This window comes from Planococcus sp. APC 3906 (assembly GCF_030407685.1).
Taxonomy (GTDB): domain Bacteria; phylum Bacillota; class Bacilli; order Bacillales_A; family Planococcaceae; genus Planococcus; species Planococcus koreensis.
Genome location: NZ_JASDCW010000016.1, coordinates 1 through 57,671, shown reverse-complemented (window position 1 = coordinate 57,671; position 57,671 = coordinate 1). Strand labels below are relative to the sequence as shown.

Below are 57,671 nucleotides of genomic sequence, written 5' to 3'. Positions count from 1 at the left end.
ATGTGCTGTACCGGCCATATCATTTAACCAGCCTTGAGACGCCGATTTCCATTGCCAGAGCGTTTATCTATAATGAGGCGACAATCGCTCCCTGGAAAGGGCTTCAGGCCGAAACAGTGGCTGTGGCCAAGACTGATCTTGAGGAAGGGCAGTTCCTAGACAGCATCGGCGGATTCACCGTTTATGGCAGCATACTCTCTGCAACTGAAGCGAAGGAAAAAAACGCTCTGCCAATGGGCTTAGTCGACCGCAACGTCCAGCTGAAACGGTCCATTAAAAAAGGTCAGATTATTTCATATGACGATGTTGTCCAAACGAAAGAGTCGACAATCTGGCGTCTGCGCCGAATGCAGGATGATACCTTTGCAGTAAAAGAAGAAAAAGCAATTCCGGTTAAAGTTTAGCTTCCAGCAAATAAGCCGCAAATACCGGGAAAGAACATTCTGATCACAAATTCCAACTGTTAAATAACTAAGCGAGAAGGTGTTCTGTGATGAAAGTAAAAAAAATGGAAGCAGGACTGTACTGCCTCGGCTGCAAAGAAGAAGTCAATCACGAAGTAACGTATATCAATGATGACATAAAAAGCATCAGTTGTTTGCAATGCGGCCGGACGAAGGAGTTGAAATTGGATCTCAAAAAAGAATTCTATAAAGAAATATATGAACGCATATCAACAAAGCCGACACGGATAACAAAAGAATACAAAGAAGACCTGAGCCATTTGCTGCTATCGCTGCCGGTTCGGGCAATCAGGAAACCGTACGAGCTTTTAAAAGATGTCAATTCTTCCCGGAAAGTGATGCAAACTTATAAATCGAAGAAAAAAATAAAATAATCTCTCCTGCTAAAGGGTCTGGCTTCTCAACAAAGGAGAGGAGCCAGACCCTTTTTATTCTTGACGAATTAACTGAAAAGTCTTATGATATTTACATATGTTACGCATATGAACAAATGTAAACATGGAGGAGGATTTTCGATGACTCAATTAGTGAATTTGCCGCCACGCGTCAAAGAGACAGACCTAACAGGGCTGCTGAAGCAAATGTGGTTGATCCGGTACTTTGAAGAAAAAGTTGACGAGTTTTTTGCCAAAGGCATGATTCATGGAACGACGCATTTAGCGGTAGGCCAAGAAGCATCAGCAGTGGGCTCGATCGCTGTACTGGAAGACCGGGACAAAATTACAAGTACGCACCGGGGGCATGGCCATTGCATCGCTAAAGGCGCGGAAGTGAATCGGATGATGGCTGAATTGTTTGGGCGTACAACCGGTTACTGCAAAGGAAAAGGCGGTTCGATGCACATTGCGGATGTCGAAAAAGGAAACCTGGGAGCGAATGGAATCGTCGGCGGTGGTTTTTCAATTGCCACCGGAGCAGCCTTGACTTCCCAAATGAAAAAGCAAGGCTACGTTGTTCTTTGCTTTTTCGGGGATGGCGCATCAAATGAAGGGAGTTTTCATGAAGCAGTGAACTTGGCGTCTATATGGAAGCTTCCTGTCGTCTTTATTTGTGAAAACAACCAATACGGCATGTCTGGCCCAGCAAAAGAGATGATGAATGTCGAAGATGTCGCACAGCGTGCAGAAGCGTACGGCATCTCTGGAAAAGTAGTGGACGGCAATGATGTTTTTGACGTCATGAATGGCGTTGGTGAAGCGGTGGACCGGGCACGAAACGGAGAAGGTCCTTCGATTGTGGAAGCGAAAACGTACCGGTGGAAAGGCCACTCGAAGAGTGATGCCAAAAAGTACAGAACCCGCGAAGAAGAACAGGAATGGCGAGCGAAAGACCCGATTGCACGTCTGCGCGATGTATTGATTGAAAAAGGATTATTGACAGAAGAAGCAGCTGATGAGATCAAAGCCGAAGCGAAAAAGGAAATTGAGGATTCCGTTGAATTTGCAAAAGATAGTCCGATGCCGACCATCGATGACTTAATGGAAGATATTTATGCTTAAAGCAGAGCAAAGGAGAGTATGGCCATGAGGGAGCTGACCTATTTAGAAGCAGTTAAAGAAGCAATGAGCCAGGAAATGCGCCAGAACGAAGATGTATTCATATTGGGCGAAGACATCGGCGTCTATGGTGGGGCTTTTGGTGTAACAAGAGGCATGATCGAAGAGTTCGGGCCAGAACGGATTCGCAATACACCCATTTCAGAAGCTGCGATTTCCGGAACAGCAGTCGGTGCAGCATTGACCGGCATGCGTCCGATATTGGAACTTCAGTTTTCGGACTTCATCACGATTGCAATGGACAATATGGTAAACCAAGCTGCAAAAATCCGCTATATGTATGGCGGTAAAGGGAAAGTGCCAATGGTGCTGCGAACGCCATCGGGATCCGGCACAGGTGCAGCGGCACAGCATTCCCAAAGCTTGGAGGCCTGGATGGCCCACGTACCAGGATTGAAAGTCGTTCAACCTTCGACAGCTTACGACGCCAAAGGGCTGCTGAAAGCAGCGATTGACGACGACAACCCGGTCATTTTTTATGAACATAAGCTATGCTACAAGACGAAGTCGGACGTGCCGGAAGAGCTGTATTCCATTCCGCTGGGAAAAGCGGACGTTAAGCGGCAAGGAACCGATGTAACGATTGTTGCGACAGCAATTATGGTCCATAAATCACTTGAAGCGGCGGCGGAACTCGAAAAAGAGGGCATCCATGTAGAAGTAATTGACCCGCGTACACTGGTTCCTCTGGATACAGAAACGATTATCCAATCTGTGAAGAAAACGAGCCGGCTAATAGTTGTCCATGAAGCGGTCAAGCGTGGAGGGTTTGGCGGGGAAATCGCCAGCACGATTGCTGAAAGCGAAGCCTTCGATTACCTGGATGCGCCAATCAAGCGCTTAGGAGGAAAAGCGGTACCGATACCGTATAACCCTGAACTGGAAAAAGCGGCGATTCCAACTGTCGATGATATTGTTGCAGCAGTAAAAGAAACGTTAAACCGCCTGTAGGGAGGAGGAATGAATCGATGGCCAAAGAAATATTCATGCCGAAACTAAGCAGCACGATGGAAGTGGGAACTTTGCTGCAATGGTTCAAGAATGAAGGCGATGCGGTTGCAGTAGGCGAGCCATTGTTTGAAATTATGACGGACAAAATCAATATTGAAGTGGAATCCTACGAAGAAGGCATTTTGCTGAAAAAGTATTTCGAGGAAGATGATGAAGTGCCAATCAACCACGTCGTTGGATATATCGGCGAAGCCGGCGAGCAAGTGCCTGACTCGCCGCCTGGTGAATCAGGGTCTGCAAAAGAAGATGAAGATGTAAGCGACTCAAGGCAGCCGCAACTAGAAGATTTGGTGCAGCAGGGCATTACCGATACCACTTCTGAAAGAACCGCAAACGAACCGGCTGAGACCGAAGCAACTGCTGAAAAACTTCGGGCGACTCCTGCTGCTAGAAGAACAGCGAGAGAAGAAAATGTGAGGCTTGCTGAAGTGCCGGGATCTGGACCGAACGGGCGTATTCATCAAGGCGATGTCATGGCTTTTACGTCTTCACATACTGCACTTAAAGCGACGCCATTAGCGAAAAAGGTTGCCGAAGCAGAAGGCGTTGATTTAAAAGAAGTTAGTGGAACAGGATCTCAAGGGAAAATTTACCGTGCCGATGTCGAAGGCGTGAAACAGATTGCATCATCTCCTGTTGCAGCCGGCGGCAAGCGCGTTAAACTGGAAGGCATTCGTAAAGTAGTGGCCCAGCGCACGCTTCAAAGCAAAACGACTGCTCCACATGTGACATTGACGACCGAAGTGGACATGACTGAAGCGATCAATTTGCGTAAGCAATTGCTCGGACCGATTGAACAGCAAACCGGATTCCGGGTTTCTTACACGGAAATCATTTTAAAAGCTGCAGCTTATTCGTTGAAGATGCATCCACATATCAATGTTGCATTGGAAGGCAATCACATCATCTACCATGAAGAAATCAACCTTGGATTGGCCGTTGCCGCAGATAACGGCCTGCTGGTCCCCGTGGTTAAAAATGCGGATCAAAAAGGCCTTGCGGCGTTGACTGCAGAATGTAAACGCCTCGGTAAAGCGGCGCGCGAGAACAAAGTGAAACCGGAAGAAATGTCAGGCGGCACTTTCACCGTCAGCAATCTGGGAATGTATGCCATCGATGCCTTTACACCCGTCATCAACCAGCCCGAATCAGCTATTCTTGGCGTGGGGCGCATCAATGAAAAGCCGGTTGGCGTTAATGGGGCTATCGAGCTTCGGCCGATGATGGTTTTGAGTTTGTCGTTTGATCACCGGGTAATTGATGGTGCTCCGGCTGCAGCCTTTTTGACGGAGTTGAAAGAAGCGCTTGAACAGCCATTCAAATTATTGGCCTAAGGAGTAGATGTCAGTGAATAATTATGAAGTAGTGGTGCTTGGAGGAGGTCCTGGCGGGTATGTAGCTGCGATTCGTGCAGCGAAGCTCGGAAAAAAGGTGGCTCTGATTGAAGCCCGGGACCTCGGCGGTACTTGTCTAAACCGCGGCTGCATTCCATCCAAGACTTTGCTGAGACATGCGGAAGTGATTGAAAGCATCGAAAAGGCCAAAAGTTGGGGCATCGAAACAGGTGCGATGACTTTTTCCCTTCCGAAAATGCTGGCTCGGAAAGATGCAGTGATCCAGCAACTGAGAAACGGTATTTCTTATTTATTAAAAAAAGGCAAGATCGATGTCTACAATGGCTTGGGTGAAGTGCTGGCCGATCAGTCCATTTCTATTCAGCTTAAGGAGAAAACAGAAGTCATTCGTGGTGAAAACATTATTATTGCGACAGGCTCCCGGCCGGTTGTTCCGCCGATTCCCGGCGTTGAAGAAGCAGTATGCTTCACAAGTGATACGATTTTCGACATCGGGAAGATTCCGGAGTCGATGGTCATTGTAGGCGGTGGCATCATTGGTTCAGAGCTTGCCTGTATTTTCGCGAGCCTCAATGTGCCTGTCAGCATCGTTGAAATGGGCGGCAGAATTGTGCCGAGTGAAGAACCAGAGGCATCTAAAGCTCTTGCTAAGGCCTTGAAAAAGAAAGGAATTTCAATTCTGACAAGTACGAAAGTGATGGGAATCGAACAGCAAAATGGTAGCCAGCTTGTGCATGTCGAATCCGAAAATGGCGAAAAAGAAGCGCTGGAAACAGATGTGATTTTGATGGCTGTCGGCAGGGCGCCGAACACTTCCGCTTTTGCCGAATTGAAATTGGAAATGAACGGGCCATTTGTCAAAGTGGATGAACGGATGGCCACCAGCATTCCTTCTATTTATGCAGTGGGCGATGTGATTGGCGGTTGGCAGCTGGCCCATGCAGCCAGTGCGGAAGGGTTGGTTGCTGCTGCAAATGCAGCAGGCGGAAAAGAGGCGATCGACTATAATATTGTACCGCGTTGTGTGTACACGAGCCCTGAAATTGCCAGTGTCGGCATGACAGAAGAAGAAGCGAGACAGCGGGGAATCGATTTTAAAGTGGTGAAAGTGGATCATGCAGGAAACGGCAGGGCGCTGGCGCAAGATGAAAAAGAAGGCTTCACTAAATTAATTGCCGGCACCAAATATGGAGAGATTCTCGGTGTCCTGATGGTCGGCCCCCATGTGACGGAAATGATTGCCGAGCCATCTGCTTTTATTCACCTGGAAGGAACAGTGGATGAACTTGCTTCCATGATCCATGCCCATCCGACCATAACAGAAAGTTTGTATGAAGCAGCAGCTTCCTGGATTGGAAAAGGCGTTCACCATTAATTGCCAGATGCAGTCTTTCTACCTTAAGATAGAAGAAGAGAAACTTGTGGTTAGTAAAGGCAGCGATTGGATTGGAATTATGATTGGAACGTTGTTCATAAATGAAAGCGTTTCATTCGGTGCATCCATTCGCTTTTCAAGTTTGAATAAAATGAGAAGGTGCATTCATGATGAATTGGGAAGAGCGCAGGCAAATCGTAAAAGTATCAAGGCTTTATTATTTTGAAGGATTGACTCAGGCAGAAATCGCGAAGAAAATCGGCGTATCCCGCCCGGTCATCTCCAAATTATTGAACAAAGCCCGGGAAAGCGGCATTGTTGAGATTTACATTAAAGATGAAAATGCGCATACAGTGGAACTGGAACACCAACTAGAGAAAAAGTACGGGCTGAAAGAAGTAATAGTGGTTCCGGCAGCTGGCAGAAATCCGGAGATGGTCAAGCAATCTTTGGGAAAAGCCGCGTCTTTCTACATCTCCAAAAATATCAACGGAAAAAAATCACTCGGAATTTCCTGGGGCAGCACATTGGCTAAATTTGTGCAGGAATATCCGTTTGAACAACATCAGCAGCTGAAAATTATTCCTTTGGTCGGCGGAATGGGAAGTAAACTGGTGGAAATCCACTCCAATCTGCTCGCTTATCAGCTGGCACAGAAGATGAACACAACTTGTTCGTATCTGTATGCACCGGCTATGGTCGAGAACGCCGAGTTGAAAAATCGTCTGGTTCAATCAGCTGATATTGCCATGGTGCTGGAAGAGGGGCGTAATGTCGATATGGCGGTCGTCGGTATCGGTAATCCTTATGAAGATTCGACTATGACGACCATGGAATATCTGAAAAAGGAAGATTTGCAGTCCTTGAAGCAAGCTGGGGCTGTAGGCGACATCGGTTCGCGTTTTTACGATCAATCCGGGAAACAGATCAAGCATCCGTTGAATGATCTGGTCATCGGCTTGGATATCAACGAGTATAAACAGATTCCGGAAGTGGTGGGCATCGTGGAAGGCACCCATAAAGTCCAAAGCTTGAAAGCGGCGTTGAGAGGCGGCTTTTTGGATGTTTTGGTAATTGACGACAGCACTGCGAACTTAATCATTTAATTTAAAACCGCTTGGACAGAAGGAGAATTCCTCTGCCCAGGCGGTTTTTCTTTGCGTGAACGAATGCGGAATTTAGCTTTGAAAGCCGCTGTCTCGCGATCCACCTATGTTTTTTGAAGTGGTAATTTCTTTTGTTTTCAATTATAAATTGTTTGTCATTTTGCATGATTCACCCTGCCTTTGTAAGGAAATCCAGTAATAATTTACAGAAACACTTGCAGTTTTTTATTAAATCTTATATGCTTTAAAACGTAATCATTACTATTTAAGAATTTATTATTTACTTGGAAGGAGCGAAATGGATGGATCAACGAATTCCAGTAACGGTTTTGAGCGGCTATTTAGGTGCTGGCAAGACGACGCTGCTGAACAATATTTTACATAATCGCGACGGGCTGAAAGTGGCGGTCATCGTCAATGACATGAGCGAAGTGAACATAGATGCATCTTTAGTGGAACAAGGCGGATTTTCACGGACTGAAGAAAAGTTGGTGGAGATGCAAAACGGCTGCATTTGCTGCACGCTGCGGGAAGATCTGATTGTTGAAGCGGAAAAGCTCGTGAAACTGGGCTCGATCGATTATATTGTCATCGAATCGTCCGGCATCAGTGAGCCGGTTCCGGTGGCGCAGACGTTTTCGTATTTGGATGAAAACCTGGCAATCGATTTGTCGCAGCTTTGCCGACTGGATACGATGGTAACTGTGGTCGATGCTGCGAGATTCTGGGCGGATTTTGCTTCCGGCGATACGCTGCTTGAGCGAAAAGAAGCGGTGGCGGAAGATGATGTAAGGGAAATCGCGGATTTATTGATTGACCAGATTGAGTTTGCGAATGTCCTGGTCATCAATAAACTGGATTTGATCTCTAAAGAAAAAGCCGAGGAATTAAAGGGCGTGTTGAAGCGCCTGAACCCGGATGCCAAAATCATCGGCACGCAGTATTCGGAAATCGCATTAGAGGAAGTACTGAATACAGAACGCTTTGACTATGAACAATCCAGCCAAAGCGCAGGGTGGATCAAAGAATTGAACGAGGAACATGTGCCCGAAACGGAAGAATACGGTATCAGCTCATTTGTCTTCCGCAGCAGCAAGCCATTCCATCCCGAGCGGCTGATGGACTGGATTATGGAATGGCCGGTAGAAGTGGTCCGCGCAAAAGGCTTTTTATGGATCGCCACACGGGACGATGTTGCGGTGCTGCTTTCCCAGGCAGGTCCGTCGTTGAGCATTGAGCGGGCAGGGGCATGGGATCTGGATTACGGAGTGAAGATGACGGAACTCGTGTTGATTGGCATCGGCATGGACCAGCAAGCCATAACGGAAGATTTAACAAACTGCCTGCTGACCGAAGAAGAAATGGCGATGGACTGGCAGGAGTTTCACGATCCTTTGCCAGCGTTTTACGAAGAACTTGAAACGGAAGGAGGAGACTTGGAACATGCGCGTTAACATTACATTGGCTTGTACAGAAACAGGCGACCGCAATTACAGTACGACGAAAAACAAACGCAATAACCCGGAACGCATCGAATTGAAAAAATACTGCCCGCGTCTCAAAAAGGTTACTTTGCACCGAGAAACGAAATAAAAATTTTTTACGAATTTTTAAAGCGTAATGATTACTTTTAAAGGAGAGATAATATGGCGAAAAAATCAAAAGTGGTAAAAGACCAAAAGCAGCGGGAAATGGTGGCACATTATGCGGATCTCCGCAAAGAACTGAAAGACAAAGGCGATTACGAAGCATTGAACAAACTGCCGCGGAATTCCTCCCCGACGCGCTTGAAAAACCGCTGCGAAGTGACCGGCCGCCCTCGGGGCTTCATGCGCAAATTCAAAATGTCGCGGATTGCATTCCGGGAACTAGCCCACAAAGGCCAATTGCCTGGCATTAAAAAAGCAAGCTGGTAAAATGATAGAATAAGAACAAACGTGCAAGGGTGGGGTAGAAATGAATGAACGGTTGCTGGACTTTTTACGGAGAAGTGAAGTGAGCAGACTTCCAGAAGAAAAAAGAAAACTATATGAATTCATCACAGAGGCTGAAGATGCCCTGGCTGAAAAGGCTACAACAGCAGATGAGTTCTTTAGCCTGGTGCTGACGGAATCTCCCATCAACTTGGCCATGAATCATTTTAAATTACCTTACGATCAAGTTGTCTCACTGCTCACGGACATTGAAGACGAACTTCATGTGAAAATCAAACAGCGCTCCGAAAAAGTGAAGTGGATTGATTTTAGTGATAAGTCCAATCAGAATATGGATGGTGAGAGAAAGAATCATTTGTTTTTGTTTATTAATGAATAACGAAATTAATAGCTCGTACACCGCCGCTCCCGACGTATTCACGTCGAAGGGAGCGGCGGTTTTTTAATCCGCTTTAAAATTGCTTGATGTTGTCCATAGCAGTTTGAATAAATTAATAAAATATGGGTTTCAATTAACAATTTTATATGATAAAGTATTTTGAATATTTAAATAACTAATTCATCTTTTATTATTTTCGATTGAAAACTATCCCATAAAGGAGAAGATGAAAATGAAAAAGTATTTGGCAGAGTTTATCGGCACTTTTATTTTAGTATTTTTGGGAACGGGTACAGCTGTAGTTTTGGGTGGATATACAGGAGGAACGGACATAGGATTCCTGGGGGTTCTGGCCATTGCATTGGCTTTCGGGCTTTCAATTGTGGCAGGCGCTTATGCCATTGGCCATGTTTCGGGATGCCATGTGAATCCTGCAGTTTCGCTGGCGGTTTGGATGTCAGGGAACCTCAGCGCTAAAGAGTTTGGGGGCTACGTCATTGCCCAAATAATAGGGGCATTTGCCGGCAGCTCTTTCCTTGGCTTTCTTGTCGCCAGTTCTACAAGCCTGGAGGGGTATGGTGCCAACGGCTACGGGGATTTGAGTGCGGTCGGCCTGAATCTGGCTGGTGCACTTGCCGTCGAAGTGGTTCTTACTTTCATCTTTGTATTGGCCATTCTCGGTGTGACATCAAGTAAGGCAACTTCTCATATGGGCGGGCTCGTGATCGGATTCACGCTGACGCTTGTCCATCTTATCGGAATTCCGTTGACTGGCACGTCTGTCAATCCCGCGCGAAGCTTGGCTCCTGCCTTTTTTGCCGGCAGCGATGCATTGGCACAAGTATGGGTATTCCTTGCTGCTCCTCTTATCGGAGCAGCACTTGCCGCCGTTGTATTTAAATCATTCTTCATTATAAAAGAAGAGACTGGGATTGAGATAGCTGGTGAGCCGAATATTGAGGAGAGCGGCGCAAATGAAGATGCCCGTCCTGTTTCTAGAAACAAATGATTCTTGCTAGTGACGATAATTTATACCGCAGAAACCGCCGCTCCCGACATATTAATGTCTAGGGAGTGGCGGTTTCTTATTGTTTAAGGAAGGAATTTTTTTGTGAAAAGTGCGGTATAAAGAAGAAGTTGGGAGCTGAAGGGGACCTATTTAACTAGAAATGGTTTATAGACTATAAGATTTAATTATTGTAATATAAAGGAAAAGTAATAAATAGTAATGATTACTCTGAGGCGAATAATCTATTTACTTCCAAATCCAGATACCAGAAAGAGGAATGAACGTGAAAATCCCATTCAACGCAATGACGAAAAAAGTGGTCTTAATCACTATGATGACAAGCGTAGCTTTGACGGGAGGAGCCGGAAATGCATTTGCAGCAGATGCATCGGCCTATTCTAACCCGCAGGCTTATGAGGCTCAACAGGAAGCCAAGTATTCGAAGAAAGTAATGGCAGCGCTGGAAGAAAGCATGACCATCAAGCCGTCGGATTTCTCCATCGAGCAAATGCCTAAAACGGAGGCAATGGACCGTTACTTGATTTCGTTTGGCAAAAAAGTAAAAGGCAATGAAGTCCGCTTAGCGGTGAAAGAAATCTTTGGTATTGATCTCGATATCGTGTCGAAAAATGATTACGGTTCGAAGCTGGCTATTTATCCGGAGCCTGTTATGGAAAGCTTGCGTGCTTCATTTAATGCAGATCCGTCTTCTACTGAGCAGGATGCACGCATCATGGGGCTGACGAAAAACGCAGTGATGGACCGATATATCAAGGAATATGATTACACGTTGAGCGGAGCGGAGAACCGCAATTTGATCAATCAGATTTTCGGCGTTAACTTGAACGGCATTTCCGGTTTGGAACGTGCGCAATTGGCGATCAGTTCAAAAGGCCAATGGATTGTGAAAAGTGATACGGATTTGTTCATTCTGGAATCGAGCTTGGACGATGTGGACGTTTCGGTTTATGTAACTCCGTATTTTGAACAACTGACAGGCAGCAGCGAATTGCCAAAATCGCTTGTGGAAAAGTTGACGGGGATGGGCTTTACGTATATTGAAGAGTCACAGGTTCTGTATTACAAGGACCCGAATGGCCAGTCGGTGCCGGATGCGTTCAAGGGGAAAGTGCTGGGGACGATTTTAGGGGTTATTAGTACAGAATATAAGAACTAAAAAGATTAAAAGAAAAATCCCCGCCAGACAGAAATTTTCTGTCTGGCGGGGATTTTATTATCAACACAAATTTCACACAGCAGTTTCTTCTTCCGGTACGCCAAGCCGTTCGGTCAGAATGTTGTAGATTTCCTGGAAATAGCGGTCGTCGTAACTCATTCCGTTATAGGAAGCGGAGCGGATGATGACTTTTCTATCCACTTTGACGACCTCGATGTGGACCGTGTTGCTGGTGCCGGTCTCCTCAATTTCGCGTTGTGCTTCCTGCATAAATGCAAATGCATTTTGCGGTTCGTATTGCTTAAACGTTTCAAGCACTTCATTGAAAACGGTGATGGTGTTTTCTTCGCTTCTAAACAACCAGTAATAATCCTTATTCATACGCGATAATTGCAAATTAAGTTGATAATGCACCGTAATCCTCCTAGGGAAATCGAATCTGCCGATTAAGTATAAAGTTCTATACCCTGTTTAATCCGTTTTGAAGAGCGCGAAAGAATAATATTTTTCATTCCACATTTAGTATTCTGTCCAATACAAATAATCCCCTCCGAACAGTAAAATCTGCCCGGAGGGGATTATTTGTACCACGTGAAATTCCACCGCATTTACACTGTCGATTCTTCTTCCGGTTTTCCAAGTTTGTCAGTCAATGTGGAGTAAATATCCTGGAAATGCTTGTCATCGTACCACATTCCGTTATAAGAAGCAGAACGGATTATAGCTTCTTTATCCGCTTTAACAACTTCGATCTGAACGGTGTTGCTTTTCCCGGTCTCATCGATTTCGTGCTGCTTTTCCTCCATGAAAGCTTCCGCATTGGGCGGCTCGTATTGCTGGAAGGTTTGTATGACTTCATTGAAAACGCCGATTGTATCTTCTTCGCTCCTGAACAGCCAAAAATAATCCTTTTTCTCACGGGATAAATGCAGGTTAAGTTGATAATGCATTGTATTCCTCCTCTGAAATTGAATTTTGGTGATTGTGTATGGGGTTCTATACCCCATTTTAAGAGTTTGAATCGCGGCATTACGCCTCAGCTCATGCCGGAATTCTGAAGCTTTTTCAATTTGTTCATCATTAAGGAATATCCTCTCCGATAATAGATGATATGATGAGGTAGAAACTTTTCAGGCATACATTTTTCAGTTTTATAGAACAGGTGATTAAATGGTACGGACACATACAGCAACATACAGAACAGCATTGCGGTTGACCAATACCGCGAAAGAAAAGATGAGAGGGTTCGGCATCAGCGAACGCTCATTTTTTGTTGGCGAAAAACCGTTTCAGGTGTTCATTGAACGCTATCCGTCAAATGGCGACGGTTCGCTTTCGGTGGCGCTGATCTTCGGCGGCGCTGAAACACTGCGGCTGGCAGGGAAAAAACTCGACGGCGCGCTTGTCGTGCACGGCATTTTTACAAACCAGCAATTGCTGGTGACGAATTTGACGCTGCGGAAAGCGTACCAAGCGCTTGGTACGAACTGGCAGCGCGAGGAGACAATCTCTTTTGATCAATCCCGCGAACCGGCATCGGCTGCTTTGCTCAATTTGATCAACCGCATGAAGCCGGCGAAGGAAAGTTCGGATTACGTGAAAAAACGCATCGGCAGCTGGGAAGGCTATTTGAAGATCCAGGAGCGCGGCATGGACATTCCGGACATCAAGACGGCCTATTCCAAACTGGCGTTCAGCCACGACTTCAGCCGCATCACGTTGACGGGGTGCCAGCTGAAAGATGCGGAATGGAAAACGCTGAAAAACCTGACCGTCCGGTTGACCGGAATTACCGGCGACGTCGGTACCGTCATCAAAGCGGCAAACCGCACAATCGAAGTCGAACTCCAAAACCATATGGTCAAGCAAGTACGGGAACGCGCGCTTGCGCTCGATAAAAAAGAAGTGGTGTTCAGCAATTTCGCGGCGCTCAGCCAAATCAGGCGGCTGCGCCAAGGCTTTGGGAATTTAGAGAAAGGGCTCGCGGTGAATCCGAACCTCGATCGCATTCTTTTCGAGGAAAAGCCGCCCGTGAAGCCGCTCCAGGCGCCAGAAAATCTGGCGTTCCACAACCGGCTCAATGAATTCCAGCAAAAAGCGGTGTCTGGCGCAATGCGAGCAGAAGATTTGTACGTCATCCAAGGTCCTCCGGGGACTGGCAAGACGACGGTTATTTCCGAGATCTGCCTGCAGAATGCCCGAAAAGGCTTGCGGACGCTTGTCGCATCGCAATCGAATTTGGCGGTGGACAATGCGCTCGGCCGCCTGCTCGCGAACAAGGATATCCGGATTCTCCGTGTGGGCCGCACCGAGAGCATCGAAGAAGAAGGCAAGAAATTCATCGAAGAAAACGTCGGCCAGTATTGGAAAGACCATACCTTGGAAGAAATCACGGCCCAGTATGAAAAACGTCAGCAGCGTGAACCGCAACTGGCAAGCGAAATGGCGACGAATGAGAAATCGTATGCCGAGCTTGAGCCCGTAGTCGAGAGTTTTGCGGCGGCCATCGAAGACAAAAAGAAAGCGCAAGCGCAGCACCGCGAACTGCAGTCATCCGTGGCAGAAGCACAAAACAAGCGGGCAGCCTTCGGGATTCAAAAGGACAAAGCGGTTCAGCATAGCGATGAACTGGCGCAAACGCTCCAAAGGCTCGAAGAATTGATGCGCAGCGATTCGGAAGTGGCGGGCAATGCGAAGAATGATGAGTGGTTCGAAGGCGAGAAGCAGCGACTTTCGGCTAGAGTCGGCGAGCTGAAAAATGCACTTGAATTCAATGGACTCGCGGAGCAATTGAAGGATAAAGAACGTGGCGCAGCAGAACTTGCAACACAGCGTGAGCAGGCAGCAACTGCTGTCAGCAAAAAACAAATGGCGCAGGGCGTGCTGGAAACCGTCAAGAAAGTGGACGGCTTGCTGCAGCTGATGGCGGAGCAAAAGATTGAGGAAGTTCCTTCTATTACCTACGGGCTCAACAAGCTGGAAACAAACCGCGAAAAGATGAACGAATGGGCAAAGCTCAATCAATACAACGAGACGATTACGGCTGCGATTGCATACGTCGAAAAATCTGCGGCACCCCTTGGGATTGCGGTTGCTGACGTCAAAGAAGGGGCGCTGTCTCAACCGGAAGCGTTCACTTCGGCAGAAATCGACGGCTTTATGGAGAAGCTGCGGAGGGTGTTGAAAACGGCGCAGCGCAACGATCCAGCCGTCTTGAAAACAGCACTGACCGGTTTATACAAGCGCCAAAACAATATTTGGCGCAGAGGTGCGAAGCTGAAAACGGCGGAAGCGTATGTGGAAGATTCAAAACGTGCGTTCCAGGGCTTGAAAAAGGCGCTCAGCGAACAGCTTGAAAAGCAGCTGCAGCAATACAAAGCGGTCGAGCAAAAATGGCTGGAGCGGCTGGAACAAGCCCGCGAAGCGATGGCGCCGCTCGAACAGCGCTGCCGGCAATTGAAACCGGCGGGTGAGATTCCAGCAGACATTGGAGCCGCAATCCGCCAGTGCAACGCCGAGCTGGATACGCTTGAAAAAGAACAGGCCGCGTACGCGGAAGCGGGCCAACGCTTGAAAAAACACCAAAATGAACACTTGGAGCAGTCCGAAGCACTAGAGAAAAATAAGGTCCGGATCGCAGAACTGGATGCCGAGATTAAACGGGTTGATGAGGCGATCGCGGGGCATGAACAAGGCGCTGCATCGTTGCACGACATCCTTTCTTCCACTCCGGAGAAAGAGTACGAACGGACGGCGAAACAGCTTGCCAGTTTGTCGTTTGCGCGGGAGTCACTGAAACAGGAAATGAAAGATTTGCCGATGCTGCAGTCGATCCAGAAAAAATGGCTGGATTTACTGGAAGGGGCGAACGAACACGATCTGGATGAAATCCGGAAAATGTACATCAAGCACGCGAACGTCATCGGCACGACGTGTGTCGCGTCCGCGCGCAAGGATTTCATCGACAATTACCCGGAATTCGATGTGGTCATCATCGATGAAGTGTCGAAAGCGACGCCGCCGGAATTATTGCTGCCGATGCTGAAAGGCAAGAAAATCATCCTCGTCGGCGACCATCATCAATTGCCGCCTTTGCTCGGCAACGACACCTTGGAAGAGACGCTTGAGGAAATGATCAAAGACAATAGCGGCTTCGAAGAAAAACGGGAGCTCGAGAAATTGCTTGCCGAGTCGCTGTTCGAGCGGCTGTACAAGAACTTGCCGGACAGCAACAAGACGATGCTCGCAATCCAATACCGTATGCACGAAGACATCATGGAAACCATTTCGCCATTCTACAAATTGGAAAACGACCAATTGCAATGCGGCATTGCGGATTCCGATGCAGAGCGCGATCATTTATTGGAATCGAAAACGGTTTCAAGAAACAATCACCTCATGTGGATCGATGTGCCGAACGAACCGGCGTCGTTTGAAGAACGCATGAGCGGCGGCAAAAGCCTGTACAATGCAGCCGAACTGCAGGAAATCCGCGCGTTGCTGGTGGAAATGAACGATGCCGCCGCAGAAGCGAAACGGGCAGGGCGGATGGCGGCGCACGAGCTGAAAAGCATCGGCGTCATCAGTTTTTACGGCGAACAAGTCAAACGGCTGCAACGCATGCTTGACCAGGAGCTGCGCTTGCCGCATTTGGCGGTGCGGACTGGAACGGTGGACAGGTTCCAAGGCAGCGAACGGGACATCATCGTCTTGAGCATGGTGCGCAATAACGACAACAAACACGGCGATATCGGCTTCGCAAAAGATTACCGCCGCCTCAACGTGGCGTTGTCGCGGGCAAAGGAATTGCTTGTGCTGGTCGGCAGTTCGGACATGTTCACCAAGCGCGCCAAGCAGGCCGATACGAGAGCGATGTACCAGCACGTGCTCAATGTCGTCAAAGAGAAAGATGGCTTGAAGGCGTTAGAAAGCAGCAGGAGGTGAAGGCGTGGAAGAGCTGATCGAGAAATTGCGGTTGACTGCCGCGGAAAATCCGGATGTCACCGTTTTAAAAGTACACGTATGGAAGCTGCCGGTCGTGTTGTATGATGTGAAAATCAGCCGCGTCAAGCGCTTGAAAATGGACATCTTGATGAAAATGCTGTTGTTCGCGTTCCAGGAACGGGACATCCGCCGAGCCGCCACACTGGCCGACATGCTGTTTGTGGAAGAGCTTTTCATCAGCGACTCGATCGAGAAGATGGAGCGCACCGGTTTGATCGGGCTCGGCAAGAAAGGCTATGGGCTGACGGCGAAAGGGCATGACTATCTGGAAAAAGGCATTTTTGAAGAAGAGATGGAGCCGGAGGAAGCGCAGATTGTCTACAGCAGCGTCCATGATGACTACCGTTTAGTGGTTGACAGCGAAACGCTGGATGCGCAGGAACCGCTCTCACCGTATCGCTATGCCGTGAAAGGCACCGTGAAAAAGGAACGCATCCAAAAGGTTCTCGCCAATAGGCCGCAGGAAACCGATGAACAGGGTTTTCAGATCATCGTAGCTGATATATCCAGCTGCATTGAGCACACGGTTGAACATATTCCGTGCATCGAATTTCAATTATACGACCAGAAGCAGGACCTTTTTTACGCCCGTGTCTGGAATACCGCAGCCGAAAGCTGGGATGAAAAGCTGGAAAAAGGGATTGAAGAGCGGGAAGCAGTAAGATGGCGCAGGGAGATGGAAGCTGCACAATCCTAAAACCGCGTTGAGCATACAGAAACCCAGCCCGAGAAAGTGGATGCTTTCTCGGGCTGGGTTTTGTCTTTTTCTGGAAGCGAAAAAAAGGATTGCAAGTCACTTATGCAGAATAAAGAAAGCATCCGCTTTTACCATAAAGAAGGTGACTTATGAAAAAGTATCTTCCGTTCATTCGCATTGCAGTTCTTTGTCTTTTTTTAAGCATCGCCGCACACGCTGTCTATCTGGTGGAATGGACAGGCAGCCGCTTTATGCTTGGACCCAATGACGGGTTGTCGCAGATGCTGCCATTTAAGTCGATGCTTTATGAGCAATACACTTCAGGTGAATTTTTCTATTCGCCTTTTTTCGGCTTGGGCGGCGATACATACAGCGGCCTGGCCTATTATTTCTCCACGTCGATTGTCTTTGCACTGACAGTCGGGATTTTTTACCTATTGGAACTTTCCGGCATTATCGCAGAACCTGACCTCCTATTCTGGGCGCATGCAGCGGTATTCATCAATATCGCAAGGCTTGCAGCGGCACTTTTTATCGCTTACCTTGTTTTCCGTTATATGAAATTCGATCAAGTTCCTTCATTTCTGGGAGCAGCTGTTTATGGGTTATCCAGCATGTATTTTCGCCACGCTGTTTACTGGGAATTTTATGCAGATGCCTATTTATGGTTGCCGCTGCTGATATTTGGGATAGAAAAAGTTTTTCGTGAAAAGCGCCCAGGGTGGTTTATCGCTGCTGTCGCTATATCGATGATTGATAATTTTTATTTTGCCTATATCAATTTTCTGCTTGCGGGCATCTACATTTTGTTTCGTCTCTTTATGCCGCTTGAGGAAAAGGAACTCAAAAAGAGCAACGCGGTCATTCTTTTTCTGCTCAGCGGACTGATCGGTGCCGGCATCAGTGCAGTCTCTTTTGTTCCTGCGCTGTATGGCTTTTTAAACAACCATCGTCCGGCGTATGTCCATGACAGCGAATGGCTGGCGTTCCACGATAACATTTTGTTCACGAGCAGCTATTTCATTTTGCCAGCCGCGTTCGTGGGTATGGTGTTTGCTTTCCCATTTTTTCGGGATCCTGCATTTCGTTTTTATGCCGCACTTGTGCTGTTTTGCATCGTGCTCCATTACAGTCCGCAAATCGCCAGTGTCTTTAACGGCTTTTCTGCACCGCAATACCGCTGGGAATACTTTCTCTCATTTACGGCTGGGGGTGCTGTGGCGGCAGGTTTCAGCCAGCTGGCATTGCTGAAACTGAAAGATTTCACGGTTGCCGGCGGAATGGCGCTGCTTGTCTATGGGTTGTTTGCTTTGGCGGACGAAAGGCTGCCGCTTCAGCCGTTCACTATTTTTGGAGCTGTAAGCGGTACGCTGCTGATTTTTGTGCTGTTTGCTTTGGCTGTCAAAAAGAATTCGATAAAAGGGCAGGCTGCAGTGATTGCAGTGATGGCGCTGGCCTTTCTTGCGGCAGCGTATCAGTTTCTGCAGGCTGTTGCAGAAGAGGGCGTAAGCATCCAGATGCCGCTGTTCCTTGGCATACTCGGCTCGGCGTTATTCACTTTTATGCTGCTGCTGCGGGCAATCTGGGACCATTCAAAAAGGGCCGAGGCTGTGGCTTTTATTGTCTTTACGCTGCTGGTTTTAGCGAACGGTTTTCAGTATTTATTGCTTGTAAAAAGCGGCAATACAGAAGAGGTTTCTGAACAATATATCACCAGCGAAGAGTACGATGATCCGGAAATTAGAGCGCTTCTTTCGGAAATACAGGAACGGGAGGCGTTTCCTTTTTACCGCATCGACTGGATGGAAGGGATTCGGAATAATACGCCGATGGTCCAGGATTTTCATGGGCTAAGTGCCTATTCCAGTATTTTGAACGAGGAAGTGCTGCACTTTTACCTGAGTGAATTGGAAATCGATATGGGTCGTGAAAGTGTCAGCCGTTATGCAACACTCGGCAAACGCGCTAATTTGCATAGCTTGCTGCTGGGGAATTATGCCATCCTTTCCCGTGATGATGAAAATGTGCCTGCCGGTTTTGAGCCGATCCTGACATCGGAACATTATATTGTCTACGAAAATCAACTGCCGCTGCCTTTCCTGCGTTCAACTTCCAATGCCTATAGCGAAGAAAGCCTTGCCGCTGAACCTGTGCTCCGCCGTGAACACGCCATGCTGTCGGGCGTCGTTTTGATAAATCCGGAAGAGCAGGCACAATTGCCGCAGGAACCTGAAGAATTGGCTATTGATATCATCGGAGTAGATGCGTCGTTTGAAGATGGCATTCTTGACGTTACGGGCGAATCAGGCGGCATCGACCTGGTGCTTAAAGATTCTGTCCCGGCACAAAGTGATTTATACGTTGCGATGAATCTGTTCAATCTTGCGGAAAATCAAAGGTTTACGCTGCACATCAACTCATACAAAACATCGAGAAAGTCGAATGTTTCCATTTATAAAACATTTGTTGATGATTTGACCATCCGTGTCCCAGCAGACGACACAGTTCGAATTCGGCTCCCGCAGGGAACTTACAATTTGACCGAACTCGCTGTCTACGAAGAGCCTTATGACCTGCTGCGCGCTGAAGCAAGCAAAGCGAAGGAAGGCAATAGCTTCGAATGGAACGGCAGCCGCATTCGGGCCGATTACTCCAATGAGGAGGGCGATCAATTTATCGTTCTGCCGGTGCCATATGAAATCGGCTGGACAGCGGAAGTGAATGGGGAAAAAGCGGAGGTGTTAGAAGCGAATTACGCTTTTCTTGCGGTGCCGGCAGCTCCGGGGCTTAACGAAATTATCCTCACTTACCGCCCGCCGCATTTCTGGAAATCGCTGATGATCAGTGTTATTTCACTGTTCGGGGGAGCTGTTTATCTTTGGAGACGCAGAATCTAGAAAGGTATCAAGATATACGAGATCTTTCAAATATGCAATGCCGCTCCGCGTGGATTATAAGCCGGAGCGGGATTTTTTTGTTTTTTTTCAATTATTGAATTTGTGTTGAGTTTTTTTAGGACACAGAAATCATCTGGACAGTGATGAAAATATATCGAAAATGATTAGAATGCTTTGAAAACCTATTGCGCCCTAGAATTTTCCAGAATATAATAAATCAACTGAATAAAAAGGGGATAGCAAGAAATGAGAGTTGGGGAGAAAATGATCGCAAATGACATAAAGACAGCCAGCCAATTAATCGAAGCGATTCGTGAACTCTGGGACGCACGATCAATTAGCCGCCTGCGCGAATGGTTGGAAGAACTGAAAACGGAAGACGATTATTATCGCTTGATCCGCCTGGCGGATCAAATGGATTTATATAAATACAGCAATTTGCTGGCGACGCATGCGTATAAGCGTTTCGGAACGCTGCGGCCGTTTGCCTGGCATTGCACGCGGCTGTTGGAGAACGGCAAGAGTTTGGAAGCGGAAGAGCGCATGGGCGCACGGCTTCAAGAGGTCGCGGATACGGCTTATACGGTGGAAGAACGGGTTTCAGCGCATACACTGCTGTTTCGGGTATTCTGCCAGTTGAACCGGTTGCCGGAAGCAAAAGAGCAGCTGGAGAAAATCAGCGAAGCGCAGGGTGTATTATGGCCGGACTTGGAGGCTTTCTATTACTTGCACGGCGGAGAATGGGTCAAGGCGGAGCGCGTTTTAACGGATGCGTTAGCGGATGACTCCAAAGAGCGCGAAGAGTATGTGCGCCTGCTGCTGGCGGACCATTTATCGGTGATGGGCCGGCAAGAGGCATCTTTGGACATGCTGGTTTCGGGGCAAGCCGCGTATCCGGACAATTGGTCATTTTGGATGGAGCAGGTGAAAAGGCGGTTTCTGCTCGGCCGTTACGAAGAAACGATTGATCTTATGGAAGACATCAACTCGAAAAATCCATTTCACGTCAACCGTGAATATTATGCATACTTAACGGCGGAATGCTTGTATAAATTGGAGAAATGGGATGACTTGGATGCTTGGATCCAAGGCCATCAAGAGGTGTTGGAAAAAACGATATACGGCAAGACGGCAATCCAGCGCGGCGCAAACCGCAAGCAACTGGAGCTGACGCCGAAACTCCAGAAGCTCGATTATTGTGTGCCGGCTTCGTTGTCGATCATGCTTGAAGCTTTCGGCATGGACATCGGCCAAGACGAAATCGCCACGCATGTCTTTGATGTGACGGGTTCAAAACTTCGCACCACCATGCAGTATATGGAGTCGCTCGGCTTGCGGGCGCAGTACTTTAAAGGCACTGTGGACGTCTATAAAAAGATGATCGATGCGGGCGTACCGGTGCTGCTCAGCATGATGGTCGAAAATAACGCGCACGTCCAAGTCGTGGTCGGCTATGACGACCGGCTGCAAACGCTCCTGATCCAGGATCCGAATGACCAGTCGCCGTTCTTTGTGCCTTATGCGGAAATGAAAGACGCCTATAAGCTGACCGATTCGCTCAGCATGGTCTTCGTCAAAGAAGAACAAATGCATTTATTGGCGCTGCTTGATGAGGGGGAGCACCGTTTCTTCGAGCGCTTGTATGAGTTTCTGGATGAAGAAGGCGAAGGCGAGAGCGAGGCATTTATCGATTTTCTGCAAGAACATAAAGAACAACGCTACGCGGCGGTGGTCGGCATTTCGATTTTGTTTTCAGACCGGGCGAAAGCGCTGCACGCTGAATGGGTGGAGAGGCTGCGCCAGGACCTTGGAAGCGAGGATGCAGAACTGGCGCTGTTGACGGCCCACATGCATTACCAGAAAGACGAAATGCCGGATGCGTTGGCCAGCCTTGCTGTGGTCAATGAAAAGAACAGCCCGTATGCACTGTTTTTGAGAGGCGTAATCCTGATGAGCCAGGACAGCCAGGAACGGGCGATCCCTTATTTGAAGCAGTCGATCGAGCTGGATCATTACCAGCCAGCCGCTTACAGCCATCTTGCCCGCTGTTATATGGAAGTCGGCAAATTGTTCCAGGCGTACAAATGGTCGGCGATTGCGCTTGCCCAGCTGCCGTCGGATATTTACGCACAGATTACGCATGGTTTGATCCAGTATGAGTCCGGGGCTTACGAAAAATCGTTGGAGCGTTTCCGGAAACTGAGCGCGGAATTTCCGGAGGACGGCTATTTCGTCTACGAGATCGGCCGATGCCTGCTCGCACTCGGTGAGGAAGCGGAAGCGATCGAACATTTTGAACGCTATATTGAAATGGCTCCGGAACGGCCGTATGCGTATCTGCGGATTGCGGAGATCTACATGGAAGCCGAAAAATGGGAGCCTGCGATGGCCATTGTCAATCGAGGCATCCTGCAGGCTGAAGAGAAAGATGTTCTGCACGTCTACCGCGGACATATAGCGATGGCCAAGGAACAATTCGCTGCGGCGGAAACGGATTACCGGACAGCGCTCGAACTCGACCCGGAAGACTTGTTTGCTGTAACGTATATCGCCCATAGCTTGGTAAAGCAGCAGCGATTTGATGATGCGGTGGCGTTTTTGGCGAGCTACACGGATCAAGGGGACACCGGATTTTTCATCCGGTCGGCAACGATGCTTTGGGAAGAATGGCCGGAATACGCCGGCCAGCAGCAAGCGGTTGCATTAATGGAAAAAGGGCTTGAGAAGCGGGAATTGGAGGACTACGAAGACATCGCGCAGCAATACATGGAGTTCGGTGAACATCCGCTGTTCCGGAACCGCGTGCTCAATCAATTCAAAAAAATGCGCCATGCTGAAGCCAGTGCAGCGCTGCTGTGTTATGAAGGGCAATTGCATGAACAAGCCGGCAATAGTGGGTTTGCCCGCAAGCTCTATTTACAGGCGCTTGATAAAGCACCGAATGCGCAAGCGCATTTCCAGCTGGGTTTATTGGAAGTGGAAGCGGAACGCTTTAAAGCAGGTATCCGAGAGTTTCTTCGAAGCACGGAACTCGACCCTGGAAATACGGCGGTGCGGGAAGCGCTTATGCATGCCTATACCGAAGCAGAGGACTTTCCGCGGGCGTTTGCCACGGCGTTGTTCATCTTGCAGAACGATCCGTTGGAGCTTGAATTCGATGAGCTGTTTGAGCTCGCGAGAACAGAAGAAGCCGTCGCTGCGATTTCAAAAACGCTTGAAGGAGTGTCCGGGCAAGTGCCGGAAGAATGGCTTTTTGCCGCTAAAGCATTTTGCGCAGAAAAAGAAGGCAAGTTCGACGAAGCGGAAGCGTTGTTTGGACAGGCAAAAGCGGTCAAAGGCGCGTTTCCTTCCCGTTACCAGCATGTGCAATTCTGCGCAAGAAGAGGCGACTTTAAACGCGCAGTGGCTTTACTGGAAGAGTTGATCACAGAACGGCCGGAAGACGAAAGATTGTACGGTGAATACATCCGGATTCTCGCCCAGCTGGGCAAAGCCCATGAAATCAATAAGTGGCTGAAAAAGCGGCTGCGCGGCGAACAATTGGGCTTGGCCCAAACGTTTTGTGCCGACGAACTGGCGCTGTGGTTTACCGAAACCGAAGAAATGGAAGAGGCGGAAGAGCAGCCAAGAAAAGGCGTGATCGGCAGGTTCTTCCACAAAGCGCAGAGGCTGCGGGTGATTTCCCATGTTTTTGCGTTGTACGATGAAGCCGCCAAACAGATTCCGGAAAACGAGTTGCCGGTCATGCGGCATGGCGCGTTTTGCTTAAGCCGTGGAATGGCCAAAGAAGCCATCGATGAATTGAAGCCATTCGTCAAACGCACCGGCCATTACGAAGCCGCTGTCATGCAGCTGCAAGCCATGGCGCAATTAGCGGTCGAAAAAGACTCGCTTAAAATTCTGGAAGAAGCCATCGATCTGGCAAAACAACTCCATGCAAGGCAGCCTGCTGATGCATTGGTGTTGACGATATGGGCCGAGCTGTTGGGGAACCTTGAAAGAGACGGAGAGGAATTGGAGAAGTACGAACAGGCCCTCCGTTTGGAACCGTTCAATGCCGAAACCCATACCCTGGTTATGCAGACATTGGCTGAACAGCGGCCAGGGGATGTGGAAGCGTTTATCGCGGGCATCCCGGAAGAAGTGGAGATTCCGGAATGGATCCAGCTTGCCCGCGCGCAAAGCCAGTTGACCTTAGGCAACGCGCCAGCAGCTCATGCGATCCTAATGCCGCTGACGCAGCAGGAAAAAGACTTTCAGCCGGCCATTTACGAGCTGGCCCTCTGCGAAATGAAGCTCGGCAATAAAGGCGCAGCCATCAAAACCTTGCGTAAATTGTTCCGCAAAGAAGGTTCTGAAACGTACGTGATGGTGATTGCAGGAGAGCCGGCGTTCGAGGGCATCCATGATGAAATTGATGAATTGATTGAGGAATTGTTTTAAGCTAAAAGTTTAAATTGCAACAACTAGCTAAAATAAAAAGAGCTTCTAAAAGGTGCAAGGCATCCTTTAGAAGCTCTTTTCGTTTAGTGCTCATCAAATAGGTGCGTGGGCTGAAATGTACTCGAAAAACTCCCGGACCACAGGTGACGGATGCTTCTTTTTCTTGGAAATCAGCCCCACCGGACAGGCAGCGCAATTGTTCAACTCCATAAACAAAGAAAAAACGGCATTTTAGTATGCGGCAGAAACATATGCGAATTGAATTACTGTTACGGATAGGGAAGTGTTCTGCGCAATGCAGAATGCTTTTCTTATATATTTAACGACACGGAAAAGATCGTTTTTTCCACTTTACGAGGTTCAACATTCTCGGACAGCTATATTTCAAAACGTATTATAGCCAAATGAAGAAGAGTAAATTGAAGTTAGAATTTCGAATATTATAAATACTTAGAAAATAAGGGTTCCAAAATGGCTTTCTCTTGTTATACTAGAGAAAGGAATATATTGGGAGGTATGAGCATGACTACAATTTCATTGAAAAAGAAAGCGGCTAGCATTGTATTGGAAAAGAAGAATTTAACCGGTGTAGTGGCTAAGGTGGGCATAGTGTTAGACATTTCAGGATCAATGTGGAGTTTGTACCGGCAGGGCGTAGTCCAGGAAGTAGTGGAGCGGGTGCTGGCTGTGGCTAGCCAGTTTGATGATGACGGCGCTTTGGATGTCTGGGTTTACGACAATGAGTTTTCCAGATTGCCTGCGGCTACAGAAGAAATCTTTCTTGGTTACGTAGAAAAGAATATTTTATCGAATGACGCAGTCCATAAATTCGGCAGGAATGACGAACCGAAAGTGATGGAAGACGTCATACGCAAGTATACGATTGAAGAGCCTGGCGATGAACCGGTCTTTATGGTATTCATCAACGATGGAGGATGCAAGCCGGGAATCAAGAAATTCATTGTTGAATCTTCTTATCAGCCGATTTTTTGGCAGTTTATCGGCCTAGGCAACGCCAATTTTGATGTGTTGAGAAAATTGGATACGATGGAAGGGCGGTTTATCGATAACGCCAACTTCTTTCATTTGCAGGACGTCAGCAAAGTGACGGATGAAGAGTTGTACAATCAGATGCTGGATGAGTTTCCGCAATGGCTGAAGCAAGCGAAAGAGAAACGGATTTTGCGGTAAGTGAGATTCCGCTTCAAGGCATGGAAGGAAACCTCCTTTGCATTTGCACTGATGGCTAACGCCAAACCAATAATTCATACCCCATTACGATGTTGCCTATTAACGATAACACCCAAAAGCAAATGGCGGGCGATGGCCACTTTCAAGTTTACTATTCCTTTCATGAATCCTCCTGCCTTTTGGCGGGAGGATTATTACTTGTGTATATCTCCGGTTCCGACTGCGTTGGCTGAATTAGGGTAAGGGTATAAAAAGCAGGTTAATATTCCACGTTTCAGCAGTTTTCGTGAGAAGCTTGGAATATTCAATCGCTGAAGGAGGATTTTGAATGGGCAGCCAAATTAAAGCTTTTGTTTTCGATGTCTATGGCACTTTATTTGATGTAACGGCGATCAAAAAAGAATGCGAGGAGCTTTATCCGGGATACGGGGAAAAAATCAGCCAATCTTGGAGAGCCAAGCAGGTTGAATACTTTTTGCTGCGCCAGCTTATGGGGAACTATGCAACACTGCGTTCGATTACCCATCAGGCGTTAAAATATGCATTAAAAGAACAAGGGATTGAGCCGGATGAAAAAAACGGGCAGCAATTGCTTGAAGCCTATCTCCGTTTGCCGCTTTATCCCGAAGTGTCGGAGGTACTCGGCCAGTTGAAGGATAAAAAGCTGGTGGTGTTTTCAAACGGGTCACACGACATGCTGGATCCCTTGATCGAGCATGCCGAGCTGGAAGCGCTGTTTGCGGAAGTACTCAGCATTGATGACATCAAACAATTTAAGCCGGCACCCGCTTCTTATGAATACGCTTTGGAAAAGCTGGGGATTGAAAGCCATGAAGTGCTATTTATGTCGTCCAATGGCTGGGATGTTTCAGGCGCCAAAAATTCCGGTTTTCAAACGGCTTGGATCAACCGCAAAAACTTGCCGGTAGAAGAGCTGGATTTGCCGCCGGATTATATTTTCAAAGACTTGAACGGCCTGTTGAAATGGAAATGAACATGCACAAACCGCTGCTCCCGCGAATCGACATTCCGGCGAGCGGCGGTTTTTAAATTACACTTTATCAGCAAGGAATCTTGAATGCTTTTACTTAATTTCCCGAAATCATGGATGGCCGCTAGCAAAGTCCACTGCCGTTCAGTATATTAAGTAATAAGGCTATAACATGCTATGAGTAAACAAAATTTCTGCTGGAAAGACAGGTGTGCTCGATGGTTTCATCAAAAGATGTAGCAAAATATGCTGGGGTTTCACAAACTACCGTTTCCCGGGTTTTAAATACACCGCATTTGGTGAAAGAGCCCACGCTTAAAAAAGTGATGGCCGCAATTGATGAGTTGAATTATATTCCGGACGGCAATGCCCGTTCGCTGGTTCAAAAAAAGACCGATACAATTGCGTTGATTTCGGGGCCGTTGTACAATCCGTTTTTTGTTGACACTACTACTTCAATCGTTAATTACGCAAATGAACACGGTTTTAAAATAAATGTCCATTTTTCAAATGATGAGAATCTATCGGAACTTTATAACTCCATTTTTGAAAATAAAGTGGATGGCATCATTCTGTCTTCGATTTTATTGGAAGACCCAGCTTTTGATAAGTTGGAGAAATCGGGAATTCCATTCATCACGTATAACAGAAAGCACAAAAGCAATAAGAATTTTGTAGAGATGGATAACGAACAGGCAGGATTTTTAGCAGCAGATTACTTGTTGTCGTTAAACCATGAGAACATTTGCTGGATCGGCGGACCATTGGAAATCAGTACGTTCAAAGGCCGCTACGATGGATTTTTGAAAGCTTTGCAGAAACACAAGGTCCCAGTGGATCCGGAACAGATTTTTATCACAGATACGAGCAAAGAAGCGCTGCATCAAACCTTTTTGAAGTTGGAACAACGTTCGGAAAAACCGACAGCGGTATTCGCTGCCACTGATGCGATCGCCATACAGATGATGGATTTTTATATTTCAGCTGGCTACCGGGTGCCTGAAGATATCAGTATTATCGGAATCGATAATGTGGAAATCAGCCAGCACGCCTCCATTAACCTAACGACGGTCGGCATTTCATCGCCTATCGGGCTAGGACAGCTGGCGATTGAAAAGCTGATCAAAATGATCCAACAAGAAAATAAATCTTGTATTCAAATCACTAAAGCTGTTAGACTATTTGAAAGAAAGACAACAATAAAAAAATAGAAAGGAAAGAAGTTCTGTTTTTTTAATCTCAAAATGGTTACGTAACCATTTTTTTAAATTAAAATGACGGCGCTTTCATTTGTAAAGAAATACAGCAAGGAAAATGAGCAATTGGTTCAAGTGCTACCATTTATTTTAATAAGAAAACGAGGGATGTATATGAAATGGAAAGACCGCAAGTTCGGAGAAGAATCGCCTTATATTCCAGCTGGACCGTTTAAAATTCGTCTGCCTTTTATCCATTACCGATTTGAATGGCCTGATTATGTTCAAGGGCTATTGATGTGCGCAGTTGATTTGGCGGCCATTCCGCTATTGATTGAATTGCTTGGAATGCCATTTGAAGTGGCCTTAGCCATCGTCATTCTTAACGGATTCTTTTATCTATTGCACCACCTGCTTGGAGATCCGACAGTTCCTGGATGGATCACCCCTGCTATTCCGTTGATTATGCTGTACTGCATGCAGTTCCCGGAAGGCCCTGAAAGGGTCCATGCGTTAATCGCGTTCCAAATGACGCTAGGGCTGTTTGCCGTTTTCCTTGGATCTACCGGTTTAGCATCTAAAGTGGTATCAAGTATCCCATCGGCAATCCGATCCGGGGTCATCCTTGGGGCTGGATTTGCAGCCGTCGTTTCCATTTTCGAAGTAGGCGGACGTTTTGAAACGTTCCCATGGACCATTTCCATTGCTGTCGGAATTGGCTTCTACTTACTTTTCTCCAAGCATTTTGACAAACTGAAAAACACAAATCCAGTATGGGGCACAATTGGGAAACTGGGTATTTTCCCGATCATCATTATTGCCATTGTCATTGCACCGTTGTTCGGTGAAGCGCCATGGCCAACGATTGAATGGGGCATCAGTTCGCCTGATTTTATCGGCTTATGGACGGGCTATACCTTATTCGGTTTGGGTTTCCCGCCATTGATGCTTTTTGTTACAGGAATTCCGACAGTGCTAGCGGCGTATATCGTATTATTCGGCGATGTATTGCAGACGAAAGCATTGGTGAAAGAAGCGGATTTATCCCGTCCGGATGAAAAACTGGATTATAATCCGAATCGTGCACACCTGATTTTCGGAGCAAGAAATTCAGTGATGAGTGTTATCGGGCCAGATGTGACAATGGCGGGTCCTTTATGGGCGGCAATGCAAGTCGTCGTTGTCCAACGGTTCAAAGATGGCAGAAAAGCGATGGATTCATTCTTTGGAGGCGTGGGTTCGTTCCGCTGGGGAACTAATACCGGCTTATTGCTATTGCCGATCGTCAGTTTGGTGGAACCTATCTTAGGCATTGCACTTGCTTTGACATTGCTGATCCAAGGATATGTCAGTGTAAAAGTCGGCATCCTGGAAGCAAGAAGCCAAAGTGACCTGGGGATTGCGGGCATTATTGGAGCTGTTTTGGTCATCAAGGGAGCCGCGTGGGCTTTTGCCATCGGCATCGGTTTGTGTTTATTGATATACGGCAAAGACTTCTTTAAAAATGAAACAGACGAGACATTCACGAAAGACCTTCCTGAGAAGGCTAAAGAAAACGTATCAACTTTATAAAAGAAAGGGTGGAATGCATGAAAAAGAAACTTTATATTGGCGGAGAATGGAAAGAAACCGAAGAGTATTCAGAGTTATTCTCGCCGTATTCAAATGATAAAATTGGCGAAGTTCCGAAAGCGGGAGAGAAAGATGTTGAATCCGCAATTGAATCCGCCGCTCATGCTGCTGAAGAAATGCAAGGCTTGACGGCGTATGAACGTGCGGCAATCCTGGAACAATTGGCATCGCTGTTCACGGAACGCAAAGAAGAAGCAGCCAGAATCATTGCATTGGAATCGGCAAAGCCTTTGAAGTACGCTTTGGGGGAAATTGACCGGACGATTGAAACGTACAAATTTGCAGCGGAAGAGGCAAAGCGTTTATCCGGCGAGATGATTCCGATGGATGCAGCGAAAGGCGGCAGCAACCGTTTGGCGTATACGCTGCGCGAACCAATCGGCGTAGTGGCTGCGATAACGCCGTTTAATTTTCCGCAGAATTTGGTCGCGCATAAAGTAGGGCCGGCTATTGCTGCAGGGAACACCATCGTTTTAAAACCGGCTTCCCAGACGCCGTTGTCTGCGTTTTTCCTGGCAGAACTACTGGATCAGACTGCTTTGCCGAAAGGCGCGTTTAATCTGGTGACCGGCAGCGGCAGAACAGTGGGGGATGTTCTGGTCCAAAGCGGGAAAGTGAAAATGGTAACCTTTACAGGAAGCCCGGCTGTCGGCAAAGGCATACGGGATAAAGCGGGCTTGAAAAAGGTGGCGCTGGAATTGGGCTCTAATGCAGGGCTGATTGTCGATGAAGGCGTGGACATCGATGTAGTCGTTGAAAAGGCGATTACCGGTGCATTTTCAAACCAGGGGCAAGTGTGCATCTCGCTGCAGCGGATTTATATTATGGAAAGTTTGATGGAGGATTTTCTTGCTCGTTTCCAAGCAGCGGCCGGCAAACTCGTCATTGGCGATCCTTTGAATCAACAGACGGATGTTTCCGCCATGATTTCCGCACAAGAACAGGAGCGGGCGGTTAGCTGGGTGCAGGAAGCGGTTGCGGCTGGCGCCACGCTCATCACAGGTGGGAATGTCAAAGACGGCGTGTTCCAGCCGACCATCCTCTCTAACGTGGCTTCAGATTCCAAAGTTTCTTGCCAGGAAGTGTTTGCTCCTGTCGTCATTGTCAATCCGATCCAATCGATTGAACAAGGCATCAACGAAATCAATAACTCGGATTTCGGGCTGCAAGCAGGTATTTTCACGAACGATATCAAGACGGCATTCAACGCATCGAAACGCCTGCAGGTCGGCGGCGTGCTGATCAACGACATTCCGACATTCCGCGTGGATCAGATGCCTTATGGCGGCGTCAAAGAAAGCGGCAATGGCAAAGAGGGCCTGAAATACGCGATTGAGGAAATGACGGAAATGAAATTGGTCATTTGGAATCAATCCTAGAATCATCCGAAGAATGAAAATGAAAAGGAGTGGGTAGCGTGTCGAGCAAAATTACTTTTATGCCTATCAGCTACACAGGATGGGACTCATTGGAACATTTGGTAAGCGAAGCTGAGCGTTTGAAAGCCAGCAATATTTTAATCGTCACAGATCCTTTCCTGGAAGACTTGGGCATGACCAAAAAAATCGTCGAGCCTCTGGAAGCGCAAGGATGGACAACGAGCGTTTATACGGAAGTCGTACCTGAGCCACCTTTGGCAGTCGGTGAAAAATTGGTGGCATTCACCCGGGAAAACAAATTCGACTTGGTGATTGGGTTGGGCGGAGGAAGTGCGCTTGACTTGGCTAAATTAGCCGGCGTTTTAGCAACTCACGAAGGCAATGTTGCTGATTATTTGAACTTAACAGGCAACCGGACGCTCACCCATAAAGGGATTCCGAAAATCTTGATCCCTACGACTTCTGGAACGGGTTCCGAAGTCACCAATATTTCAGTGTTGTCACTGGAGTCCACGAAAGACGTCGTAACCCACGATTATCTGTTGCCGGACGTTGCAATCGTCGATCCGGCGCTGACGACTTCGCTGCCGCCGAAAGTGACCGCTGCGACTGGCATCGATGCGTTAACTCATGCAATTGAAGCCTACGTTTCGAACAATGCCAATCCAGTGACCGATGGGCTTGCTTTGCAGGCTATCCGCCTGATCAGCGGGTCGATCCGGACGGCTGTGGCTGATGGGGAAAATAAAGAAGCACGCACAAATATGAGCTACGGCAGTTATTTGGCTGGCTTATCGTTCTTCAACGCAGGGGTTGCGGGTGTCCATGCGTTAGCGTATCCGCTAGGTGGCCAATTCCATATTTCGCATGGCGAGTCGAATGCTGTTCTTCTGCCGTATGTGATGGGCTATATTCGCCAAAGCTGTGAAAAGCGAATGAAAGATATTTTGGAAGCGATGGGCTTTAACTCAACTCAGTTATCACAAGAAGAAGCTTCCTACAAATGTGTAGAGGAATTAAAGAACCTGGTAGCCGATGTCAACATACCTGTGTCTTTAAAAGGTTTTGATATTCCGGAAGAAGCGTTGGACAGTTTAGCCGACGATGGCGTTAAGCAAAAAAGAATTTTAGGAAGAAGCCCAATGCCGTTGTTGAGAGATGACATTTTCGCGATTTACCATGCAGCTTACTTAGGGAAAGTAGTCGAAAAAGAAACTGTTTAAAATCGGCGACAATCGGCTATATGATTCTGGAAACTCACAAAAAACCGCCGTACCCAATGGATCTTTGATCCGGGGTGCAGCGGTTTTTTTGTTTTCCAGATTCCGATGTATTTCACCTTACGCCTTAAGTTTTTCCACTTCTGCTTCACGAACTAAAAACATCGGAGCCAGAACCAAAAACACAACACTTACAAAATAGAAAAGCAATGCAACGCCTGTATTTTCAGGAGCTTCGTTTCGCTGCATCAATCCCATTAAAAAGATTCCGACGACAATTAAAACCATCGTATACAGGGATAAAATCGTTGCCAGTAGTTTATGGTCCTTGTTCACAAAGCTTTTCACTGTTCGATTTTTAAAATGGTGGGAGATTAAGTTTATGGCAATGGTGGCTGCTAACAGAATCCAAAAATATACAGTTCCAAACAAGAGCTTAAATAAAGGGGAGATAGCGAAAAATGCGATGCCCATCAACATAATATAAACTTGAAATGAATAATACCTCACCTTGTCATGCTTGTATTTCGTCCATAGAAAATATAAGATGCCTAAGAAAATGGCCGTGAAACTGCTGTTGATGACGAGCCAAACACCGACCGTCTTTTCAGGAATGAAACTTGAAAAGACCAGCATGATACTGAATAAGAAAAGTGTCATGCCTAGACGATGATCTGCGGTTACTGGCTTTTCTGGGGCGGTATGAGATGAATTGCTAATGCTGACTTTCTCCATTAATGCTTCCTCCTTGATTTATATCCCTACGGTAATCTTATGTCTTTTCAATACTAACAGATATTGGAATTAACTTACTGAATTAACCAAAATTTTAATGTCTCTTCCTAGTTGATGAAAGCAGCATAGGATATGCAGCCCGGCATTTTCTGCTCTCCTTCGTCTGCTTTTCTTCTATATAAAAATAGAAACATCAGCCTTGTCCGGACAACGGCGACAAAGATGACTTTCATTAAGATTGAATGCGCTTCCATTTATCCTCTATAATTCGAGTAAGAATAAAAGAGCAGCGGCTCTTTAAAACAGAAAGGATGAATGAGATGAATCAAGCTTCAATGAAGGTCCGCGTTCAAAAATTCGGTAACTTTTTAAGCTCGATGGTGCTTCCGAACATCGGCGCATTTATCGCTTGGGGATTAATCACGGCATTATTCATACCGACGGGCTTTTTCCCGAATGAACGGCTTGGCACAATGGTCGGTCCGATGATCACCTACTTGCTGCCACTATTGATCGGCTATACAGGCGGCCGGTTGATTTATGAACAGCGGGGCGGCGTCGTTGCAGCGATTGCGACGATGGGGGTTATCGTCGGCGCACCAGATACACCGATGTTTTTAGGCGCGATGATCGTAGGTCCGCTTGGTGCATTCGTCATCAAGAAATTCGACCAATTGATCGAAGGCAAGATCAAGACTGGTTTTGAAATGCTGGTCAATAACTTTTCTGCCGGTATTTTGGGCGGAGCGGTTGCCATCCTGGCATTCTACGGAATCGGGCCAGCAGTCAAGGCGTTAACAGAAGTTCTTGTATCCGGCGTTGACTGGCTGCTTGAAGCGGGCTTATTGCCGCTGACGAGCATTTTGATCGAACCGGCGAAAATCCTGTTCTTGAATAATGCCATCAACCACGGCATCTTGTCGCCGATTGGCTTGGAGCAAGTCCAGCAAACCGGGAAATCACTTTTATTCCTATTGGAAGCAAACCCAGGACCAGGTCTTGGTGTCCTGCTTGCGTTCATGATATTCGGCAAAGGGATTGCCAAACAATCGGCTCCGGGAGCTGCGATCATCCATTTCCTTGGAGGGATCCACGAAATTTACTTCCCGTATGTCTTAATGAAACCACTCTTGCTGCTGGCAGTCATTTTCGGCGGAATGAGCGGCGTCTTTACTCTTGTATTGATGGGCGGCGGCTTGGTTGCGCCAGCATCACCCGGAAGCATCTTAGCGATTGCGGCTGTAACACCGCCTGAAGGCATGGCCTATGTTGCCAACTTCACAGCCATATTCGTGGCTGCTGCGGTTTCCTTCCTGATTGCATCGATCATCTTGAAATCAAGCAAGGAAACTGAAGAAGACATGGAAGCTGCAACGCGAAAAATGGAAGAAATGAAAGGCAAGAAAAGTTCAGTTGCGGGCGCATTGGGTGGAACTGCAGCAACTGCGGCAGGTGTCTTCCCGACGAACGTGCATAAAATCGTCTTTGCGTGTGACGCCGGAATGGGCTCGAGTGCCATGGGCGCGTCGCTATTGCGCAAAAAAGTAAAAGAAGCAGGATTGGATATCAATGTAACAAACACGGCCATCAGCACAATTCCGAATGATTCCCAAATCGTTATCACACAGGAAAAACTGACGCCGCGTGCGCAGCATAAAGTGCCGGACGCTTACCACATTTCCGTGGACAATTTCCTATCCAGCCCGGAATACGATAAGTTGATCGACAGCCTGGAAAGCGGCGTGACTGCAGACCAAGCAGGGCTTGTCACTGAAAGCGAAGCAACAACAGGCACCGTTCAGCCTAGCGAAGACGACCAATTGCTGCGGGAAGAAAACATCTTCATCAACAAGAAATTCAACAATAAAGAAGAAGCGATCCGCTTTGCCGGAGAAGTGATGGTGAAAGCCGGATACGTTGAACCTTCCTACGTTGATGAAATGTTGAAGCGCGAAGAAATCACGACCACGTATATGGGCAATAACGTCGCCATTCCACATGGCACGGAAGAAGCCAAGAAAGCGGTCATCAAATCAGGCTTTACTGTTGTTCAGGTGCCAAATGGAGTAGACTTTGATGGAGAGAGTGCAAAATTGATCTTCGGCATCGCCGGCAAAGACGGTTCGCATTTGGAAATCCTATCTGGGATTGCTGTCATTTGTGCAGAACAGGACAATGTAGATGAGATGGTGAAAGCCCGCACCGCTAAGGAATTGCTGGCAATCATCAACAGAAAATAAGAAAGCAAGAACGGAAAGGCGGGGATACCTGCCTTTTTGTTCTATTTTGCATTTCTCGCTCTTGAAGAAGGAAAACTTAAAAGTGAAGTGAGTGAGATTGATGTATATCACGTTTAGGGAAAAATCCATCACAGAGTTGATCGTCAGGACATCAGGGAAGCATACCGTGCATTCGTTATCCACCTATTTGAACGTCAGCGCCCGGACGATTCAGCGTGATTTGAAGTCGGTCGAGAAACTGCTGAAACAATTCGATTTGGTTGTGAAGCGCAACGCCAGTGAAGGCCTCTTTATCGAAGGCAATAATGAGCAGATTTACCGGCTCGTGCAAAGCTTGATCAGCGTCAATCCGACTGATGAAAGGCCGGAAGAGCGGAAGCTGGGTTTGCTGATCATTCTGCTGCACGAAGGCCCTTCTTTTAAAAAGCAGGTGCTTGCCAATGAATTGGGCATCAGCACGGCTACACTGACGTCTTATTTGGATGATTTAGCGGAGTGGTTGCATAAGTTTTCTATCAAGCTGTCGAGGCGCAGAGGTGTTGGCGTCGAAGTGGAAGGGCAGGAAGCCCATAAACGCCATGCGTTGGCGAGTTATTTCCTCGTCACTTTTTATGAGGAGCTTGTGGAAAGCTTGTATTTTCTTCAGCAAGGAAAGAATCCGGATGACAACATCCTGGGCTATTTTTCGCCGCATTATTTGTCAGTGGTCGATCAATTGGTGAACCAGCACATCAATCAAAAACAGACGCGTTTGGCCGACAGCGATTATATCGGCTTAGTTGTCTATATCTGTTTGGCGCTGCAGCGCACGGAACAGCATTTCTTGCTGGAGCCGGCTGTGCTGGCGAATGAATCCAGCAGTGAGTTTCAATTGATGGAAACGCTCGGCGATGAATTGCATAAGCAGCTCGGAGTCCGATTGACCGGAGAAGACGTCCATTTTTTGTCGATGATATTAAAAGGCTCGAAAGTGCAGGCAGCGGACATGGTTTATTATGACAGCGTCTTGCTGGGCAAGCTGATTAAAAACCTGATTGGCGATGTATCATCCCAGCTGCATGTCGACTTGACCAATGATTTTTCACTTTACCAAGGGCTTCTCGCACATATGGGGCCATCAATTTTCCGCTTGAAGCAAAACCTCGAATCGTTCAATCCGCTGACCGATGAAATCAAACGGAAGTATCCGGTGTTGTTCATGGCGGTCAAGCAAAGCCTGGAGAATGAATTCAAGGACATTGAATTTCCAGCCAATGAAGTTGCCTACATTGTCCTGCATTTCGGTTCAGCTTTGCTGATGAACGAGGAAAAGGTCCGCATCGATGCGGTGGTCGTCTGCCCGACAGGCATCGGCACTTCGAAGATGCTGGCGAGCCGCATCCAAAAAGAGCTGGCGGAAATCAATTCTGTCGAAATTTTATCGATCAATGACTTTCAATCGGCGGATTTCCGAGATTACGATTTGGTCATTTCGACCATCCGCCTGCCGGTGACGGATGTGGATTACATCATGGTCAGCCCGCTGCTCAGCGATAAAGACATCGGGTCGATTGAAAGCTACCTTCAGCACAACATCGAAAAAATCACCAGCAACAAGCAGTATTTGGTTGTGGAAAATCCAGGCGAAAGAGATAAAAAGAACAACCGGCCGAATGTCCAGAAGCTGCTGCGGGAAATCAAAGAGGTCCAAACAAGCATGGAAGCGATCCTGGCGAATTTCAAAGTGCTGAAACATCCGCAAGCGGCGGACCACCGGATCGTACTCGCGGACGTGCTCGCACAAGCAGAGCGCGACGGACTGATAAAGAGCGCGGATGCCACCATGCGCCAATTGGACGACCGGGAATCCAAAGGCGGGCTGGGCATTCCGAATACCAATATGGCTCTTTTCCATTGCCGCGACGAAACCGTCCAGGAGCTTTTATTCCAAGTGGTGCATTTGGATATGCCGTGCCCGGTCAAAGGGATGGACGGCGGACAGGTCGGGATGCGCAATTTGCTGCTGATGCTGGCGCCGCTCGACATGAGCGATCGGGAACAGGAAATTCTGAGTCTCATCAGCTCTAGCTTAATCGAAAGCGATGCGGCGATGATGATTTTTTCATCGTCGAACGAAAGCATGATCCGGAACAAACTCGAAGATGTATTTTACGAATACCTACAAAATAATTTGATAAAGGACTGATGACGTTGAAACAAGCCGTACATTTTGGAGCAGGAAATATTGGCAGAGGGTTTATTGGGGCGTTGTTTTCCGAATCGGGCTACCACGTGACATTCGTGGATGTGGCCGAAGAGGTCATCAATAAATTGAACGCGGAGAAAAAGTACCACGTGAATATGGCGCAAGCACAAGCTGAAAGCATCACGATTGAAAACGTCTCTGGCGTCAACAACATGAAAGACGAAGCGGGCGTTCTCGAAGCGATCCGCCATGCGACGTATTTGACGACTGCGATCGGCCCGAACATCTTGCCGCGGATCGCACCGATCATTGCGAAAGGCATCGCTGCGCGTCTGAAAGAGACCGATGAAAAGCTGTACGTCATTGCTTGTGAAAACCAGATCGGCGCCACGGATATTTTGAAAGGCCATATTTTGGACAACCTGGATGACGAGTCGAAAGCCGAACTGGAAGGCACTGTCTTTTTCTTCAACTCAGCGGTCGACCGGATCGTGCCGATCCAAGAAGGCCATTCGCTGGACGTGCTCGTGGAGCCGTATTACGAATGGGTTGTGGAAACGACCGAAAACATTCCGCCGGTGACGGGCATGACGATTGTCGACAACCTGGCGCCGTTTATCGAACGCAAGCTGTTCACCGTCAATACCGGCCATGCCGTGATTGCGTATCTCGGTTCGCTTGCCGGCAAATCGACGATCGACCAAACCTTGGCTGATCCGGAAATCGAAGAACAAGTGCGGGAAACGCTGAAGGAAACCGGCGCTTACCTGGTGAAAGAATACGGCCTCGATGAACAAAAGCATCTGGCGTATATCAATAAAAACATCGAACGCTTCAAAAATGCCTTTTTGAACGATGGCGTAACGCGTGTAGGACGTGCACCGCTCCGCAAACTCGGGCCGGATGACCGCTTGATCCGCCCGGCGACGCAAGCTCAGAAAGCCGGATTGCCATATACGCATCTGGCCAAGGCAATTGCTGCCGCATTGGCATTCAACAACCCGGAAGATGAAGACGCAGTGAAAATACAAGAGATGATCAAAGCTGGCGGCCCGGCATCCGTCTTGAAAGAAATTAGCGGACTGGCTGAAGACAGCGAGATCACGCAAGAAGTGATTCGCCAGTACGAGGCATTATAAGTTTTATTGAAATGACGGTAAATTAAGTCCGCAAAAAAGAGCTTCCGAGGCAGATGTCCTGCCCAGGAAGCTCCTTTTTTATTGTTTAGAAAGAAAAACCGGTTCTTAAATGTTCAACATCCCGCGGAAACCGCGTGCGGCGTAATAGGAATCGGCACCGTTATGGTATAAGAAGACGCGGCCGTAGCGGAAATCGCAGAACAAAGCACCGCCGCGGTCCCGGACATCGGCTGGCGTCTGCACCCAGCTCGACGTCTTCATATCGAAGTTGCCAAGCTCCTGCAGCGCACGGTATTGCTCTTCCGTCAGCATTTCGATGCCCATGGCTTCTGCCATATTGAGCGAGCTGTTTTCCGGCTTGTTTTTCTTTCGTGCGTCGAGCGCCTTTTGGTCATAGCACAAGCTCCGGCGGCCAGAAGGGCTTTCCGGTGCACAATCCATAAAGGTATAGATGTCAGCCGCTTCATCATAAGCGACGACATCCGGCTCGCCGCCTGTCCGTTCCATCTCATGCAGCGACCAGAGCTTGCCAGCAGCGCTTTCAAGCTTTGCTCGGACATTGTCCCACTGGAGCGTTTCATGGCGCTCCATATGCTTCTCAAACCGTTCTTTGAGCACGCTGAGCAATTCATCGTGTTGTTCAGTGGTCAATACAGCGCTCGTGCTTTTTGTCATCTCTGTTTCCTCCTTGGTAGTTGGAATAAGTATGATTTAAGTATATGACAGTTTGCAGATTTTAGGGTATCTCTTTTTAATGGGGATTATTAATGCCGTGAAGGGGTAAACCATAACTAATCATTTAAACAGGAGGGATCGGCAATGGCTAGAAAAGGTACAGCAGGGCGGACGCCTGAAAAACAAGTAGGGGCCCGCGAATCCGGAATTGACAAAGCGATCAACAAAACCAAGGAAGCGTTGGATGGAGATAGTAAAGCAACGGATTATGAAGAGGTCAAAGGAAAAGAAGAAATGGAAGATGCGAAAGAGCATTCAAAACATGTATCGGACGAGCAGCCGCGAAATACCCAAAGCGAAAAGTAAGCAGAAAATTAAAAGCGCAAGCAGCCATATAGCTAAAAAAGACAGCCGCCGGAATCCTGTTCCGGCGGCTTTTTTGGCTGTTAATGCGCCATCATTTCTTCTGCAATGCCAGCACCGTCCATGTCTGACGGGTAAAACGTCGGCCAATTTAAGACTTCTTCAAGCAAAGCTTCACGGTCGTCACCAAAGTAAATGTGGTAATGGTCGGCGTCAGTCGGGAAGATGGCGTGGTCGCTGAATTGGATAAAGCGCGGCAAGCCATCTGTTTCCTGCTCCAGTTTAAAGACAAAGCGCACGCCGCGATTGCCGGCTTCGTAGTCCAGGATTTCAAAACCATCATATGTATAGCGGCCAGTCTTTTCTTCGCCGTTTTTGAAAAAGCTGACGCTGTCTTCTGTGATGATCAGGCGCTCCACATCGGTTTTATAGCCTGCGGTGTAATACTCTTTATATTCTTCAGCATTCATGTCATCTGAGTGCGCGGCTTTGTCGGCGAATACGCCATCGAGATCACCGTTTTCAAGAAGGGGAAAGACCGATTGCCAGTCGCGGGCCCAATCGGAAAGTGGACGGTCAGCTACTAGGCTGTCGTCAAAATAGCCAGCGTAGATTTGCGCTTTCTCATCGCGCGTCAAGTTTTCTTCCGTGTCGTGTGTCTTTTTGGCTTCAGCGGAAGCGGATGGCTCATCTGTTTCTGCCTCTTTGGAATCTGCTGATTGGCATCCAGCCGCGAGCAAGGCTGCAAGACCGAGAACGCCGAGGCCTTTGATCAATGAATAGGTCATGATAACACTCCTTTTTTAAATCGTAATGATTACAATTTATGATTATACAGATAGATTTGCGAGAAGTCCAAAAAAAGAATATTCCGCTTTTTCCATTGCAACTTTCTGTGTGAATTCAAGAGCCTTGCCGCATTTATTCATAACAGATACGATTATAGAAACAAATAGAGAGAAGAGGAGATGTGAAATGTCTAACTGGAATGAACGCTACGACAACGAAAAGTATGTATATGGCACTGAGCCCAACGTGTTTCTAAAGGAAATTCAGCCAAGGGTGCTGACAAGCGGCAATGTATTAAGCATTGCAGAAGGCGAGGGTAGAAATGCAGTTTTCTTAGCTGAACAAGGGCTCGAAGTCACGGCCTGGGATTTTGCGGAATCGGGGCTTCTTAAAGTGAAGAAATTAGCGGAGAAACATAAGGTCCATGTAAATACGGAATTGATCGATTTGGCAGAAGCCGAATGGCAGCAAAATGGCTGGGATGGGATTGTTTGCATTTACGGGCATTTTCCTGAAGAAGTGAAACGTGCAACACTGAAAGGCATCAAGAGAGCGGTGAAGCCAGGCGGCTATTTTGTGGCAGAGGTATATTCGCTTTATCAGATTCCTTATAATAGCGGCGGCCCCAAAAATCCTGATTTCCTATACCGTCCTGAAGAGTTTCTGCATGAGTTCAGTGATTGGCGGATTGTCCATTTTTTCATGGGGGAAGTGACGCGCCATGAAGGCGATCTCCACAACGGGTTGGCACATGTCATCCAGTTTGTCGGACAGAAAAAGTAAAACCGATAGAACTTTATTTAACTCTCTTCTCTATAGGCATATTAGAGAAAAAATTATTATAGCCACTGTAGTTTTAACCCCATATATTAGGTTATACTCTTAGTAGATAGGGGGAGGGGTATATGAAGAAGATATTGCTGTATGGAAGCGTATTTACATTGATTTTAGCAATTGTCGCCATTGCCGTTTTATCCAACGAACTTTCGAATGAAAAAGGAAAGCAGGCCCAACCTGCTCCAACGCAGCAGACTGGTGAAAAATCAGTGGCGGGAATCGAGTACAATCCGCCTTCAATTGAAGAGGTTCCGGATGGCCCGGAAAAAGAAGCGATTCTGAGAGGCCATGAGCTGGTCAATAATACGTCGGAAGTATTGCGGTCAGAAGCGGCATCAGTAGAAGACGGCGAGACGGCAGTTAATGCCTTGTCCTGTTCAAGCTGCCATGCTGGAGCGGGATTGGAAGAAGATTCTTCTTCGCTGGTCGGTATGACTGCTGTTTATCCTGAGTACATCAGCCGCTCAGATCAAATTGTGACCATTGAAGAAAGAATCAATGGTTGTATGGTACGTAGCATGAACGGCGAACCTTTCGCCGAAGATGATGAAGATTTGGATGCGATGGTTGCATATCTGCAATACATCTCAGAAGGCGTTCCGGTGAATGCAGAACTTCCTTGGCGCAAGACGAATGTGATGGAAGATGTTCCAATTCCGGATGTCGCTAACGGGGAAGAATTGTTCCAGCAAAGTTGCATCGCTTGCCATGCCCAAGACGGATCCGGTACTGGTTCAAACTCAGGGCCGGCACTTTGGGGAGAGGGCTCGTTCAATGATGGAGCCGGCCTTGCCCGGATGTCCAACATGGCTGGTTATATCCAAAATAATATGCCAAAAGGCAATGAAAAGTCACTGGATGACCAACAAGCAGCTGATTTGGCAGCGTTCGTCCTTTCACAGGACCGGCCGGAATTCGAGAAGCATGACAGCGATTGGGCTGGCGGCGGACGACCGAGCGATTCGATGACGAAAGAACGCCGCGATCAAGTGAAAGACGGCACGATCGATTGGGAAGAAGTTTTAGGCAAAAAGTAATGTCAATAATCAAGCCAAAAAGATGGCTCTGCGCACCTGGCAGAGCCATCTTTTCTTTTGTTCTCCGGGTTTTCCCGTATGGGAAATCAATCCGTTGCATCTTTTATTAAGATTTATCGATTTCAAAATAAAGTATATTATATAGACCTTTAGTGCTGATATAATGGAATCAGCTCAGCCGAAGGGAAGATTACATGAACTCGCATAAGATTCAATCAGAAAGAGAAACAATCTATTTTGTATTCAGCGTGTTGGCCAGCATCTTGGTCTATGTGCTCGCTGCCGTGTCGATTTTCGGTATTGCGATTGTCCTTGCGATTGCTGTATTTATCCTGTATGCCAACGCCATGATGCTCGGATCGATCCGCGGCAACGGCGTGCGCATCCATGAACGCCAATTCGGCGACGTCTACGACCGTGTGCAGGTACTTGCAAAGCAAATGGAACTGAAAAAAGTTCCGGACGTTTTCGTCATCCAGTCAGAAGGTGCATTGAATGCCTTTGCGACCCGCTTTTTAGGCCGTGATATGGTCGTCTTGTATTCGGAAGTATTTGAATTGGCGCGTGAAAAAGGGCAAGCGGAATTGGATTTCATCATTGCGCATGAACTCGCGCATATCAAACGCCGCCACGTCTGGAAAAATCTCTTTATCCTGCCAGCCGGGTTCATTCCATTTTTGGCACAGGCCTATAGCCGTTCGTGCGAATACACCTGCGACCGCCATGCGGCGTATACGATACAGGACGCAGGTGCAGCCAAGCGTGCGCTGACGCTGCTTGGCATCGGCAAGAAAATGTACTTGGAAGTCAACGAAGACGCTTACCGTGAACAGATCGAAACAGAGTCGAACGGCATTGTCTGGTTAAGTGAAGTGTTGTCGACGCATCCTCATTTGCCGAAACGCATCCAGTCAATCGAGCAATTTTCCGGCACCGACAGCTATTTGTACAAACCGAACCAAGGCAAGATCGTCTTGGGCGCGTTGGCGCTGTCTGCGGTCTTCACCGGCGTTTATATCGCTGTGCCCCTGTTGTTTGCGGGAGGCGGAATGGTTTATTCGCAGCTGCCGGATGTTTTTTCTGAGGAATCCCTATTTGCAGTTGAAGGCGAGACTCCATTGATGAACGCATCGTATAATGGCGATCTGGCCGCCGTCGAAGCCTCGCTTGCGGATGGAGTGGATATCCATGCCAAGGATGCAGACGGAGCGGATGCCTTGATGTACGCAGTGAATGGCGGGGAAACGGCAATCGCTGAACGGTTGGTCGAAGCAGGTGCAGAAGTCAATACGAGCGATGCTTACTCGACGGCACTTGAAACTGCCGTGCTGTACGAAGATTATGAAACGGCCCGCATGCTCGTTGCAAACGGGGCGGACCCGCTGGTGATGAGTCCGTCAGGGACAAGCGCTTTGGACGCGATGCCAGCGAGTACCGAAGCCGAATTCATGGAAATGCTCAACGAATGACCGAAGCGGCAGCGCTGGAGCTGCCGTTTTTTTTTCATGGAGAAATAATTGGGTCTTGTCGATATTTTGAACGCCCTCTTGGAGATTCTTGAGTTATTCGTCTATTCACATAGAACGCATAATGGAAAAGAATGTGTTTCAGTTCCGTTGAATTCTTTGGGGGGCATGGCGCATGATTATCGAAAAGAGTAAGTAGTTATGATGCGCCAAAAAAATCACCGTGGCATTGAAGGTCTCTGGGCAGCCGAGAATTTCCACAGGATTCTTCAACGACTTCTGGTTTGCCGGTAAATAAAGCTTGCGTTTGAACTGCGCCATCCCCTATAATTTGTTCTATTGTGCCAAAGCCACACAGGCGGAGCGAAAGATGCCCGGCCTTTTTTTGCGGGCTTTTTTAAGGCAATGAGTTTAAAGAGAACGGAGAATTTCAATGGATAAACTTTACAGCGCAGGAATCATTTTCGCAGGATCCGTCCTGCTTGGATTCGCATTTAATATGTTTTTATTGCCACACGAAATCTTATCAGGCGGCATCACGGGCGTCGCTATGATTTTCAGTTTAATGACGCCGCTCAACGCAGGGATCTGGCTGCTGTTGCTGAACATCCCGATTCTGGTGCTGGGCTGGATGAAGCTCGGCAAGATGTTCATCCTCAACAGCGTCTATTCCGTCGCAGTGACTTCGGTCACGATGCTTTACATCCCGGTCATGAAGGTGACGGAAGATGCCTTGCTGTCATCGGTATTCGGCGGCGTGCTCGTCGGCATCGGCGTCGGTTTCATCATCCGCTTCTACGGTTCGACTGGCGGCTTTGACGTTGTCGGCTTGCTGCTGACGATGAAACGCGATATTCCGCTGGGCTTTATGGTGTTCGGGCTCAACAGCCTCGTCGTTTTCGTATCGGGTTTCATCTTCTCATGGGAACTCGCGATGTATACGATGGCTTCGATTTACATCACCGGCCTCGTCGTTGACCGCATTCATACGCGCCACATCAAGCTCAGCCTCATGGTGGTCACCACCCAAGGCGATGCCGTCAAACAGAAAATGCTGGCGAACCTTTACCGCGGCATTACAGTGACCGACGGCGAGGGCGCCTATTCAGGCAATAAAGTCAAAGTGCTCTACACGGTCATCACGCGCTATGAACTTGCGCATGTGCGCCCGCTCATCAAAGAAATCGATCCGCATGCTTTCGTCAGCATCACCGAGACGATGGAAGTCATGGGCAATTTCCGCCGCGACGACAATTACAAAAAGAATCCCGAAACGGTTTACCGTTCGGTACCGGAAACTTCTGAACAAACAAGTTAACAATGGATTAATCGAAAACAGCCTCGCCGGCATCTATCGGCGGGGCTGTTTTGTTTTTGCGGCCAGTCCACGTTTTACCGAAGGTGTATTTCTTTTTAGTCTGAATAATCTGATAAAAATGTTTTCATTTCTGCTGGATAGGTTTATGATGAAAGAAAAGGAGGTGGGTGTCAGATGGAAGCGACTTTTGGGTTCGTGCCGATGCTTGTTTTGGCTGCGATTGCGGTTGTTCTCATCATGGCTTATTTCTATTTGCACCACTGGGCAAAATGAGTGCCGCCAGAAGAGCCGCATCGTGCCATGCGGCTTTTTAAATTGGCGGAGTATCTGGAATTAGTTGCCGGACATGGAATGGTCTTGTATGAATCAAAAAATGCCCTTGCCTGAATGTTTCGAGGCAAGGGCATGCAAGTTTAAGAGAAGTCTTACACAAAATACGGAATTAGTTGTTTGAAAGAGTTGAGATGTATTCTTTCACGACTTCGTAGACATAGTCCTGGTTAGCCGATGCGGTGTCAGGATTGTACGCACCTTCGTTTGTTTTGTTGTTCGATAAGATGCGGATGCCAAGAAACGGAATGTCGTAAGCTGCAGAAATCTGGGCAGCGGATGCGGTTTCCATTTCTTCTACAGATGTTCCGTATTTTTCATGGAGCCAGTTGATCCGATCCACTTCATTGTTCCAAAAATCAGCAGAACCGATTGTGCCTTCTACTACTTTTCCTTTGGTATATGTATCTTTGACGGCATTGGCCGCAGCCAGCAATCCTTCATCACCATCGTTATAGCGGATATTTTCAGCATCCGGATCTTCCCCGGCACTTCCTTCTGAAGCCATCAGGTCCATTGGCTTCCATTCGGTTGGTTCGATTCCTTCGCCTTCCACCAAATCGCCGGTTTTTAATGCGCCTATATTTACTGAACGTTTGCCGAGCACAATATCAAAGACGTTCAACGCTGGGTCATGGCCACCTGAAGTTCCTTGGTTGATGATTGCTGCGGGATTGTATTTTTCAATCGCCAATGCTGTAGCCGCACCTGTATTTGCCATGCCTTTTCCAGTTTTGACAACGATGACCGGATACCCTTCCACAGTGCCGCTGTAGAATTCAAAAGTTGATCCTGACTCTTCTGTTTTCACGTTTTCCAACCGTTCCGCAAATTTTTCCGCTTCAATCGGCATGGGCCCTTGAATCAGGATGGGGCGCTGGGGTTTTTCTTTTGCTTCTGTTGCCATAGTTGAACTGCATCCCGTGAGGACTAACAGCAGGGCCAGCAACAGGAATAAAATCTGATGCGCTTTAACTTTTTTCATGATGTATTCCTCCTAGTTGTCAAATACGCTCTCTGTATAGCCAAACAAAAAAGGCCGAAACAGGTAGCATGTGCTCTACCTCTCGGACCCGCAAAGTCAAAGCATCAATTGTCCGGCAAACTACAAAATGCCAAGAATCACCAACATCAATACCTTGACCCGTAGTCCAGTTCATTTTTGGGAACTTGGTAGAAACACCCAGACCATATTACTGGGCATATACGAGAGCTGTTAAGTTTCTTTTTAGTACTTCGCTAATATAACAACCGCCTAAGTGACAGTCAAGCTAAAAGCGAACATTTGAAACGAATTTACTATTAATAGTTCGGTTTATAGGTGTGAATCCTGCCGTTAATTATAATTTATTACTATTATTATCGATTTTAATTCTTTTTGACCATACTTAGTCAATTGGAAAACTGCTTATATAGTTTGCTTCGATAGGTTAATGATTTCCTCGTGTCTCACAAGTTCAACGCCATTGGAAGCTATTCACTTTTAACTTTGCGGGATCGAGGATGCTGCCGTTCAATCAAGTGTGGGTGTTTGAGGAGGAACAATCCCTTTCGTCAGCAGCTGGTTGCTTTTACTGAAGGAGCCGATTAACGCTTGATTTTTATCTTCATTTTCAAAGCTCGATCGGTTTCCAAGTCCTCTAATTCACCTACAGGATTCGACGGCAAACCGAAAATTCTTCCAGGCGTTTCATTTATATGTTTATGTGCTGAATAGCTTCCATAAGCATGGACGGCCATGCTTAAAGCAAAGGGTTAAAGGGTAATTCAGATTTTAAGAGGGCTGTCTGGCAGTCCAAAAAATAAAATACGAAAAAGGAGAATGATGATGGAAATCTTAAAACGTTTCAGAGACATAATGGCGAGCAATATCAACGCAATGCTGGACAATGCGGAGGATCCGGAAAAGATGATCGACCAGTATTTGCGCGATTTGAACAGCGACCTTGGCAAAGTGAAATCGGAAACGGCCGCCATCATGGCCGCAGAAAAGCGGGAGCGCCGGGAGCTGGAAGAGCTGCAAAAAGAACTGGATGATATGCAGCGCTATGCAGTGAAAGCGCTCGAAGCCGGGAATGAAGACGATGCCCGAAAATTCCTGCAGCGCAAAGCCGAGCTTGCCGACAAAGAAAAAGACTTGAGGACTGCGGCTGAATTGGCGTCAGCCAATACTGCACAGATGCGCGAAATGCATGAAAAATTGGAGTCGGATATCGAGGAGCTGGAATCCCGCCGCGACAAGCTGAAAGGCAAGGCAGCTGTTGCACGGACGCAGGAGCGCATGAACGAATTCAATGATTCATTCAGCGGAGCGGGCAAGACAATTTCAGCTTTTGACAAGATGGAAGAAAAGATCAATCGGGAGCTTGACGAAGCGATGGCGATGTCTGAGCTGAATAAGAATAAGGACGTCGACATCAAGGATCTCGCGAAGAAATATGATGCGGATTCATCTGTTGACCAGCGATTGGACGCATTGAAAGCAGGCGCCGACGTGGAAGCAGAGCTGGAAGCGCTGAAAAATCAGGTCAATAAAGCTTGATAAAGGCCCGTGCAATGGGATTCTGCAGGCCAAGGAGAGTGGAAAGCGATGGTCACGCATTATAAATGTCCGAATTGCGGTTCGGATATGGCGTTCGACAGCGAGTCGGGCAAGTTGTCCTGCCCGAGCTGCGGCAGGCAGGAAGATATAGAAACCTTCCCACCAGAGAACATAGAACATACCGTAGAAACGGATGAAGCAAAAGAATACCATTGCGAGAATTGTGGTGCCGTCCTATTGACGGAAGCGGAAACGACTACGACGCATTGCAGTTTCTGCGGCGCGCCGGTCGTGCTGTCGGACCGCTTGACGGGCGATTTCGCTCCGGCCAAAGTCATACCTTTTTCCGTCAGCAGGGAAGAGGCCGAGGCCGCATTCCGCAAATGGACAGGCAAAGGCCGCTTGTCGCCAAGAGGTTTTATGAGCGGCGACCGCATCAAGAAAATGACCGGGATGTACGTGCCGTTCTGGCTGTACGACATCGATGGCAGCGCTGAAGTGGCAGCAGTCGCTACACGGACGCGAAGCTACACGACTGGGGATACGATCTACACGGAAACCGAGTTTTACGATGTTTACCGGGATATTGACCTCAGCTATTTGAAAGTGCCGGCGGATGCTTCCGAGAAGATGGACGACTTATTGATGGACAAACTCGAGCCGTATGATTATCAGGAATTGAAGGATTTCAGGATGCCTTATCTCGCGGGCTATCTGTCGGAGAAATACGATTATGATGATGAGTCCCTGTTTTCGCGCGTTGAGTCGAAAATCGTCCCTTACATCGATGCGTACATCGCGACGACAATATCCGGTTATTCTACGGTCAGCTACACCAATAAACAGATTCATGCCCATAAAAAACAAGCTTATTACACGTTATTTCCGGTATGGATGGTGTATTACGATTTTGAAAACAAGGAACATACCTTTGCGATGAACGGCCAGACCGGCAAAGTGGTCGGCAAGCCGCCAATCAGCGGAGCGAAGGTCGCAGGCTGGTTCATTGGCATTGCCGGCGGCGCATTTGCACTGATGAAAGCCGCAGCATACTTGGTGGGTGGTGTTCTATGGTGAAGCGAATGGCATGGAAAACCCCTTTCTTGTTGCTGGCATTCATCTGTATTTTCTGGCTTGCCGGCGCATCAGCAGCTTTTGCCTTGGCAGATCAGCACATTTACGATAATGCCGATTTGCTGAATAGCATTGAAGCGCAGGAGTTAGAAGCGGAAGCGGCAAAATACAGCCGCGAGGAAGATGTCGATTTTCTATTTTTGACGGTGAATGGCATGGAAGGAAAAGATATCGTGACATTCATGGGCGATTTCTTTGATCAATGGGCGGTCGACAATAGCCAGGAAAACGCCGTGCTGCTGACAATCGACATTGCGAGCCGCGAAGTGTTCCTGTCCGGTTTCGGCACAGCGGAAACATCGCTCGATGACGAGCGCATTGACCTTGTGCTTGACCGCATCGTACCGGATTTGCAGGCAGGCGATTATGGCGGTGCCTTTGAAGAGACAATGGCGGCTTCAAGCGAATACATGGATTACCGCCCCGGCGTCAATCCGGAAAGCATTTTCCTGAAAACGTGGTTCCATGCCTTGGTTGCGCTAATCCTCGGCGGCGGGATTGTCGGTTCGATGCTTTATAACTCCGGCGGTCGTGTCACCACGACGCCGCGCACGTATTTTGACGGCAACAATACGCAAGTGACGAACCGCGAAGACCGTTTCCGAAACAAAACAGTGAGCCGCACCAAAGTCCAGCAGAACAAAGGGGGCGGGGGCGGCTTCGGTGGAGGCGGCATGACCGGCGGAGGCCGTTCCTTCAGCGGAGGCGGCCGCAAATTCTAAGCAATACACGGAAGGAATGAACAGCATGGCATTTTTCGGCAATCAATTTGCAGATGTAGTGGAATGGGAAGAATTCAGGGAGGATATGATTTTCTGGAAATGGACCAATAAGGAAATCAAAAAAGGCAGTAAACTCGTTATCCGCCCTGGCCAGGACGCTATTTTCCTCGACCACGGAAAAGTGGAGGGGATTTTTGAAGACGAAGGCGAATACGACATCGAGTCGCAAATCGTGCCCTTCCTATCGACATTGAAAGGTTTCCGTTTTGGTTTCAACAGCGGCATGCGGGTGGAAGTGCTCTTTGTTAATACGAAAGAATTCACTGTCCGGTGGGGAACCCAAAATCCGATCAACATTCAGGCACCGGGGCTTCCGGGTGGCATGCCGATTCGCGCGAATGGCACGTTCCAATTCAAAGTGAACGATTATCTCGCGTTGATCGACAAAATTGCAGGGGTGCGCAACAGCTACTTAGTGGAAGATGTGAAAATCCGCATCACGGCTATTTTGGATCAGCTGCTGATGAAATGGATTTCGAGGGAAGGCAAGGACATGTTCAACCTGCAGGCAAACGCGCATGAAATCGGTGCCGGCATCCAGGACGACCTCAATATGGAATTGATGGACGACGGCATGAAAATCATGGGCTTCCAGATCATGAGTTTTAACTATCCGAAGGAAATCCAAGACATGATCAACAAAAACGCTTCCTACGGCATGGTCGGCGACATGAAAAAATACCAGCAGGTATCGATGACCGATGCCATGGCTTCAGGGAAATCTTCCGGTGCAGGAAATGCAGCGGATATGGCCGGTATGATGATGGGCATGGGCATGGCGAAGGAAATGATGGAAGACATGAAAGACGGCGGCCAGGCCCAAACTCCGCCAAAAAATGAAGAGGCAGCTTCTGAATCCACTGGCCAGGCTCCAAACTTCTGCCCGAACTGTGGACAGAAAACCGAAGGGGCAAAATTCTGTTCGAATTGCGGGCAGAAACTGTATTAATAAGCCGTTTTTTCAATATCAATTGAACGGAATAAAACCAAATCCTGATCCACGGCAATTCACATTGCCATGGATTGGGATTTTTTCCATATAGGCCCTAGGTAACACTTGTGGAATTCACATTTTACCTTGAGTTTTTGCAAAAGAAATCATGTGTAATCCAGAAAAATGGAAATGAAAACGGCTACAAAATGTTATTTTAGATTTATCTGAAAATAGTTTAAAATTAAGGTTTTCAAAGCTTGAAATCGGTTATATAATAGGAAATCAAAACCGAAAAGAGGTGTTTCTTCCCCATTCGATTTTCTCACAAAGAAATACTAGTAAAATGTCTTGGTGTTCCTGGCGAATTCTGCTACACTGGCAACTGGAATTTATTTTTTTATTAGAATTGCTGCTGGACGATGGAAATAAGCTATTATATAGAACAGACAGATGGGCCTATTCGCATAGAATCGACGGCTGTAGCCGATTGGTTGGAACAGGATGAAGCCCCAGTCTTTGTGAGGGATCAGTTATGAAGAGAAAATGGTGGAAAGAAGCAGTCGCATATCAAGTGTATCCTCGCAGTTTCATGGATTCGAATGGGGACGGCATTGGCGATATCAATGGCGTCACGAGCAAATTGGATTATTTGAAAGATCTTGGCATCGATGTTATCTGGATTTGCCCGATGTACAAATCGCCAAATGACGATAACGGCTACGACATCAGCGATTACCAAGGCATCATGGAAGAGTTCGGCACGATGGAGGATTTTGACCGCTTGCTGGCAGAAGTCCATGCGCGCGGCATGAAACTGATTATCGACCTTGTCATCAACCACACAAGCGACGAACACCCATGGTTTATGGAATCGCGTGCTTCGCTGGATAATGCCAAGCGCGATTGGTACATCTGGAGTGACGAGCCGACGAACTGGGAAAGTATTTTCGGCGGTTCCGCTTGGGAATACGATCAGGAAACGAAACAATATTACTTGCATTTATTCTCCAAGAAACAGCCGGATTTGAATTGGGAAAACGAAGAAGTCCGCCAAGCGCTGTATGATATGGTGAATTGGTGGCTCGACAAAGGGATTGATGGATTCCGTGTTGACGCCATCAGCCACATCAAAAAGGATTTGACCGATGTCCACGATCCGGAACAAAATCTCTATGTCGAAGCTTGGCATAAAATGATGAATGTCGACGGCATCCAGCCGATGCTCACGGAACTGCGCGACAAGACATTCGCAGGCCGCGACATCATGACGGTCGGCGAAGCGAATGGCGTAAAAGTCGAGGACGTTGAAGAATGGATCGGCGAAGAAGACGGCAAATTCAATATGGTGTTCCAATTCGAAAGCATGAGCTTATGGGACAGAAAAATCCATGGCATTGATGTGCCTCGCTTGAAAGAAGTATTGACAAAATGGCAGAATGGCGTCGAAGGCCACGGCTGGAACGCATTGTTCATCGAAAACCATGACAAGCCGCGCATCGTGTCTTCATGGGGCAATGACCGTGAATACTGGCGTGAGAGTGCGACGGCAATTGCCTGCATGTATTTCTTCATGCAAGGCACACCGTTCATCTACCAAGGGCAGGAAATCGGCATGACGAATGCGCCATTCGAAGAGCTTGAACATTATAACGATGTTAAAACGAAAAATATGTACCACTTAAACCGCTCGGCTGGCATGGGACACGACGCAGTAATGACGCTCATCCGCCCGCAAAGCCGCGACCATTCACGGACACCGATGCAATGGGACGGAAACACGCATGCCGGTTTCTCGGATGCGGAACCGTGGATGCGCGTCAACCCGAATTACACATACTTGAACGTGGAAGCGCAGCTGCAGGACCCGCATTCGGTGCTGGCCTTCTATAAACAAATGATTTGGCTGCGCAAGCACAATGATGTTCTGATTTACGGCCGCTATGAATTAGCAAACGCCGGCCATGATTCAATCTACGCATATAAGCGCCATTTTGAAGGCCGGACGGTATTGGTGGCCGTGAACTTAACCGGATTCCCGTGCTATTGGGATGAGCCGAAAGACGGCACCATTTTGCTGGCGAATTACCAAGGGCTCGATCCGAAACAATTATTGCCTTATGAAGCACGTGTGTATGAATTGATCAACAAATAGTCAAAAGAGCCGCATTCCCCGATGCTTACGAAGGGGAATGCGGCTCTTTTTATGTTTTTTGAATCGGGGCTTTTGCTTCTGTTGTGGTGCGCATGATGAAAGCTTGCTCCACAAATTCCGGTTTGTTCGCGTAAAGCTGGATGACGTCTTTGATTTCTTCAGCCATGTAGCGGGCATTCCGGTTGTGGGCCAGTGGCAAGTAGCCGGAACCGCGCTGCAAGTAATCGGAACTGGCGACTTTGTACCAGCGGCTGTCGTCGAGCGGTTCGCCGTTGACCAAAACTTCCTGGACACGGTTGCCATCATGGATGACTGTGGCGCCCGATACATGAAGGCGGCCGACGAATTTTCCACGGAATCCCGGTCCTCGCCCATCAGCGAGGCATACTTGCGCGTCCAGCGATTGGGTGAGTGCTTCTTTCAAATGCTTGCCTAAAATTTCAAAAGAAGTCGGATTCAGTGGAGAAGGGCAGACTTCAATCAGCTTTTGGCGGGAGACGTATTGGAACAAACCGGCATTGGCGATGCCGCTATTGATCAGGCCGATGTCGCATTCCATCATGTCGCGCAAGCCGTCTGCAATCAGGTTGGTTAGCGGGTTTTCTTCAATGACGTCGTGCCAAAGCGGCTGCTGCAAGAAGTAGAGGGGTTTGCCTAAAGCGTCGATGGCTTTCGCTTTATTGGTTTTCAGGATTTCGAGAATGGCCGCATCTCTTGCCGCATCTCCTGTCGGATGGGTTGCCGATTTGAGCAATTCCACTTTGCCGCCATTCACCTCAAGTTCAATGATGCCGATATGCTCGGCGAAGTTTCCTGCGCTGTTCATAATCGTGCCATAGGCTATTTTTGCCTGCGGATACAGCTTGTGGTCATGGGCGGAAATGATGACATCAATTTCAGGGATGGCTTGTGCCAGCTCTTCATCCGCAACCGTGCTGACGTGGCTGAGCAAAATGCACAAATCATACTCGCCGGCATAGCGTTTGATTTCCTGTTGCGTCATTTCGGTGTAATCCAATACGCTGATGCCAAGCCCATCATTGAAGACATCAAGGTCAGGCGAAGAGCCGGTGACGAGGATTCGCAGACCGTTTTTATGCAAGATGGTACTTTTTACGACGCCTTTGATTTCCGTACGGTCTTTTTTCAGCAAATTATTGCTGATGAACGGGAACGGGCTTGCCGCTGCCATGTGTTCAAGCGTATCCATGCCGTTGAACATCTCGTTATTGCCGATGGTCATGGCATCATAGCCGACTGACTGGAGCAGTTCAAGTGCGGCGATGCCCTGGGTCCCCTGCAACTCGATGCTCTTGAAGTCGGCGAAATCACCTCCGTCGAGCACGAGCGTGTTTTCATCTTTCAGTAGTTTAATCAATGTGGCGGCACGTGCGAAATTGTCGTAATTGCTGTGGACGTCGTTCGTATGTATGATTTTGAGTTTCATGAGAATCCTCCTGTAAGTTATTTCCTGTCTTAATATTACGCTATTTCTGCTCTTAAAGTTTCAATAGGCTGAAAATTTTTTAGATGCGGCTAGCCAAGGGTGACTCGGACTTTGAAAAACTTATTGCATAAAATGTTTAAGCTTGCTATGCTCTTTTTAGATTGAAATAGGAGGAAATACTCATGGTCAAATTAATTACCTTTTTAACAACTATTACCATTCTATTGTTGCTCAATATTGGTGTTTCATATGTGTTCCAAATTCAAATCATTGATATCGCGTTTGCATTCGGATTGTTGGGAATCTTAATCACGGCTCCGAATAACCCGCTAAGCGATGCTTTCAATGCCAATCCGTTTATCGAAGTGGAAGGGGAACGCCACGCGAAGTTCGGAAAAATTCCGCTGTTTGCTGCTGGCACCTACTTTTTAGACGCATCTGTTGCAACGTTCATCCATTACCAAAGCTATTTCATTTAACTAAGTTTTATCTGTCGGAATGCTGCGAGCGATTGCGGCATTTTTTTATTGGCTGGAAACGGAAAAAGCATGCACACCGCTTGTGAGCGGGTGCATGCTTAAGAAAATCTTAATAAGGTTTGCCGTGCTTTGCTTGGAAATCTTTTTCTGAAGACAAGAGATACATAACGCCTTCAATAAAGCCGATTACTGCAGGAATCGCTGTCCAAGAGAAAAGCAGATACAGGAGGCCCATTCCGGGCTTACCTAAATAGAATTTATGGATGCCGAAATCCCCGAGGAAAATGCCAAGGAGGCCTGCAACTGTTTTGTTTTTCATGTCCGATCATCCTTTCAGTCTTTGTCCTTGTTTTCCCTCCATACTGAAAGTTAATCTCTTTTTATAACGCAAGAAAATCCGCTTCTGAAGAATAAAATCTTCCTGGAAGCGGATTTTCAAGTTGTTTGGGTAATGGACCTCAGTGTAAGGTGATTTTTGAAGCTAGTGCTTTTTTGTCTTGCGACTCGTGCAGTTTCACCATGGCGAAGCGGGCAATGGGTTGGATGACCAGGCTTTCGGCGATCAGGACGATGAGGAAGTTGCGTGGCCAGTTTATCAGCCAATTTGAAAATATTGCGCTGTGGAAGCCATTTGCGACAAGGTCGCCGATGAATGTCATCACTGCGGACATGCCGAGCACCGTAAAGAGGATGCGGTACAGGATTTTGGCGTTGAAGCTGTCGGTCGGCTTGGTGAATTTTGCAGTCAATGCTTCGGCGAGGCGGCCGAAAATGGCGGGCTCGATGATCATAACGATGATCCATATGATTGGCAATGTCTTCAGAATGCTCAACGCGATATCCTGGTTAAAGCCGCCTGCGAAAAGAATGACGCTGTAAGATGTCATGAACAAGACGGTCATGGTGGAGATGAGTGCGCCGTAAAGAAGGCCTTCTTTGGCGTTTTGCGGCAATCGTTTTTCTGAATGCATGGAAATCTTCCTTTCAACGTGCTTGGACTGGCCTATCTATACGCGGAAAATTGCAGTGGGAACTGGCAGGGAACACGGTACTTTCGAGGCTGCAAGTAACTATAGCAAATCCATTACTCTTCGTGTAAGTGTCTGAAATGTGTCGGTTTTATTCGTGTAAAAGGTTTCTAAAAAGCCGTTGGTAGCTTACAGTAGAGGATAAGAACGACAGATAAGGATGAGAAGAATGAAGGTTTTTGCATCGCACGATGAACAGATTCAAATCCTACGCCAGCGCGGGATGATCGTAGCGGACGAGGCGGCGGCCAAACGGATTTTGGCGCGCGAAAATTATTATGCACTGATCGACGGCTATAAAGAGCCGTTCTTGGAGCGAGATGAACGGCTGAACCCGTATGGCCTAGAACGCTACGCGGCGGGTACAGAGTTCGGGCATGTCTACGCGCTTTACGGCTTCGACCGGGAGCTTAGGATGCTGATGCTCAATGAATTGCTGAAATTCGAAAAGAACATCAAATCGAAAGTGGCGTACCGGTTCTCGGAAAAATTTCAAGCGATGGACAGTTTTCTGGAATCGGCGAATTACAGTTCGGAAGCTGAGCGGCACCATGAGCGCGACCGCATCATTTCGACGCTGGCGAATCTGATCAAGAGCCATAAGAAGCGGGACCGGGTGAGGTATCCTGCTATTCGTGAATTCTATGACAAACACAAGAATGTGCCGCTTTGGGTGCTGGTCAATTTCCTGTCGCTCGGGCAGATTTCAAATTTTTATTCCGTCATTGACGATGAGCTGCGGGAGCGGATTGCACGCGACATCGCAGAAGAATTCAGTGAGGATTACGAACCGGCCCAGCTGCAGGCGGAAGAGCTTGATGCGATTTTGCGCTTGGTGTTCCCGTACCGCAATAAGTCTGCGCACGAGGAAGTGCTGTACCGATTCCGCCTCACGCATCCGGAAAAACTGGCCGGCGTAGAAGCGATGTTGCGCTTGGAAAGCGGTAGCCTTGGGAAAGGCACAGTGTCTTCAATGGCAAGCTTGCTGCAGCTGTTGCTGGCAAAAGAGGAATACATCGTTTTTACGAATGAACTGGAGCGCTTGATGGCAGATTTGAAGGTGGAGCTGCCAAGACGTGCTTACGGGGAAATCATGCGGGATACCGGATTCCGTGAAAATTGAATGACCATTCTTTGAATAGGAGATGATGTCCGTGATATACGCTGCGTTGCTCAGAGGGATTAACGTCGGAGGCAATAACAAGGTCAATATGAAAGAACTCAAGCAGGTTTTTGAAGAGGCGGGCATGACTGATGTCAAAACGTATATCAATTCGGGCAACATCGTTTTTAAAGACGCGGCCCGGACGAAACAGCAAGTCATGGCTGTTTTGGAAGAGGCGATCTTCGCCCATTTCGGTTTGCGCATCAAAGTGCTGGTGTACACGATTGATGAGTATTCGCGCATTGCTGAAGCGGTTCCAGCAGAATGGACGAATGACGATCAGCTGAAAAGCGATGTATTGTTTTTATGGGAAGAAGCCGATGACGAAGCCGTGCTCGAGCAATTGCCCTTAAAACCGGAAGTGGACCGCGCGCAATATGTGCCAGGGGCGATTCTCTGGTCAGTCGACCGCGACAAGGTGACGAAAAGTGGCATGGCCAAGATTGTCGGCACCAAACTCTACAAGCTCGTAACGATCCGCAATGTGAACTCGGTGCGGAAAATCTATGGACTGATGCGGGATATGGAAGAGTGAGCTATGTGACTTTTTTGCTTGTAAGATAGATACAATTGCGTCCTTATATATATACGAAATAAAACCTTTGCTCTGTTATGGCAAAGGTTTTATTTTTCGAAGTTTTCTTTTAAAAGGGGGGGCTATAACTAGTCTCGAAAAAATTTTCTTTTAGTTGAATTCACCTGCATTTTCTTTAACAGGTAAAACGCCATTTGAATAGCGATAAAGGACAACGTTTTTTTTAAAGGAATAACTATCGATTAACACCCATGCTACAATATGGGCGAAGAATATTTGTAGAGAAAGATTTTCTTATAAGAAAAATCTAGGAGGAATAAAATGGATGTTAGATTTCGATATG

The 57,671-nt window shown here is 47.6% G+C and carries 48 protein-coding genes and 1 riboswitch (1 of these 49 running past the window's edge); of the genes, 39 read left to right on the top strand and 9 right to left on the bottom strand.

Going from position 1 to position 57,671, the window contains the following annotated elements:
* The 13 genes from QMA09_RS10665 to QMA09_RS10605 form a co-directional block, all read left to right on the top strand.
* Positions 1–404 carry the 3' portion of an NAD(P)H-dependent oxidoreductase gene (locus QMA09_RS10665; protein ID WP_290213120.1) on the top strand. The gene continues 922 nt to the left of window position 1, outside the view, so 404 of the gene's 1,326 nt are visible here — the last part of the coding sequence; the start codon falls outside the window, past its left edge; the stop codon is at positions 402–404.
* Between the two features lie 89 nt (positions 405–493).
* Positions 494–838 (top strand): bh protein, encoded by a 345-nt coding sequence (locus QMA09_RS10660; protein ID WP_135502759.1) that lies wholly within the window; start codon positions 494–496, stop codon positions 836–838.
* 141 nt (positions 839–979) lie between these two features.
* Positions 980–1,963 (top strand): thiamine pyrophosphate-dependent dehydrogenase E1 component subunit alpha, encoded by a 984-nt coding sequence (locus QMA09_RS10655; protein ID WP_135502761.1) that lies wholly within the window; start codon positions 980–982, stop codon positions 1,961–1,963.
* Positions 1,964–1,987: 24 nt separating this feature from the next.
* Positions 1,988–2,971, top strand: a complete 984-nt coding sequence (locus QMA09_RS10650; RefSeq protein ID WP_290213119.1) for an alpha-ketoacid dehydrogenase subunit beta — start codon at positions 1,988–1,990, stop codon at positions 2,969–2,971.
* Positions 2,972–2,988: 17 nt separating this feature from the next.
* Positions 2,989–4,365 carry a dihydrolipoamide acetyltransferase family protein gene (locus QMA09_RS10645; protein WP_290213118.1) on the top strand — a complete coding sequence of 459 codons (1,377 nt, stop codon included), beginning with the start codon at positions 2,989–2,991 and terminating at the stop codon, positions 4,363–4,365.
* 13 nt (positions 4,366–4,378) lie between these two features.
* A complete protein-coding gene (gene lpdA / locus QMA09_RS10640) occupies positions 4,379–5,761 on the top strand; it encodes a dihydrolipoyl dehydrogenase (RefSeq protein WP_290213117.1) in 1,383 nt (460 codons plus the stop codon).
* A gap of 167 nt (positions 5,762–5,928) precedes the next feature.
* Positions 5,929–6,867 (top strand): sugar-binding transcriptional regulator, encoded by a 939-nt coding sequence (locus QMA09_RS10635; RefSeq protein WP_135502769.1) that lies wholly within the window; start codon positions 5,929–5,931, stop codon positions 6,865–6,867.
* Between the two features lie 302 nt (positions 6,868–7,169).
* A complete protein-coding gene (locus QMA09_RS10630) occupies positions 7,170–8,321 on the top strand; it encodes a GTP-binding protein (protein ID WP_290213116.1) in 1,152 nt (383 codons plus the stop codon).
* Positions 8,311–8,460 (top strand): 50S ribosomal protein L33, encoded by a 150-nt coding sequence (gene rpmG, locus QMA09_RS10625; RefSeq protein ID WP_058382433.1) that lies wholly within the window; start codon positions 8,311–8,313, stop codon positions 8,458–8,460. The genes QMA09_RS10630 and rpmG overlap by 11 nt, the downstream gene beginning before the upstream one ends.
* A gap of 53 nt (positions 8,461–8,513) precedes the next feature.
* The gene (gene rpsN, locus QMA09_RS10620) at positions 8,514–8,783 is read left to right on the top strand and encodes a 30S ribosomal protein S14 (RefSeq protein WP_290213115.1); all 270 of its coding nucleotides are present in this window, start codon (positions 8,514–8,516) and stop codon (positions 8,781–8,783) included.
* Between the two features lie 40 nt (positions 8,784–8,823).
* Positions 8,824–9,180: a hypothetical protein gene (locus QMA09_RS10615; protein ID WP_290213114.1), complete on the top strand. Its 357-nt coding sequence runs from the start codon at positions 8,824–8,826 to the stop codon at positions 9,178–9,180.
* A gap of 232 nt (positions 9,181–9,412) precedes the next feature.
* Positions 9,413–10,189, top strand: coding sequence for an aquaporin (locus QMA09_RS10610; RefSeq protein ID WP_290213113.1), 777 nt, complete (start codon positions 9,413–9,415; stop codon positions 10,187–10,189).
* 283 nt (positions 10,190–10,472) lie between these two features.
* The gene (locus QMA09_RS10605) at positions 10,473–11,366 is read left to right on the top strand and encodes a hypothetical protein (protein ID WP_290213112.1); all 894 of its coding nucleotides are present in this window, start codon (positions 10,473–10,475) and stop codon (positions 11,364–11,366) included.
* Between the two features lie 72 nt (positions 11,367–11,438).
* On the opposite strand, the gene QMA09_RS10600 is transcribed toward QMA09_RS10605, so the two are convergent.
* On the bottom strand, positions 11,439–11,780 hold the full coding sequence (locus tag QMA09_RS10600) for a hypothetical protein (RefSeq protein WP_135502783.1): 342 nt from the start codon (positions 11,778–11,780) through the stop codon (positions 11,439–11,441).
* Positions 11,781–11,974: 194 nt separating this feature from the next.
* On the bottom strand, positions 11,975–12,316 hold the full coding sequence (locus tag QMA09_RS10595) for a hypothetical protein (RefSeq protein ID WP_290213111.1): 342 nt from the start codon (positions 12,314–12,316) through the stop codon (positions 11,975–11,977).
* Positions 12,317–12,536: 220 nt separating this feature from the next.
* Between QMA09_RS10595 and QMA09_RS10590 the strand changes: the two genes are divergently transcribed.
* The 10 genes from QMA09_RS10590 to QMA09_RS10545 all read left to right on the top strand — a co-directional run bounded on the left by QMA09_RS10590 (position 12,537) and on the right by QMA09_RS10545 (position 32,019).
* Complete coding sequence (locus QMA09_RS10590; protein WP_290213110.1) at positions 12,537–16,310, top strand: DEAD/DEAH box helicase; 3,774 nt, start codon at positions 12,537–12,539, stop codon at positions 16,308–16,310.
* Positions 16,311–16,314: 4 nt separating this feature from the next.
* A complete protein-coding gene (locus QMA09_RS10585; protein ID WP_290213109.1) occupies positions 16,315–17,067 on the top strand; it encodes a hypothetical protein in 753 nt (250 codons plus the stop codon).
* A 149-nt stretch (positions 17,068–17,216) separates the two neighbouring features.
* Complete coding sequence (locus QMA09_RS10580) at positions 17,217–19,964, top strand: YfhO family protein (RefSeq protein ID WP_290213108.1); 2,748 nt, start codon at positions 17,217–17,219, stop codon at positions 19,962–19,964.
* Between the two features lie 246 nt (positions 19,965–20,210).
* Positions 20,211–24,407 carry a tetratricopeptide repeat protein gene (locus QMA09_RS10575; protein ID WP_290213107.1) on the top strand — a complete coding sequence of 1,399 codons (4,197 nt, stop codon included), beginning with the start codon at positions 20,211–20,213 and terminating at the stop codon, positions 24,405–24,407.
* Positions 24,408–24,929: 522 nt separating this feature from the next.
* On the top strand, positions 24,930–25,598 hold the full coding sequence (locus QMA09_RS10570) for a vWA domain-containing protein (RefSeq protein WP_290213106.1): 669 nt from the start codon (positions 24,930–24,932) through the stop codon (positions 25,596–25,598).
* A 328-nt stretch (positions 25,599–25,926) separates the two neighbouring features.
* Positions 25,927–26,592 carry a haloacid dehalogenase type II gene (locus QMA09_RS10565; protein WP_290213105.1) on the top strand — a complete coding sequence of 222 codons (666 nt, stop codon included), beginning with the start codon at positions 25,927–25,929 and terminating at the stop codon, positions 26,590–26,592.
* Between the two features lie 215 nt (positions 26,593–26,807).
* Positions 26,808–27,800: a LacI family DNA-binding transcriptional regulator gene (locus QMA09_RS10560; protein ID WP_290213104.1), complete on the top strand. Its 993-nt coding sequence runs from the start codon at positions 26,808–26,810 to the stop codon at positions 27,798–27,800.
* A gap of 159 nt (positions 27,801–27,959) precedes the next feature.
* The gene (locus tag QMA09_RS10555; protein WP_290213103.1) at positions 27,960–29,357 is read left to right on the top strand and encodes a hypothetical protein; all 1,398 of its coding nucleotides are present in this window, start codon (positions 27,960–27,962) and stop codon (positions 29,355–29,357) included.
* A 17-nt stretch (positions 29,358–29,374) separates the two neighbouring features.
* A complete protein-coding gene (locus QMA09_RS10550; RefSeq protein WP_290213102.1) occupies positions 29,375–30,796 on the top strand; it encodes an aldehyde dehydrogenase family protein in 1,422 nt (473 codons plus the stop codon).
* A 59-nt stretch (positions 30,797–30,855) separates the two neighbouring features.
* A complete protein-coding gene (locus QMA09_RS10545; protein WP_290213137.1) occupies positions 30,856–32,019 on the top strand; it encodes an iron-containing alcohol dehydrogenase in 1,164 nt (387 codons plus the stop codon).
* Between the two features lie 117 nt (positions 32,020–32,136).
* On the opposite strand, the gene QMA09_RS10540 is transcribed toward QMA09_RS10545, so the two are convergent.
* Positions 32,137–32,751 (bottom strand): hypothetical protein, encoded by a 615-nt coding sequence (locus tag QMA09_RS10540; protein ID WP_290213101.1) that lies wholly within the window; start codon positions 32,749–32,751, stop codon positions 32,137–32,139.
* Positions 32,752–33,071: 320 nt separating this feature from the next.
* Between QMA09_RS10540 and QMA09_RS10535 the strand changes: the two genes are divergently transcribed.
* The 3 genes from QMA09_RS10535 to QMA09_RS10525 all read left to right on the top strand — a co-directional run bounded on the left by QMA09_RS10535 (position 33,072) and on the right by QMA09_RS10525 (position 38,315).
* Positions 33,072–34,991 carry a PTS mannitol transporter subunit IICBA gene (locus QMA09_RS10535; protein WP_290213100.1) on the top strand — a complete coding sequence of 640 codons (1,920 nt, stop codon included), beginning with the start codon at positions 33,072–33,074 and terminating at the stop codon, positions 34,989–34,991.
* 100 nt (positions 34,992–35,091) lie between these two features.
* Positions 35,092–37,176: a BglG family transcription antiterminator gene (locus tag QMA09_RS10530; protein WP_290213099.1), complete on the top strand. Its 2,085-nt coding sequence runs from the start codon at positions 35,092–35,094 to the stop codon at positions 37,174–37,176.
* A 5-nt stretch (positions 37,177–37,181) separates the two neighbouring features.
* Entirely contained in the window at positions 37,182–38,315 is a 1,134-nt protein-coding gene (locus QMA09_RS10525; protein ID WP_290213098.1) for a mannitol-1-phosphate 5-dehydrogenase, read from the top strand.
* A gap of 105 nt (positions 38,316–38,420) precedes the next feature.
* Here the strand turns inward: QMA09_RS10525 and QMA09_RS10520 are convergent, their stop codons facing one another.
* Positions 38,421–38,990 (bottom strand): DUF4256 domain-containing protein, encoded by a 570-nt coding sequence (locus QMA09_RS10520; RefSeq protein ID WP_290213097.1) that lies wholly within the window; start codon positions 38,988–38,990, stop codon positions 38,421–38,423.
* Positions 38,991–39,134: 144 nt separating this feature from the next.
* On the opposite strand from QMA09_RS10520, the gene QMA09_RS10515 reads away from it, so the two are divergent.
* Positions 39,135–39,356 carry a hypothetical protein gene (locus QMA09_RS10515; protein ID WP_135502960.1) on the top strand — a complete coding sequence of 74 codons (222 nt, stop codon included), beginning with the start codon at positions 39,135–39,137 and terminating at the stop codon, positions 39,354–39,356.
* An 80-nt stretch (positions 39,357–39,436) separates the two neighbouring features.
* Here the strand turns inward: QMA09_RS10515 and QMA09_RS10510 are convergent, their stop codons facing one another.
* Positions 39,437–40,141 (bottom strand): metal-binding protein ZinT, encoded by a 705-nt coding sequence (locus tag QMA09_RS10510; protein WP_290213096.1) that lies wholly within the window; start codon positions 40,139–40,141, stop codon positions 39,437–39,439.
* 187 nt (positions 40,142–40,328) lie between these two features.
* Between QMA09_RS10510 and QMA09_RS10505 the strand changes: the two genes are divergently transcribed.
* The 4 genes from QMA09_RS10505 to QMA09_RS10490 all read left to right on the top strand — a co-directional run bounded on the left by QMA09_RS10505 (position 40,329) and on the right by QMA09_RS10490 (position 44,800).
* Entirely contained in the window at positions 40,329–40,925 is a 597-nt protein-coding gene (locus QMA09_RS10505) for a class I SAM-dependent methyltransferase (RefSeq protein WP_290213095.1), read from the top strand.
* A 122-nt stretch (positions 40,926–41,047) separates the two neighbouring features.
* Positions 41,048–42,016 carry a c-type cytochrome gene (locus QMA09_RS10500; RefSeq protein WP_290213094.1) on the top strand — a complete coding sequence of 323 codons (969 nt, stop codon included), beginning with the start codon at positions 41,048–41,050 and terminating at the stop codon, positions 42,014–42,016.
* A gap of 194 nt (positions 42,017–42,210) precedes the next feature.
* Positions 42,211–43,485 (top strand): M48 family metallopeptidase, encoded by a 1,275-nt coding sequence (locus QMA09_RS10495; protein WP_290213093.1) that lies wholly within the window; start codon positions 42,211–42,213, stop codon positions 43,483–43,485.
* 430 nt (positions 43,486–43,915) lie between these two features.
* Entirely contained in the window at positions 43,916–44,800 is an 885-nt protein-coding gene (locus QMA09_RS10490; RefSeq protein ID WP_290213092.1) for a YitT family protein, read from the top strand.
* Positions 44,801–45,242: 442 nt separating this feature from the next.
* On the opposite strand, the gene QMA09_RS10485 is transcribed toward QMA09_RS10490, so the two are convergent.
* On the bottom strand, positions 45,243–46,115 hold the full coding sequence (locus tag QMA09_RS10485; RefSeq protein ID WP_290213091.1) for a 5'-methylthioadenosine/S-adenosylhomocysteine nucleosidase: 873 nt from the start codon (positions 46,113–46,115) through the stop codon (positions 45,243–45,245).
* Between the two features lie 142 nt (positions 46,116–46,257).
* A riboswitch (purine riboswitch) is annotated at positions 46,258–46,360 on the bottom strand.
* A 598-nt stretch (positions 46,361–46,958) separates the two neighbouring features.
* Here QMA09_RS10485 and QMA09_RS10480 point away from each other — a divergent pair.
* The 5 genes from QMA09_RS10480 to QMA09_RS10460 all read left to right on the top strand — a co-directional run bounded on the left by QMA09_RS10480 (position 46,959) and on the right by QMA09_RS10460 (position 52,674).
* Complete coding sequence (locus QMA09_RS10480; RefSeq protein WP_290213090.1) at positions 46,959–47,672, top strand: PspA/IM30 family protein; 714 nt, start codon at positions 46,959–46,961, stop codon at positions 47,670–47,672.
* A gap of 48 nt (positions 47,673–47,720) precedes the next feature.
* Positions 47,721–48,749 (top strand): TFIIB-type zinc ribbon-containing protein, encoded by a 1,029-nt coding sequence (locus tag QMA09_RS10475; RefSeq protein ID WP_290213089.1) that lies wholly within the window; start codon positions 47,721–47,723, stop codon positions 48,747–48,749.
* Positions 48,743–49,528 carry a TPM domain-containing protein gene (locus tag QMA09_RS10470; RefSeq protein WP_290213088.1) on the top strand — a complete coding sequence of 262 codons (786 nt, stop codon included), beginning with the start codon at positions 48,743–48,745 and terminating at the stop codon, positions 49,526–49,528. The genes QMA09_RS10475 and QMA09_RS10470 overlap by 7 nt, the downstream gene beginning before the upstream one ends.
* A gap of 25 nt (positions 49,529–49,553) precedes the next feature.
* Positions 49,554–50,537, top strand: a complete 984-nt coding sequence (locus QMA09_RS10465; RefSeq protein ID WP_290213087.1) for an SPFH domain-containing protein — start codon at positions 49,554–49,556, stop codon at positions 50,535–50,537.
* A 517-nt stretch (positions 50,538–51,054) separates the two neighbouring features.
* Positions 51,055–52,674: a glycoside hydrolase family 13 protein gene (locus QMA09_RS10460; RefSeq protein WP_290213086.1), complete on the top strand. Its 1,620-nt coding sequence runs from the start codon at positions 51,055–51,057 to the stop codon at positions 52,672–52,674.
* 49 nt (positions 52,675–52,723) lie between these two features.
* Here QMA09_RS10460 and QMA09_RS10455 read toward each other — a convergent pair whose 3' ends face one another.
* Positions 52,724–54,121, bottom strand: a complete 1,398-nt coding sequence (locus QMA09_RS10455) for a bifunctional metallophosphatase/5'-nucleotidase (protein ID WP_290213085.1) — start codon at positions 54,119–54,121, stop codon at positions 52,724–52,726.
* Between the two features lie 182 nt (positions 54,122–54,303).
* On the opposite strand from QMA09_RS10455, the gene QMA09_RS10450 reads away from it, so the two are divergent.
* Positions 54,304–54,600 carry a hypothetical protein gene (locus tag QMA09_RS10450; RefSeq protein ID WP_290213084.1) on the top strand — a complete coding sequence of 99 codons (297 nt, stop codon included), beginning with the start codon at positions 54,304–54,306 and terminating at the stop codon, positions 54,598–54,600.
* Positions 54,601–54,709: 109 nt separating this feature from the next.
* Here the strand turns inward: QMA09_RS10450 and QMA09_RS10445 are convergent, their stop codons facing one another.
* Positions 54,710–54,919, bottom strand: coding sequence for a TM2 domain-containing protein (locus tag QMA09_RS10445; RefSeq protein ID WP_290213083.1), 210 nt, complete (start codon positions 54,917–54,919; stop codon positions 54,710–54,712).
* Positions 54,920–55,058: 139 nt separating this feature from the next.
* A complete protein-coding gene (locus QMA09_RS10440; RefSeq protein ID WP_290213082.1) occupies positions 55,059–55,571 on the bottom strand; it encodes a DUF2798 domain-containing protein in 513 nt (170 codons plus the stop codon).
* Positions 55,572–55,797: 226 nt separating this feature from the next.
* On the opposite strand from QMA09_RS10440, the gene QMA09_RS10435 reads away from it, so the two are divergent.
* Positions 55,798–56,751: an Abi family protein gene (locus QMA09_RS10435; RefSeq protein ID WP_290213081.1), complete on the top strand. Its 954-nt coding sequence runs from the start codon at positions 55,798–55,800 to the stop codon at positions 56,749–56,751.
* A 31-nt stretch (positions 56,752–56,782) separates the two neighbouring features.
* Positions 56,783–57,328, top strand: coding sequence for a DUF1697 domain-containing protein (locus tag QMA09_RS10430; RefSeq protein WP_135502998.1), 546 nt, complete (start codon positions 56,783–56,785; stop codon positions 57,326–57,328).
* Positions 57,329–57,671: the final 343 nt, after the last annotated feature.

What these genes read in the sequence shown, in the direction of transcription:
- QMA09_RS10660 (WP_135502759.1), top strand. Translation starts at nt 494, where the DNA reads ATGAAAGTAAAAAAAATGGAAGCAGGACTGTACTGCCTCGGCTGCAAA.
- QMA09_RS10655 (WP_135502761.1), top strand. Translation starts at nt 980, where the DNA reads ATGACTCAATTAGTGAATTTGCCGCCACGCGTCAAAGAGACAGACCTA.
- QMA09_RS10650 (WP_290213119.1), top strand. Translation starts at nt 1,988, where the DNA reads ATGAGGGAGCTGACCTATTTAGAAGCAGTTAAAGAAGCAATGAGCCAG.
- QMA09_RS10645 (WP_290213118.1), top strand. Translation starts at nt 2,989, where the DNA reads ATGGCCAAAGAAATATTCATGCCGAAACTAAGCAGCACGATGGAAGTG.
- QMA09_RS10635 (WP_135502769.1), top strand. Translation starts at nt 5,929, where the DNA reads ATGATGAATTGGGAAGAGCGCAGGCAAATCGTAAAAGTATCAAGGCTT.
- QMA09_RS10630 (WP_290213116.1), top strand. Translation starts at nt 7,170, where the DNA reads ATGGATCAACGAATTCCAGTAACGGTTTTGAGCGGCTATTTAGGTGCT.
- rpmG (WP_058382433.1), top strand. Translation starts at nt 8,311, where the DNA reads ATGCGCGTTAACATTACATTGGCTTGTACAGAAACAGGCGACCGCAAT.
- rpsN (WP_290213115.1), top strand. Translation starts at nt 8,514, where the DNA reads ATGGCGAAAAAATCAAAAGTGGTAAAAGACCAAAAGCAGCGGGAAATG.
- QMA09_RS10615 (WP_290213114.1), top strand. Translation starts at nt 8,824, where the DNA reads ATGAATGAACGGTTGCTGGACTTTTTACGGAGAAGTGAAGTGAGCAGA.
- QMA09_RS10610 (WP_290213113.1), top strand. Translation starts at nt 9,413, where the DNA reads ATGAAAAAGTATTTGGCAGAGTTTATCGGCACTTTTATTTTAGTATTT.
- QMA09_RS10595 (WP_290213111.1), bottom strand. Translation starts at nt 12,316, where the DNA reads ATGCATTATCAACTTAACCTGCATTTATCCCGTGAGAAAAAGGATTAT.
- QMA09_RS10590 (WP_290213110.1), top strand. Translation starts at nt 12,537, where the DNA reads ATGGTACGGACACATACAGCAACATACAGAACAGCATTGCGGTTGACC.
- QMA09_RS10580 (WP_290213108.1), top strand. Translation starts at nt 17,217, where the DNA reads ATGAAAAAGTATCTTCCGTTCATTCGCATTGCAGTTCTTTGTCTTTTT.
- QMA09_RS10575 (WP_290213107.1), top strand. Translation starts at nt 20,211, where the DNA reads ATGAGAGTTGGGGAGAAAATGATCGCAAATGACATAAAGACAGCCAGC.
- QMA09_RS10570 (WP_290213106.1), top strand. Translation starts at nt 24,930, where the DNA reads ATGACTACAATTTCATTGAAAAAGAAAGCGGCTAGCATTGTATTGGAA.
- QMA09_RS10565 (WP_290213105.1), top strand. Translation starts at nt 25,927, where the DNA reads ATGGGCAGCCAAATTAAAGCTTTTGTTTTCGATGTCTATGGCACTTTA.
- QMA09_RS10560 (WP_290213104.1), top strand. Translation starts at nt 26,808, where the DNA reads ATGGTTTCATCAAAAGATGTAGCAAAATATGCTGGGGTTTCACAAACT.
- QMA09_RS10555 (WP_290213103.1), top strand. Translation starts at nt 27,960, where the DNA reads ATGAAATGGAAAGACCGCAAGTTCGGAGAAGAATCGCCTTATATTCCA.
- QMA09_RS10550 (WP_290213102.1), top strand. Translation starts at nt 29,375, where the DNA reads ATGAAAAAGAAACTTTATATTGGCGGAGAATGGAAAGAAACCGAAGAG.
- QMA09_RS10545 (WP_290213137.1), top strand. Translation starts at nt 30,856, where the DNA reads ATGCCTATCAGCTACACAGGATGGGACTCATTGGAACATTTGGTAAGC.
- QMA09_RS10540 (WP_290213101.1), bottom strand. Translation starts at nt 32,751, where the DNA reads ATGGAGAAAGTCAGCATTAGCAATTCATCTCATACCGCCCCAGAAAAG.
- QMA09_RS10535 (WP_290213100.1), top strand. Translation starts at nt 33,072, where the DNA reads ATGAATCAAGCTTCAATGAAGGTCCGCGTTCAAAAATTCGGTAACTTT.
- QMA09_RS10530 (WP_290213099.1), top strand. Translation starts at nt 35,092, where the DNA reads ATGTATATCACGTTTAGGGAAAAATCCATCACAGAGTTGATCGTCAGG.
- QMA09_RS10520 (WP_290213097.1), bottom strand. Translation starts at nt 38,990, where the DNA reads ATGACAAAAAGCACGAGCGCTGTATTGACCACTGAACAACACGATGAA.
- QMA09_RS10515 (WP_135502960.1), top strand. Translation starts at nt 39,135, where the DNA reads ATGGCTAGAAAAGGTACAGCAGGGCGGACGCCTGAAAAACAAGTAGGG.
- QMA09_RS10510 (WP_290213096.1), bottom strand. Translation starts at nt 40,141, where the DNA reads ATGACCTATTCATTGATCAAAGGCCTCGGCGTTCTCGGTCTTGCAGCC.
- QMA09_RS10505 (WP_290213095.1), top strand. Translation starts at nt 40,329, where the DNA reads ATGTCTAACTGGAATGAACGCTACGACAACGAAAAGTATGTATATGGC.
- QMA09_RS10500 (WP_290213094.1), top strand. Translation starts at nt 41,048, where the DNA reads ATGAAGAAGATATTGCTGTATGGAAGCGTATTTACATTGATTTTAGCA.
- QMA09_RS10495 (WP_290213093.1), top strand. Translation starts at nt 42,211, where the DNA reads ATGAACTCGCATAAGATTCAATCAGAAAGAGAAACAATCTATTTTGTA.
- QMA09_RS10490 (WP_290213092.1), top strand. Translation starts at nt 43,916, where the DNA reads ATGGATAAACTTTACAGCGCAGGAATCATTTTCGCAGGATCCGTCCTG.
- QMA09_RS10485 (WP_290213091.1), bottom strand. Translation starts at nt 46,115, where the DNA reads ATGAAAAAAGTTAAAGCGCATCAGATTTTATTCCTGTTGCTGGCCCTG.
- QMA09_RS10480 (WP_290213090.1), top strand. Translation starts at nt 46,959, where the DNA reads ATGGAAATCTTAAAACGTTTCAGAGACATAATGGCGAGCAATATCAAC.
- QMA09_RS10475 (WP_290213089.1), top strand. Translation starts at nt 47,721, where the DNA reads ATGGTCACGCATTATAAATGTCCGAATTGCGGTTCGGATATGGCGTTC.
- QMA09_RS10470 (WP_290213088.1), top strand. Translation starts at nt 48,743, where the DNA reads ATGGTGAAGCGAATGGCATGGAAAACCCCTTTCTTGTTGCTGGCATTC.
- QMA09_RS10465 (WP_290213087.1), top strand. Translation starts at nt 49,554, where the DNA reads ATGGCATTTTTCGGCAATCAATTTGCAGATGTAGTGGAATGGGAAGAA.
- QMA09_RS10460 (WP_290213086.1), top strand. Translation starts at nt 51,055, where the DNA reads ATGAAGAGAAAATGGTGGAAAGAAGCAGTCGCATATCAAGTGTATCCT.
- QMA09_RS10455 (WP_290213085.1), bottom strand. Translation starts at nt 54,121, where the DNA reads ATGAAACTCAAAATCATACATACGAACGACGTCCACAGCAATTACGAC.
- QMA09_RS10450 (WP_290213084.1), top strand. Translation starts at nt 54,304, where the DNA reads ATGGTCAAATTAATTACCTTTTTAACAACTATTACCATTCTATTGTTG.
- QMA09_RS10445 (WP_290213083.1), bottom strand. Translation starts at nt 54,919, where the DNA reads ATGAAAAACAAAACAGTTGCAGGCCTCCTTGGCATTTTCCTCGGGGAT.
- QMA09_RS10440 (WP_290213082.1), bottom strand. Translation starts at nt 55,571, where the DNA reads ATGCATTCAGAAAAACGATTGCCGCAAAACGCCAAAGAAGGCCTTCTT.
- QMA09_RS10435 (WP_290213081.1), top strand. Translation starts at nt 55,798, where the DNA reads ATGAAGGTTTTTGCATCGCACGATGAACAGATTCAAATCCTACGCCAG.